Below are 56,585 nucleotides of genomic sequence, written 5' to 3' on the forward strand. Positions count from 1 at the left end.
GCTGAAGGCGAGCCCCGGCATTCAGCACAGCGGCGCAAGACTGCGTCAGCTTCTGGCTGACAGCCCGCTGCTGGCTGAAAGCGTCGGCGTACGCACCCAGGACGCGCTGAGCCTGCGCTCAATGCCGCAGGTTCACGGCGCGTGCCGCGATCAGTTTGACCACGCCAGAACCCAGGTAGAAACTGAACTCAACGCCTGCACCGATAATCCGCTGGTGCTCGGCACGCCGGAAAACTGGCGAGTGGTGTCGCAGGCGAACCCGCACGGCGAATCGGTGGCGATGGCCTGTGACCTGTTAGCGATTGCGATGGCGGAGCTCGGCAGCATGTCCGAAAGGCGCCTCGATCGGCTGGTGAATCCGCTGGTGAGCGGTCTGCCCGCGTTTCTGGTGGCGAAGCCCGGCGTTAATTCCGGGATGATGATTGCCCAGTACGTGGCGGCCTCGCTGTGCGGCGAGAACAAGCAGCTGGCGCAGCCTGCGGTGCTGGATAACTTCGTTACTTCGGCCTTGCAGGAAGATCACCTGAGCCTCGGCACCGGCAGCGCGCTCAAGCTGCAACGCCTCCTCGGCAACCTGTACCACATTCTGGGCATTGAATATCTGCTGGCGGCGCAGGCGCTGCATTTCCACGGCGAGCAAAAACTGGCTCCGGCCACGCGTAACGCTCTGGCACTGCTGCGTGAAACGGTCGCGCCATGGGAAGACGACCGCTGGCTGGCACCGGAAATCACGAAAGCTGTGAATACCTTAAAACACCATCAACCGGGATTTTAGCGAGGCATCTATGTCTTCATTTTCTTCCACCGACGAGCAGATCGGCAGCGGCAAAGGGCGCATCAGCGAGACGCGCTCGATTGATTACATCCCGGATAACGAGCGTCACGGCCATATTTTTAGCCAGTTCACGCTGTGGTTCGGCGGCAATTTACAGATAACCGCCATCGTCACCGGCGCGCTGGCGGTGGTGCTTGGCGGCGACGTGGTCTGGTCGCTGATTGGCCTGCTGGTGGGGCAAGTTCTGGGCGCAGCGGTGATGTCGCTGCACGCGCTACAGGGCCCGCGCCTTGGCCTGCCGCAGATGATCATCAGCCGTGCGCAGTTCGGCGTATTCGGCGCGGTGATTCCGCTGGCGCTGGTGTGCGTGATGTATGTCGGTTTCTCGGCCAGCGGCACGGTACTGGCGGGGCAGGCGATGGCGAAACTGCTGTCGGTGAGCAATGAGGCGGGGATGGTCATCTTCAGCGCGATAATCATCGTTATCGCTGTGCTGGGCTACAGGGTCATCCATAAGCTCGGCAAAGTGGCGAGCATCGTCGGCGTGCTGGCGTTCGCCTGGCTGTTTGTTTCCCTGCTGCTGGCAACCGATTTCAGTACGCTCGCGCAAAACAACCACTTCACGTGGGCAAATTTCCTGCTGGCGATTTCGCTGTCATCGTCATGGCAAATCGCGTTCTGCCCGTATGTGTCCGACTATTCGCGCTATCTGCCGCGCAACGTCTCCGGGAAGAAAACGTTCTTCGCGGTGTTCAGCGGCACGGTGCTCGGCACTCAGGCATCAATGACCCTCGGCGTGGTCGCCGCCGCTATCGCGGGCAGCGCGTTTCCGGGTCATGAGGTGAGCTACATCGTCGGCTTAAGCAAAAGCGAAGTGATGGCGATGGTCATCTATTTCGCCATCTGCTTTGGCAAAATCACCTTCACCACCCTGAATGCCTACGGCAGCTTTATGTCGCTCACTACCATCGTGTCGGGCTTCCGCCAGCAGGTGACGCTGAGCCAGCGTAGCCGGGTGATTTTCGTGGTGCTGATGGTGGCGATTTCGTGCGTGATTGCGCTGCTGAGCGAACCGGCATTCCTGAAAAACTTCACCCACTTCCTGCTCTTCCTGCTGGCCTTCTTCGTGCCGTGGAGCGCCATCAGCCTGTGTGATTACTACCTGATTTCACGCCAGGCGGTCGATATTCCGGCGCTGTTTGACGCCAAAGGGCGCTACGGCTACTGGAATCTGTTCGGGATCGGCGTGTACGTGGTGGGGGTCTTGATTCAGCTGCCGTTTATCGAAAACCCGCTGTTTCATGGCTCGTTGACGTGGCTGTTTGCCGGGAATGACGTGTCGTGGATTATCGGCTGGTTTGGCACCGCGCTGCTGTATACCGCGCTGCACCGGCTGGATCGGCGGGTGTTGCCTTTAAACACCGTTTATCCTTGAGGGATTGCCCGGTGGCGGCTTCGCCTTACCGGGCCTACGAGATAGTGCAGGCCCGGCATGCAATCCATTACGGCTGTGGATCCAACAACCACGTGCCCGGTTTATCAACCTTGATGTTCGCCGTGCGCGACTGGCTGCCGTTGCGCAGGGTTATTTCATACTGCCCTGGCGAAAGCTGGATGCTGGCGTAGCCGTTCACCGGCGTTGGCAATTTTTGCGTTTTGCCATTGACTTCCAGCTGCTCACCTTGCCCGACACGAAGGTAAACTTTCGCATGCCCCGCTGTGGCGAGCGGGGCGCTAATGGCTTTGGTTTTTGTTTCAGTCTTCACCGCATCCTGCACGCTTTCCACTGTTCCACTGCGACCAAAAATCAGGCCGCCGACAATCAGACCCACAACGACACCCGCCGCGATTTGCAGCGGTGCGCAGTACTGTGTCCATTTCGGTGCAACGCTGGGTTCTTCAGTTTTGGTTTCAACAGGCACCAGCATTGAGCCCGTTTGAGCCACCGGCGGCGGATTGCCCGGGTCATTGAGTGAAATACCCGCTAATGCGGCAAATTCTGCCAGCGTTTGCGGCCTGTCTTCCGGGCGCAATGCCAGCGCGCGATCAATTGCCTGTAAAAGCTCCGGCGACCATGAGCCCGCGTGGCTTTCGGCCAGTGGCACACAGTTGTCCTGAATGCTGCGCGTAACGCTGGCAGGCGGGCGAGAGCCGCTTATCAGGGTGTAAAGAATCGCGCCAAGCGAATAGATGTCAGTCCACGGGCCCGGCGGATTGTCGACATCATCAGAATACTGCTCCAGAGGTGTAAACCCAGGATGTAACAGCGTTTTATTGCTTTCGCCATTGTCGCCAGGCCCCTGGCGTAATGCGCCAAATTCAAGTAACAGCGGCAGGCCATTGTCCTGAATCTGGATGCTGTTCAGCGACAAGCGGCAGTGAATAAAGCCTTTATCGTGCAGGGCGGCCAGTGCGCCGCAAAGCATCGGCAGTAAGCGACGAACCCACGCTTCGTTGATGTTATCCGGGTGCTGCTGCGAAAACGCGCTGAGCGTCAAGCCGCTGTAAACCGGCGTGGCGGCATAAGCCGTCTCGTTGTACGTCCAGAATCGCAGGATTTGCACCACGTTCGGGTGATTCAGGCGGGCTAACTGACGCGCTTCATGAATGAAGCCCTCAAGCCCGGCGCTGAAGGCCGACTGATCCTGTTTAGTGCGGGGCAGCAGGCGTTGGGTATCGCTACGGACGGTCAGAGTGCGCGGTAAAAACTCGCGAATGGCGACCTGGCGCTCAAGGTGGTGATCGAGTGCCCGATAGACAATGTTATCGCTACTGGCATCAAGGACGTCCTGAATCTCAAACTCGTCAAAGCGATAGCCTGGCGGCAGAGCGTCGGGCGGTCGCTGTGTGTAATCGTTATCTGTCATGCTACGGCTCTTTGCTCAATAAGTGACAAATGTCAGGATCAATTCTGCGTACGCCATGCGCCAACGGCCGGATCGCGTAACTGCGTTTGCAACGAATCCACCAGTTGAAGGGTGAGTGGTGTGTTCGCCGGCAGCCATTTCGCCCAGGCCTTGCGCACCTGATTTAACTGCGTTTGCAGACTGGCTTCGTCCATGGCCATTTCACGAGGGACCTTGACGGCGATAGTCCCGCTGGCGGCCCAGGCATTGATTGCCGGTTTGTAAGGCAGGATCATCCAGCTTTGTGGCGCCTGCTCGTTACTGACCACCATTCGTTCGTTGTTGAGGGTGGTGATAAGCAAGCTGTCTGCGTCGGCATCATCACGCAAACCGCTAACCGGGAAGCCGTGAACAAACGTCATTTGCAGGCGTGTCTCGCCTTCGCTTCCGCTTTGGATAACTTCGCTGCGCCCACTCAGCCAGCCACCTTTTTCGCACTGGCCTTCAGGGATGAACAGGGCTGAAGCACCGGAACCTGATGTCCAGAATGTGCGCAGACGGCAGCCGTCCTGCAACGTAAATTCCTGCCACGGCGTTCTGTTTGCCAGAGGCGATTTTCCATCATTGGGCGTCTGAGGGATCTCTTCTTCAGCCACTGGCGTCGCTTTGACATCCCAATCGTTTTTACGATCGGCCGTGCCAAAAGCCAGGGTATTGCCTTGTGGATCTTCCATCCGCCACTGAACTCGTTGCAGCGTCGTACACTGGGTTTCCAGCAACGCCCCGAGACGTGGCATAAAGCCGTTCAATATCGAAGGATTTTGCTCGCCGTTGGCGACAATGCGCAGCGGAAGCTCTTTGGCGCACCAGCTCTGTGGCGAGGTGCTTTTGATGTTATCGATCCAGATATCCAGCTTCTGCGAAGGCGACTGTACAAAACGGTAGTTCTCTGCCCATACGGTCGAAGATGCCAGCAGCAACGCCACACCTGAAAGCCAGAGTTTCATAGATTTCCTTTATGCGTTTCTAAACCAGAGAAAACAGAAGCCAGCGTCAGTTAATGATCCAGGTGCCGCTGTTGGCGTTCTGACAGGCTTTGCTGTTGCTGTCGACATTCACACAGGTGGCTTTTTTGCTGTTAGCCCGACGCGCACGTGGGCGGTCCTTTTTCAGCGTTTGCGCATACAGCTCGCTTTTCACCAGCGCGCGAGGAGGAACGTAACCCAGCAGCTCCTGCTTATCCTCTTCGGCAACGGCCAGCCAGTCGTTTTCAACGCTACCCAGTACAGTATAGGTTTTGCCGTTTTCCAGCTCGCTCAATACCTTGCCACCAAAATCCGGCGTATTCATGACTGAACCGGCATACAGCGCGCGGTAGCTGGCATTAACAGGCGTAAATTCTTTCGGTACGGCCACAATATAACGGTGTGTCAGCGTCACGCCATTCACCTGGCTTGTGACCAGCGTATCATCCGTCAGCTTCGGCGCAGGCGCTTTACAGCCGACCAGCACAGTTACGACCAAAAGAGGCAATACATTTCGCAATTTCATTCTGACTTTCCCTGCAAAGCGGGTGATGCCCAAAAGCGGAACGTTGTTGGCGTGAAGGGATGACTCAAGGCGTAGACCACGCACGGGGAACTCGTCATCAAGCGAACAACATCATGGCCTGCAATTCCACTACAAAGTTAACAAGTGTTTAGCACGGATAGCATGATTTTACATAGGCTGGTTAACAATACAATGCTGATTACACGGATATTTTTGGCCGCATCGGTTTGATTTATAAGCAAAGGCAGGGGAAGTCAGCGGTTTCTGTCGCGATTGGGAAAGGGGAAGGCAGTGAGCGAAGCGACTCCCGGAAAGGCCGGGAGTCATTGATGCGGTGAATTATTGTTCCTGTTGGGCAATCAAAAGCGCCAAATCGACCAGCCGGTTGGAGAAGCCCCATTCATTGTCGTACCAGGCGAGAATTTTGACCATGTTGCCGCCAATCACCAACGTTGAGAGGCCGTCGATAATGGAAGAGCGCGGATCGCCCTGATAATCGCTGGACACCAGCGGTTCGTCGCTATAGCCCAGAATACCTTTCAACGGGCCGGATGCGGCGGCCTGACGGAAGGCCTCATTCACTTCTTCGGCGGTGACATCGCGCTCCAGCGTGACGGTAAGGTCAACAATCGACACCACCGGCACCGGAACTCGCAGTGAGTAGCCTGTCAGACGGCCTTCCAGCGCAGGGATAACCTTGCCGAGTGCTTTCGCCGCACCGCTGGAGTAAGGCACGATGGACAGCGCCGCTGCCCTGGCTCCGCGTAAATCTTTTTCCGGCTGGTCATGCAGCGCCTGGCTGTTGGTGTAGGCGTGGGTGGTGTTCATCAGCCCATGCTTAATCCCGAAATGCTGATGCAGGACCTGTGCCGCAGGCGCCAGACCGTTAGTGGTGCAGCTGCCGTTACTGATGACCGAATGCTTTTGCGGATCGTAAAGCTGATGATTGACGCCCATCACCACGGTTAAATCATCGTTTTTACCCGGTGCTGAAATAATGACGCGTTTGGCGCCGCCGCTGTGAATATGAACCGCCGCCTTTTCGCGATCGGTGAAGAAACCCGTTGCTTCAATAACGATGTCTGCTCCGACATCGCGCCATGGAATGTTCGCCGGATCTCGCTCACTGAAGACCTTAATAGGCTGACCATCGACCGTCAGTTGGCCTTCAGCGGCGGTGACTTCGGCGGGCAGCGTGCCAAGCAGTGAGTCGTACTTCAGAAGATGCGCGAGCGTTTTGCTGTCGGTGAGATCGTTGATAGCGACTATCTGGATAGTGGCATTGCCAAAGGCAGCCCGAAGCACGTTGCGTCCGATTCTGCCAAACCCGTTAATACCGACCTTAACCATGTTCAACTCCTTCTCTGTTGTCTATGGCGTTACTGTAGGCCTGAGCTGGCTTGGCGTAAACGACAAAAAAGGATCACATTACGCCATTTTTCGGCAGTGAAAGCGTTGACGATATTCGCCAGGGGTGAGATGGAGTTGTTTTTCAAACAGGCGTCGCAGATTAATGCTGCTGCCAAACCCGGTCTGCTCAGCAATGCGATCAAGGGTATCGCTTGTTTGTTCGAGCCGCTGCCTGGCAGCCGCAAGGCGTGCTTCAGCGACATAACGCGCCGGGGATGCACCAGTCTCACGCGTGAAGACACGGGTAAAATTACGCGGGCTCATCGCCGCTTTTTCTGCGAGATTTTCGACGCAGAGATCGGCCGTGAGGTTGTCCTGGATCCACGTCAGCAGTCCGTCAATGGCAGCAGAGCCGGTGTTCTGCTTCAGGTTGTAGCGGCTAAACTGCAGCTGGCCGCCGGGACGACGCAGGTACATCACCATGTCCTGAGCGATGTCGCGGGCGAGGCTAAAACCGTAATCCTCTTCCACCAGCGCCAGGGTTAAATCAAAGCCGAGACTCACCCCGCCGGAGGTCCAGACGGGCCCGTCCTGCACGTACAGCGGCCCGGCTTCAACCTTAACAGCCGGGTAAGTCGTTTTCAGTTCATCCAGCATTCGCCAGTGGGTCGTGGCGTGACGACCGTTCAGCAGCCCGGCCTGGGCCAGCAGCAGCGCGCCACCGCAAACTGAGGCGACACGTCGGGCGTGCGGAGCCGCCAGAAGCAGCCAGTCGACCACCGCGATGGCTTCCTGCTCGTTGTGGCCTCTGCCGGTAATAATAATCGTGTCGAGCGGCTCGCGCGGATCGAGCTCGTGCAGCCGGTGATCGGCCAGCAGGTTTAACCCTGACTGGCCGTGGATAACCTGATGCGGTTGGGTGGTGGCCAGCGCCACCTGGTAACGAGGACGCTGCGGACCTTCCGGATGCAGACGGTTGGCCTGCATCAGAATGTCGGCGATACCGGCGGACTCAAACAGCATGCCGCCGTCGGGGACGATAATCAGGATTTTTTTCATGTCCTGAAAAGTACAATTTATTCAGAATAAGTCAAGTCGACAGTGAAGGCTCTGCCTCACTGGTCGCTCCTTTTTTCATCGGGATTGCCGCGATAATCAGCGCTCCGAGCACCAGGAACCCGGCCACCATGAAGATCCCGGCGTTGAAATTGCCGGTGATGTCCTTCATCAGCCCCATCAGCAGCGGGCCGAGCGCCGCCCCGGTCATTCCGGTGGCGTTGATCACCGCAATCCCCACGGCGCGCGCCCGCAGCGAGATAAAGCGGTCGGGCGTGGTCCAGAAAATGACCATCGCCGCGAAGGCTCCTGCGGAGGCCATCACGATGCCGCTGAACTGCCAAAGTGGGTTGCTGCCCGAGGCGGTCAGCATCCAGCCCGCAGCGGCAAACAGATACGGCAGCAGGGTGTGGAATTTGCGTTCGTTGAGCCGATCGGATCGCTTGCTCCACCACACCATCGCCACGATGGTACAAACCTGCGGAATGGCGCTAAGCAGGCCAATCGTCACGTTGCTGCTGGTTTCGTTGAAGCTGCGCAGGATAAGCGGTGTCCAGACGCTCAGCGCGCTCAGGGTGTTGGTCAGGCAGAAGTAGGCGAGGGTGTAGAGAATTATAATCGGCGTGAACAGCTCGCGCGCCAGGCTGCGCGGGGGCAGCAGCGAGCTTGTCGCAGCGAGCTGCGTTTTTTGCAGCGCCAGCTTGTCGGCTTCCAGCATCTCATTCAGACAGGCTTTATCGTCTGCGGTCAGCCATTTGGCCTTCGAAGGGCTGTCATCCAGCCAGAACCAGACCACCAGCCCGAGCAGCACCGACGGGAAGCCTTCCAGCAGGAACAGCCACTGCCAGCCTTTCAGGTTCAGCAGGCCGTCCATGTTGAGTATGTATCCTGAAGCCAGCGAGCCGAGCGCCATCGTCACCGGCATCGCAATCATAAACAGAGCGTTGGCGCGGGCGCGGTAGCGGGCGGGGAACCAGTAGGTTAAATACAGCAGCAGGCCCGGCAGGAAACCGGCTTCGGCAATGCCGACCAGCATTCGCAGCACGTACAGGCTGTTCGGCCCGGTGGCGAACATAGTAGCGGTGGAGGCGATGCCCCAGACCACCATCAGTACCGCAATCCAGCGGCGCGCGCCGACGATGCTCAGCATCACGTTGCTCGGAATGCCGCAGACCACGTACATCACGTAAAACAGGGTGGTGGCGAGGCCAAACATGGTGCTGGTCAGGCCGAGATCTTTGCCCATCGTCAGCCCGGCAAAGCCAATGTTGATGCGGTCCAGATAGGAGAACACGAACAGGATGAACAAAAATACGATCAGGCGGCGGAAAAGCTTTTTGATAACGGCTTGCTGGCGCGGGTCCAGCGGCGGGTCCAGAGGGTATTGTGCAGGCGTATTGCTCATGAATAGCTCCACAGAGTGATTATTAGTATGTGTTGGTGGGACGGCTAACGTATAGAAAACAACCAGCAGAAGCGTCAATGTAATGTTTGAAAAATGATACGTAATTGTTATGTGTGTGGCATTTGTGAATCATAATGCGACGGCGATCGCCTCTTGCACTGGGGCTTGTCGGTCCGCCGCGCAATGCTGCTACAGCCGTCACAGATTCACAGGTATACTCGGCGAAACTGTCGACTTTTTTGGGTAAGGAAACGCATGAGTACTCTACAAAAATCCTCCGACGACGCCGCCTTTCATCGCGAAGAGTTTCCGTTTTACTGGATAGTCAACGTCTACGCGCGCTACACGCAAATCATGGAAGTTACGCTGAAAAAAGCGCAGCTCGACGTCTCCGGTTTTCGCGTGCTGATGGTCACTCACCAGTACGGCAAGGCCAGCATTTCCCAGATTGCTGAATACGCGATGGCGAAAATGCCGACGGTCACCAAGATTGTGGGGCGCCTGCGCGACGAAGGGCTGGTCACCACCGCCAGCAGTGAAAACGACGCCCGCGTCACCGAAGTGATGCTGACCGACCTCGGGCGGCAGAAGGTCGAAGAGGCCTGGGCGCAGGCCAGCAAGGTGTTCGACAAAGGCTTCAAGGGCATGAGCGCAAGCCAGGTGGCGAAGATGAATCTGGCCCTGGCGAAGGTGCTGGATAACCTCAACGAGCTGTAGCTAAAAACGCCGAATGGCGAATTTGTGACCTGCGTATAATTTTTACTCAATCCTCTGTAATTACTCATCTTTTTCAAACCGGTCGTCGTCGCTGCTGACGACGGCCCGTTCGCGGCATTTCTCCTGTTTTACGTTATTTTTCATCAGGCTAAACCTATACCCTTGCAGACTAAAAGGTTAATTAATTGTTATTTGTCTGTGAATTTAACGTGAAATATTACTTGAATATTCATCTAAATCTTCCATGATTGACGTAACGTTAGTCAGGACAAAAGGTCGCGTTGACGACCCGCCTGAATCTGATTCGAATTTTCTGGTTAAGGTGTCAATCATGAAGCCAGTTTCTGTGAGCAACGGTTTTGTCGGGCAGTTTGTCCTCGGTGAGGGCGACCTGCAGTTTGCGGTAAAAGACACGCTGGACGTCGCCGGGTATCGCACTCAGGCCGGGTGTCCGGCGCTGGAAGATGCCCCCGTCGCGGCTCGCCACGCCAGCGTGGTGTCGGCGCTGCTGGAAAAGCACTGCGTGCTGCGTGGTAAAACCGTCCTGCACGAGCTGGCGTTTGGCGTGACGGGCATCAACCCCTGGGGCGGCACGCCGCGCAATGTCAACTTTCCACGGCTGATCCCGGGCGGCTCATCAAGCGGCTCGGCAGCAGTAGTGGCTTCCGGCGAGGTTGATTTTGCGATCGGCACCGATACCGGCGGCTCGGTGCGAATGCCTGCGGCCTGCTGCGGCGTGCTGGGCCTGAAACCGGGTTTTGGCGTGCTGGGCCGTGACGGCGTGATGCCTGCCGAAAGCTCTCTGGACTGCGTAGGCGTTTTCACCCGTAATGCCGCCACGCTGCGCCAGGTTCTTGAGCGCCTGAATGTGCCAGTGGGCGACGCGCTGGCTGACCTTCCGCCGATGAGCCACCTTGCCGTCGCCACGCCTGAAATCGACTCACTCATTCTGACCTTCCTGCAACAGTGTGGCGTCACGCCTGCCGATGCTGAACTGCCGAATCTTGCCGACGCACATCGGGCAGGGCTTGCCATCATCAGCCATGAAAACTGGCTTGCCCTCGGCCCGCTGCTGGCAAGCGGTAAAATCTCTGCGGACGTGGCAACGCGCATCCGCGCCGGAGCTGACGTCAGCCAGCAGACGCTTAACGCCGCCGAACAAACCCGCGCACAGTTTAGCGACGAGGTGGACGCGTTATTGGCGCAAACCCCGCTGCTGGCGCTGGCGACGCTGCCTGAGCTGCCGCCAACGCTGGAAGAGGCTAAAGATCCGCTCAGCGTGGTCAATCTGACGCGGCTGGTGCGCCCGTTCAATCTTAGCGGTCATCCGGCGCTGGCGATCCCGGTTGGCGAAATCGATAGCCGCCCGGTGTCACTCCAGCTGGTGGCGGCGAAGGGCCAGGACGGGCTGCTGGTGCAGGCCGCCGAATGGCTGCTGTCGCGACGACGCCACTAAGCTAATTTTTCCGTTTTTTCCCTAAAGATTTCAGTGAGTGTGACTCATTGCGGCCTCGCTCGCCCTGAAGCTGCCGCAGATAACAATCATCCGGAGGAAGCTATGTCCGCCTTACAGGTTCGCGAAGAGTTGGTTCCGCTGCTGCATGACGTTGCCACCCGCAGCGCTGATTTTGAACATCAGCGTCATATCTCTGACGACGTGATTGCCCGCTTTAAGCAGGTCGGCGTGTACCGGGCGCTGGTGCCGAAGCTGTACGGTGGCGACGAATGCTCCCCGGCGCAGTTCTGCGAGCTTATCGAGCAGATTTCCAGCGCCGACGGCTCTGCCGGATGGGTGGCAAGCTTCGGCATGAGCCCGTTTTATCTTGGGGCGCTGCCGCAGGACACCCTGAAAGAGCTTTACCGTAACGGCCCGGACGTCGTGTTCGCCGGTGGGATTTTCCCGACCCAGAAAGCACAGCAGGTCGACGGCGGCTACCGCGTCAGCGGACGCTGGAGTTTTGCCAGCGGCAGCATGGGCGCCTCGGTGCTCGGCGTGGGAATTTTGCCGGATGCGGATCAGGCGTTACCGCGCATGGCGGTGCTGCCGCGCGAAAGTGTGTCGATTGACCCGGTATGGGACACCGTCGGCCTTGCCGGAACCGGCAGCCACGATCTGCTGGTCAACGACGCTTTTGTGCCGCACGAGTGGACTTTTGTTCGCGGCGGCGCGTTGAATCTGGAAGGGCCGCTGTACCGCTATCCGGTGCTGTCTCTGGCGACCCAGGTCTTGTCCGTCGTCGCTCTGGGCGTGGCGCGTGCCGCGCTCAATGAAATTTACACTCTCGCACATCGTCAGCAGTCGGTGACCGGCGCGCCGCGTCTGGCCGACCGTCCACAGGCTCAGATGCAGATTGCCCGCTGCGAAGCGGATTTACGATCCGCCCGCGCCTGGTTTTACGAGGCGATTGACGAGGTGTGGCAGCGCCTGCTGGCGGGCGATGAGGCGAGCTGTGAACAGATTAACGCCTTACGACTTTCCTCTACCCACGTGACGCGCGTGGCCGCTGAGGTGGCGCGTCAGGCGCTGGCCCTCAACGGCATGAGCGGCGTGACGATGACCAGCCCGCTGCAACGCTACGTGCGCGACACCCTGGTGATTACCCAACATGCCTTTATGGGCGACCTCTCGTACCTCAACGCCGGTACGGTCTTTTTCGGCGGCAAACCGCTGCCGGGTTATTTGTGATTGTGAAGAAGGAGCAACAGATGAGCCAGCCAACAACCTTACGCGTGCTGTTTTGCATCGGCGTGAACCAGAACTTTTTTGACGCAACCCAGGCAGAGGCCAAACAGGTCTGGGCGGCATTCGGCGTGATGATGAAAGGCATCGACGAGACGCCGGGGATCCGCGTCATCGGCAATATGGACGACGACCAGTTGATGGTTGGCCCGTCTACTACCGCGCCGTGGACTACTTACGTGCTGGCCGACGCCGAGCACCTGGAAAACGTCGCCGCGGTCTGCAACCTGTTCCGCACCACGCCGGTCGGCGACGGCGGCAGCAAGCTGTGGAAGTACTGCAAAATCGAAGCCCGCGTGGGCCGCGAACTGATTATTCAGAGCTGACGATGAACGCCCAGGATGCGCTGCGCTTGCAGCAGCTCGAAGCGTGCCAGGCCGCACGGGTCTGCATCAGCGACTACATGCGCCTGTGTGACGACCTCGACAGCCCGGAAACGGTGCAGGCCATTGGCGAGCTTTTCAGCGAGGACGCCTGCTGGGAAGGGCTTGGCGAACCGTACGCTACACGGCTGGGGCGACACACCGGGCGCGCGGCCATCGTGAAAATGATGGCGAGCTACGTTCGCCACCCGGCGCATTTTGCGATGAACGCGCACTTTCTGTGCTCGGAAGCGCTGCGTCACGAGCCGGACGGCGTGCTCACCGGACGCTGGCTGATGCTGCAAACCTCGGCGTTTACCGCAGGCGGCGCGCATCTTAACGCCGCAGAAATTCGGGTGACGTTCGGTGAGGAGGCGGGCAGAACAGTGATGCGTCATTTCACCACCCGCAATCTGTTCAGCCGCCCGGTTGACCACTGGCAGGCGGCGGACACCTTACCGGTGCCGGATACAAAATAAGACGTGCAGGAGAATGGACATGCAGTGTGACCACATCATCAACGTAAAAAATATCGACCCGACGGTGGAGCCGCAGCTCAGCCACGAGGAGATTGCGGCGCTGGTCAGACATGACCGCGTGCATACCTCGCTGTACACCTCGGAAGAACTGTTCCGCCTGGAGCTGGACCGCATCTTCAGCAAAACCTGGGTGTGGGTGGCGCACGCCAGCGAAATTCCCGACACCGGCAGCTTCAAGACCACCGAAATCGGCACCCAGCCGGTTATCGTGGTGCGCGACCGCAAAGGCACCGTCCATACGCTGCTCAACCGCTGCCGCCACCGCGCGGCGACGGTGTGCGAGCATCGCAGCGGCAAAACCAACAGCTTCGTCTGCCCGTACCACGGCTGGGGCTATGCGCTGGACGGCAGCCTGCGTGGTGTGCCGCATCCGGAAAGCTACGCCGATCAGCTCGAAAAAGGCGAGCTTGGCCTGGTCTCCCTGCGCACCGAACAGTATGCGGGGATGATTTTCGCCACCTTTAACGACGACATTGAACCGCTGGAAGATTTCCTCGGTGTCGCCAAAAAGTGGATGGACTTGTTTATGAAGCAGGGCGCGGGGTACCCGATCAAAACCGGGCCAGCGCACCGCTTCCGCTTCCCCGGCAACTGGAAAATCCAGCTCGAAAACACCACCGACGGCTACCACTTCCCGGTGGTTCACCGCTCGTTCCTGAGCTCGGTCGATAAGCAAACCGAAGAGATGCTCAACTTCGTTGACGGCAGCGGCTACGTGGAAGATTTAGGCAACGGCCACAGCGTGATGGTGATGATCCCGGAGCTGGTGGATCTGGAAGCCAATCTCGATGCGCCGATCCCGGAACGCTTTGAAGAGCTGGCCGAAGCGCTGCGGGCCGATCATGACGAAGCCCAGGTACGCCGCATCGTGCGTGCCGTCGGCGGTTCCGGCTTTAACCTCAATATCTTCCCGAACATCGCCTGTTCGATGGCGTTCTTCCGCGTGCTGCAACCTGTTTCGGTGAACGAAACCGAAATTCACCACGCGGTGATCACCATGGACGGCGGGCCGGACATCGCCAACCAGGCACGCCTGCGTCTGCACGAACATTTCCAGGGGCCGATGGGCTTCGGTACGCCGGATGACTCGGAGGCCTGGGAGCGCGTACAGCGCGGGGCCACCGCAGGCGACGACCTGTGGATCATGCTTAACCGCGGGCTGGCGGGCGAATACCGCTCCGATGACGGGCTGCGCAGCGACGTCAGCGCCGAAACCGGGATGCGCGCGGCGTATCAGCAGTGGAAAAAGTTGATGACGGAGAATGACCAATGATGACCCCAGACTCGGCCCTGTTTACCGCGATGGCGGTGGTGAACCTTGAAGGGGACCTGCTCGATCAGGGCGAATTTAACGCCTGGCTGGAACTGTGGCAGCACGACGGCCTGTACGTGGTGCCGATCGACCCGAATGAAACCGATTTTAAAAACACCCTCAACTATGCCTGTGACGATCACCACATGCGTGAAAAAAGGGTGAAGCGCCTCTACAGCGGCGAATCGATTTCCACCACCCCGCGCGCCCGGACTCTGCGCACGCTTTCGCGTTTTCGCGTACTGGAAGCGAGCGACCAGCAGATTGTGGTGCGCGGCGCGCAGTCGCTGTGGGAGCACCGCAAAGGCCACAGCCGTCACTACGCGGCGGACATCACCTGGCAGCTCGCGCGTCACGGCGACGGCTGGCTCATTTCCCAAAAGGTGATCCGCCTGGTCAACAGCGACGATGTGCTGCACAGCATCGGCTACATCCTGTAAGGAGCGTGACATGACGCAAACCGTATTAGTCACCGGCGCGGCGGCGGGCCTCGGCAACGTTATCGCCGCTCACCTGCTGGCGCAGGGTTTTCAGGTGGTATTGACCGATATCGATGCCGCGCGCGCGCAGCAGGCGGCAAAGGTGCTGGACAGCGACAACGTGCTGGCGCTGGGACTGGATATCCGTCAGCCGAATGATTTTGCACGCGCGCTGGAGACCACCGTTGAACGCTTCGGCAGCCTTGAGGTGCTGGTTAATAACGCCGCGCTGACGCTGGCGACTCCGGTGATGGACATTAACGTAGAAGAGTTCGACAAGGTTATCTCCACCAACCTTCGCGGCACCTTCGTTGGCTGCCAGACGATGGGGCGCTATTTCGCCAGCCGTGGCTACGGGCGAATCATCAATCTGGCTTCGCTCGCCGGGCAGAACGGCGGCACCACTTCGGGGGCGCACTATGCCGCATCGAAGGGCGGCATTCTGACGCTGACCAAAATCTTTGCCCGCGAACTCAGCAAATCCGGGGTGACGGTCAACGCCATCGCGCCTGGCCCGATGGATTCGCCGATGGTTCACGCCCTGGTACCGGAAGAGAAAATGGCCGGGCTGTTGCAGATGATCCCGGTCGGTAAGCTCGGAGAGGCGGAGTTTGTCGCCCGGACCGTGGCGTTACTGGCTTCAGAGCAGGCGTCGTTTGTCACCGGGGCGACCTGGGACATCAACGGCGGGCTGTTCATGCGCTGAGGAGCGACATCATGCTGACACTTCAGGTTATCCGTCGGGAATTGCAGGGTGAGGTGGTGCTGCTGACTCTGGCACACGCAGAGGGGCGCGAGCTACCGGCCTTTCGCGCCGGGGCGCACATCGACCTGTATCTTTCCGACGAGCTGGTGCGCCCGTATTCGCTGTGCGGCGATCCGCAGGACCGCCACCATTATCAGCTCGGCATTCTGAAAGATCGCCAGTCGCAGGGCGGCTCGCTGGCGGTACATGCGCTGCGCGAAGGCGATGCGATAGCCGTCAGCGAGCCGCGCAATCTGTTCGCGCTGGATGACTCCGCCGCGCACAGCCTGCTGATTGGCGGCGGGATTGGCATCACGCCGATGCTGGCGATGGCGGCCGAGCTGCACGCCGCCGGGCGTTCGTTCTCATTGCACTACTGCGCCAGAACGCGAGGGCAGGCGGCTTTTCTGCCGCAGCTTGAAGCGGGCTCCTATGGCGGACTGGTGCGGCTGTGGTTCAGTGATGAACAGCGCCTGGATCTGGACGCAGTGCTGAGCGATGTGCCGCCGGGAACCCACGTTTATGTCTGCGGCCCGACGCGGTTGATGGAAGCGGTCAATGAGCGAGCCCAGCATCACGGCTATTCGGCGCAGCAGATCCACCAGGAGTGTTTCAGCGCCGAAGTGCAGACCACGGGGGAGGCCTTTGAGGTGGTGGCGGCTGCCAGCGGCATTACCGTCAGGGTGCTGGAAGACCAGACCATCGTCGAGGCGCTGGCCCAGGCGGGGTTGAAGGTTACCGTGTCCTGCAAGCAGGGGATCTGCGGCAGCTGCCTGACCGACGTGCTGGAAGGCGAGCCCGATCACCGCGACAGCTATCTCACCGATGAAGAAAAGGCCGATGGCGACCAGATTTTGCTCTGCTGCTCACGGGCAAAATGCGGCCGCCTGGTTATCGATTTGTAAGGAGAACCCCATGACTCTGCAAACTGAATTTCGTAATGCGATGGCCCAGCTTGGCAGCGCGGTGTCGGTTATCACCACCGACGGCCCGGCGGGCAAATTTGGCTTCACGGCCTCGGCGGTGTGTAGCGTCACCGACCAGCCGCCGACGCTACTGGTGTGCATGAACCGCAACTCGTTCGCCCATGAGCACTTCAAACGCAACGGCACCCTGTGCGTCAACGTGCTGTCGAGCGATCACCAGGAGCTCTCCGGCATTTTCGCCAACGCCAGCCTGCGTTCGGAGCAGCGTTTTGTTCACGATCGCTGGCAGGTGCTGACCAGCGGCGCGCCGGTGCTGAGCTCGTCGGTGGCGAGCTTCGACTGCCTGATTGCCGACTGTCACGAAGTGGGCAGTCATTCGGTCTTTTACTGTCAGGTGCAGGCGATCCGCATCAGCGAGCAGCCGCGTGGCCTGGTCTATTTCAACCGTCGCTACCATGCCGTCGGGCATGACGTTGAGGCGTAGGCCCATCCCAAAAGAGGCAACGCGAAATGAGCAATGTGGCAACTGAACACCGCGTGACCGCAGGCGCAAGAACCCACGACGCGCAGCAGATGCGCAAGCTGGTGATGGCGTCAGTGCTCGGCAACGCGCTCGAGTGGTACGACTTTTTCCTCTATGGCACCGCTGCGGCGCTGGTTTTTGGCCCGCTATTTTTCCCGGTGGGCGGTGACCCGTTACAGGGCACGCTGCTGGCGTTCTCTGGTTTCGCAGTTGGCTTCCTTGCGAGGCCGCTGGGCGGGATCATCTTCGGGCACCTCGGCGACCGCTACAGCCGCAAAATGACGCTGATCATGACCCTGACGTTAATGGGGGCGACCACCTTCGTGATTGGCCTGCTGCCGGTGTATGCCCAGGTTGGCCTGTGGGCACCGCTGACGCTGATCATCCTGCGCTTTTTACAGGGCGTGGCCTCGGGCGGCGAGTGGGGCGGCGGGGTGCTGATGCTCAGCGAAAACGCTCCGGCGGCAAAGCGCGGGTTTTATACCGCCTGGAGCCAGATGGGCGTTTCCGGCGGGTTTGTGCTCTCGGCGTTTGCTTTTTATCTGGTGCAGCAACTGCCGGAAGCCGACTTCATGAGCTGGGGCTGGCGCGTGCCGTTCCTGCTCAGCATCGTGATTTTCCTGGTCGGGGTCTACATCCGCAAAAACATTCGCGAGAGCAAAGCCTTTGTCCAGGCGCAGCCGCAGGAGAAGCACGAAAAAATCCCGCTGCTGATCCTCGTGCGCGAGCACCCGAAGGCACTGTTGCAGGCTATCGCCCTGCGTCTGCCGGAGAATGGCGCATCGTACATCTTTTTCACCTTTTCGGTGGTGTACGCCAAACACATCGGCATCAGCACCGGGGAAATCGTCAGTGCGGTGACGCTGGCGATGTTGGTGGAGTTCTTTTCGATTCTGTTCTGGGGCGCGCTGTCTGACCGCATCGGCCTGAAACCGGTCTATTACATCGGGGTGATTGGCCTGCTGGTGATGGCGTTTCCGTTCTTCTGGCTGCTTTCCACCGGCAGCTACGGCTGGGTGATGCTGGCGATGATGCTCGGATTGCCGGTGTGTCACGGGGCGATGATCGGCACCCAGCCCTGCATCATGAGTGACCTGTTCCCGGTACGGGTGCGCTATTCCGGGCTGGCGCTGGGGCATGAAGTCGGCTCGATTTTCTCCGGCGGCCTCGGGCCGATGCTGGCGGTGGCGCTGCTGATGGAGTTTGACGCCTCGTGGCCAGTTTCCCTGCTGCTGATGGGCTATGCATTACTGGCGTGGGTGGCGCTCTGGAGCCTGCCGTCCGCCGGACAATTAACCAGGAGTGAAGCATGAGTATCACCGTTGAATCCATCGCCTGCTGGCTGGTGGATATTCCGACCATTCGTCCGCACAAGCTGTCGATGGCGACGATGGGCTGCCAGACGCTGACGATAGTGCGGATGACCTGCGCGCAGGGCGTGGTGGGCTGGGGCGAGGCCACCACTATCGGTGGCCTGAGCTACGGTCCGGAAAGCCCGGAGGCCATTAAATCGGCGATTGAAACCTACCTCTCGCCACTGCTGTGCGGGCAGACGTTCAGCGGCGTGGCGGCGCTGGCGGCCAAAATGAACGCCAGCGTGAAGGGCAATACCTTCGCCAAATCGGCGCTTGAGACCGCGTTTCTGGACGCGCAGGGCAAAGCGCTCGGCGTTCCGGTCAGTGCATTACTCGGCGGGGCGCTGTGCGAGCGGCTGCCGGTGCTGTGGACGCTTGCCAGCGGCGATACCGACAAAGACATCGACGAGGGCAAACGCCTGTTGGCAGAGGGGCGGCATAACACTTTCAAGCTGAAAATCGGCGCGCGGGATCTGATGACCGACGTTCGTCACGCGCTGGCGATTAAAGACGCGCTGGGAGATGGCGTCAGCATTCGCGTGGATGTGAACCAGGCCTGGGATCTGACTACCGCCATGAAAGGGATGAGCCTTCTTCAGGAGGGGGGAATTGACCTCGTGGAGCAGCCCGTTGCGCAGTGGGATCGGCAGGGGTTAATCACCCTCAGTCAGCGTTTCGCCGTGCCGGTTCTGGCCGATGAGGCGGTGGCGACCAGCCACGACGGCTACGCGCTGGCCAATGGCGGCTTTACCGGGGCATATGCGCTGAAGATCGCCAAAGCGGGCGGCCCGGCGCAGGCGCTGAAGCTGGCCCATGTGGCTCAGGCGGCGGGCGTAGCGCTGTACGGCGGCACGATGCTCGAAGGCACGCTCGGGACCGTCGCTTCCTTACATGCGTGGTCGACGCTCAACCTGCAATGGGGCACCGAGATGTTCGGCCCGTTGCTGCTGAAAGACGACATCGTGGTGCGCCCGCTCGACTTCAGCGCCGGGCAGGTGACGCTGCCGCAGGGGCCGGGGCTCGGCATTGAGATAGACACCGACAAACTTCGCCATTACGCCAGATCGTAGAGGACAAACACATGCTGTTTAAAGTTGAAATGCAGGTCAACATTCCGCCGTCGCTGCCGCAGGCGCAGGCCGATGACATCAAAGCCAAAGAGAAAGCTTATTCGCAGCAGCTCCAGCGCGAAGGCAAATGGCTGCATATCTGGCGCGTGGTCGGGCAGTACGCCAACGTCAGCATTTTTGACGTCGCCGATAACCAGGAGCTGCATTCGCTGCTGACCGCACTGCCGCTTTATCCGTACATGACGATCACCGTGCAGCCGCTGTGCCAGCACCCGTCGTCGATTGATGCTTAACCGCCGTTTTCTTCCGATAAAAAAACACCCTACAAGAGGACTACGCAATGTCAGTGAATCCAGCAAAACAGACCGAACTGGAAACCTTACTCGCCATCAGCAGCGGCCTGAATGCCGCGCAGGGCAGCGATCGCTTTAAGGCCATCATGCATCAGCTGCTCGGTGACCTGTGCCAGACCATCAAAAAGTTCGACATCACCGACGAAGAGTTCTGGCTGGCGGTGAACTACCTCAACGAGCTTGGCGAGCGCAAAGAGGCAGCGTTGTTGGCGGCGGGCCTGGGCCTGGAGCATTACCTGGATATGCGCGCTGATGAGAAAGAAGCCGCCGCCGGGAACGAGGTCGGCACGCCACGAACCATCGAAGGCCCGCTGTATGTGGCGAATGCGCCGCTGAGCAAAGGCTTTGCACGCATGGACGACGGCAGCGAGAAGGCCGAAGCGATGTGGCTGCACGGTCAGGTGACCGATCTGCACGGTAAACCGGTTGCCGGGGCGGTGGTGGATATCTGGCACGCCAACACGCTCGGCGGCTATTCGTTCTTCGACGCCTCGCAGAGTGAATACAACCTGCGCCGTCGCGTCGAAACCGATGCTGAAGGGCGCTATGCGGTACGCAGCATCGTGCCGTGCGGCTACGGCTGCCCGCCGGATGGCCCGACGCAGAAGCTGCTGACCGGCCTCGGCCGTCACGGTAACCGTCCTGCTCACGTGCATTTCTTCGTTTCCGCGCCGGGGTTTAAGCACCTGACCACCCAGATCAACCTCAACGGTGACGAATACCTGTGGGACGATTTCGCCTTTGCGACCCGTGAAGAGCTGATCGCCGACCCGGTGAAAATCACCGACAGCAAACTGGCGCAGCAGCGCGATATCAACGAGCCACACACCGAGGTCAGTTTTAGCTTTACGCTGGTGAAGGCGAACGACGGCGAGGAAGAATCACGCGGCAAACGTGCCCGCGTGAAGGAGTAATGGGGAAAAATTGCCCGGCTAAGTGCCCGGTGGCGGCGCTGCCTTACCGGGCCTACGAACCGAATGTTTGAAAGGGTAGGCCCGGCAAGCTTGCGCTGCCGGGCAATTAAATCGCGCGGATCTCTTTCGAGCGTAACGTTATCCGCACCGGCACCGACTTATACGACGGCGTACCGCTGTCTTCATCGCGATAGCTGAGCGGTACCAGCACGTTGGCTTCGGGATAATACGCCCCGACCGAACCGGCCGAGATGTTATAGGCCACCACGGTAAGGTCATTCAGGCTTTGGGTGCAGCCTGGCAATGCGGTGCTGATGTCCACCCGGTCGCCGTGCTCCAGCCCCAGCTGCGCCATATCCCCCTCATTCATAAACAGCACATCCCGTCGGCCAAACACGCCGCGATAGCGGTCATCGAGCGCGTAAATCGTGGTGTTGTACTGGTCGTGGCTGCGCAGGGTTATCATTCGCAGCGTGTTGTCCCCGACGCCCGGCGCATTCTCCTTCACCCCGTCGAACAGCGAGAACATCGCTTTCCCGCTGGCGGTCGGCCAGACGCGTTCGGTTGGCGGCAGCGGCATCCGGAAGCCACCGGGGATGCGGATCCGTTGGTTGTAATCGCTGAAGCCCGGAAGGGTTTGTTCAATCAGGTCACGGATGCGGTCGTAATCGGCAACCAGTTCGGCCCAGTGAATCCGGGTCTGCGGCAGCGTCGCCAGCGCCATACCCGCCACAATCGCGGGTTCGGAGAGCAGCTGTGGCGAGGCGGGTTTCAGCTTGCCGGAGGAGGCGTGAACCATCGACATGGAGTCTTCCACGGTGATCGACTGTCTGCCGGTCTGCTGCATGTCCAGCTCGGTACGCCCGAGGCAGGGGAACAGGTACGTCTCTTTGGCGACCAGCAGATGCGTGCGGTTGAGCTTGGTGCCGACGTGGACGCTGAGATCGAGCTTTCGCATTGCCGCGAACGCCTGCTCATGATCGGGCATCGCGACGGCAAAATTGCCGCCAAGGCACAGCAGCGCTCTGGCTTCGCCGTCGATCATCGCCTGGGTTGCCGCCACGGCGTCGTGCCCGTGTTTCTCAGGTGGCGTGAAGCCAAACACCTTTTCGAGGCTCGATAAAAAGGCCGCTGAGGGTTTTTCAGTAATGCCAACGGTGCGGTTACCCTGAACATTGGAGTGACCGCGCAGCGGGCAAATGCCTGCGCCGGATTTGCCGATATTGCCGCGCAGAAGCAGCAGGTCGGCAATCAGGCGCACGTTCGCCGTGCCTTTGTTGTGCTGGGTGATGCCCATGCCATAGGTGATAATTGTGGCGTTCGATTTGGCGTAGGCCGTGGCGACGCTCGCCAGGTCGACGCGGCTCAGGCCCGATTCCCGCTCAATCGACTCCCATGACGTCGCCGCAATATCGGCGGAAAATGCCTCAAATCCTTCGGTGTGCCCGGCGATAAATTCATGGTCCAGCACGCTGCCACGTTCGGTTTCTTGCTCCAGCAGATGTTTGGCGATGCCTTTGATGGCCGCAGCATCGCCGCCCGCCCGCACCTGAAAATAGGTGGAGGCGATGTCGGTCGAGCCGTAGGTCGCCATTTCAATTACGCTTTGCGGATCGGCAAACCGTTCCAGCGCGCGCTCCCGCAGCGGGTTGAAGACGATAATCGGCACTCCGCGACGCGAAAGCTCGTGCAGCGTGTCCATCATTCTCGGGTGGTTGGTGCCCGGATTGTGGCCGATGGAAATAACCAGTTCCGTTTTGTCGAAATCATCGAGCGAGACGGTGCCTTTGCCGATGCCAATCGAGCGCGGCAGCCCGGTGCTGGTGGCTTCGTGGCACATGTTGGAGCAGTCGGGGAAATTGTTAGTGCCAAGCTCACGGGCGTAGAGCTGGAACAGATACGCCGCTTCGTTCGAGGCGCGACCGGAGGTGTAGAACTCAACGGCATCCGGCGGCAGCCCGCGCAGAATTTCGCCGATACGGTCAAACGCCTGCTGCCATGGCACCGCGCGGAAGGTGTCGCTGGCGCGGTCATAGACCATGGGCTGCGTCAGACGGCCATAGCCTTCGAGCTCAAAATCGCTTTTCGCCAGCAGCGAGGTGACGGTGTTTTCGGCGAAAAATTCCGGCGTCACGCGTTTGCTGGTGGCTTCCCAGGTCACCGCCTTCGCGCCGTTTTCGCAAAACTGGAAGGTGGATTTGTGCTCTTTGTCGGGCCACGCGCAGCCCGGGCAGTCGAAGCCGTCCGGCTGGTTGGTGCGCAGTAACGTGGCGGGCGCGTCGAAGGTATCCATTTGGGTGCGCACGGCAATCGCTGTTGCTTTCAGCGCGCCCCAGCCGCCCGCCGGGCCGTCGTAATGTCGGATGCCGGGCACGGCGCGTCGTTTGTTGTTCATCTGGACTCCTGCAAAAAAGGTCAGAGAAAGTCTACACCTCAGCAGTTAACAGATTAACAACAAAAAAGGATCAGCGTGCAAGGGAAGGGGGATGGCTGACGTTGAGGCCATGCGGTGATGGCCCCGGAAGGTATTACTCGTTACCCCAACGGTTGAGGAATTCGGCGATGTCGTCGATACGCTGTGCGTCAATGCCTGCTTCAACGGCCATCTCCTGCTGCGCTTCTTCGCTGATTTCTTCATTGTTCATCAGGCGGGTCACTAATAACTGGAAATACAGTGCCAGTGCATCACGCTCGCTGTCCTGGACCGGTTTCGCCGCTTCCGTCGAGTACTCGTCGGCAATGTCATAATACTTCAGTGGAATATCAGTGTTCATAAAAGGCCTCTGGCGTTATCTCTACGGGAGACAAAGAAAAACCCACGCAGATGCGTGGGCCTGAGTTGGGTGTGGCTTCCCACTTTGTGCAGGTCGGGATTAGACGTTGAACAGGAAGTTCATCACGTCGCCATCTTTCACGACGTAGTCTTTCCCTTCGGCGCGCATCTTGCCGGCTTCTTTCGCACCCTGTTCACCTTTGTAGGTGATGAAGTCTTCGAAGGCGATAGTCTGAGCGCGGATAAAGCCTTTTTCGAAGTCGGTGTGGATTTTACCTGCGGCCTGTGGGGCCGTTGCGCCGACAGGGATAGTCCATGCGCGAACTTCTTTCACGCCAGCGGTGAAGTAAGTTTGCAGATTCAGCAGCTCGTAACCTGCGCGGATCACGCGGTTCAGACCTGGTTCTTCCAGACCCAGTTCTGCCATGAACTCATCACGATCTGCGTCATCCAGTTCGGCGATATCGGATTCAACGGCCGCACAAACGGCAACCACGACGGAACCTTCTGCTGCGGCAATCTCACGCACTTTATCGAGGTACGGGTTGTTTTCGAAACCGTCTTCGTTAACGTTGGCGATGTACATGGTTGGCTTCAGGGTCAGGAAGCTCAGGTATTTGATTGCCGCTTTGTCTTCCTCGGTGAGGTTCTTCAGCGCGCGCAGCATACCGGCGTTTTCCAGCTGTGGCAGGCATTTTTCCAGCGCAGCTTGTTCTGCTTTTGCGTCTTTGTCACCGCCTTTGGCTTTCTTCTGCACACGATGCAATGCACGTTCGCAGGTATCGAGATCTGACAGCGCCAGTTCGGTGTTGATAACATCGATATCATCAGCCGGGTCGACTTTGTTATTCACGTGAATGATGTTGTCATTTTCAAAGCAGCGAACCACGTGGCCAATCGCTTCGGTTTCACGGATGTTGGTCAGGAACTGGTTACCCAGGCCTTCACCTTTGGACGCGCCTTTCACCAGACCGGCGATGTCGACAAATTCCATGGTGGTGGGCAGGATGCGCTGTGGCTTCACGATTTCAGCGAGCTGATCCAGACGCGGATCGGGCATGGGTACCACACCGGTGTTCGGCTCGATAGTACAGAACGGGAAGTTGGCTGCTTCGATGCCCGCTTTGGTGAGCGCGTTGAACAGGGTGGATTTGCCTACGTTAGGCAGACCGACGATACCGCATTTAAATCCCATGATGTAAATCACCTTAATCTTTGATAATCAACCTGTTGCAAGTAACAGATTGCAGAAAAGTAAACAACTTCGCCTATTATACACGGCGGAGGGCAAAATTGCCGCCCGCCGGGCGTTATTGTGCTTTAAAAGCGTGTAAGCGGTTGGTCGCTTTGGTCAGGCCATCTTTCAGCCACACTTCCGTGCAGCGTGCCGCTTCGTCTACCGCTTCGTCTATCAGCTTCTGTTCAGAAGCAGGGGGCTTGCCCAGAACAAAGCCGACAACTTTGTTTTTATCGCCCGGATGGCCAATTCCCACGCGTAAACGGTGAAAATTCGGGTTATTGCCAAGCTTGCTGATAATGTCTTTTAATCCGTTGTGGCCGCCATGGCCGCCACCCAGTTTAAATTTCGCCACACCCGGTGGCAGATCCAGTTCATCATGCGCCACCAGAATTTCGTCAGGCGCAATGCGGAAGAAGGTGGCCATTGCGGCCACGGATTTCCCGCTGAGGTTCATGAACGTGGTGGGTACCAACAGACGGACGTCTTCACCATCAACGTTGATACGCGAGGTGTAGCCGAAGAATTTGCTCTCTTCGCGCAGCGGCGCGCGAAAGCGTTCAGCCAGTAAATCCACATACCATGCGCCTGCGTTATGGCGAGTCGCGGCATATTCGGCCCCCGGATTGGCGAGGCCGACAATCAGTTTAATCGTCACGTGTTTAGTCCTGAGTGCGTCGATATCTGGCGCGTAGTGTACTGTAATCGCTGCGGTTGACAAAATGCCGTAAGCCAGACGATTTGTCTGGTGAATAGTTACGTTGCTGGATAATTAAAATACATAAAGTTCAGTTTGTTATTTGTAAAGTTTTGTTGCTCAGATGTTCGTAATTGTGATCGCATGCGCACTTAAAGACAAAGGTGTTGTCTATACTTTACACACAAGGACCAGGGGTATTCCCTGTCAACCCAAAGTTCCGGAGGTGACATATGAAACGCAGAAACGCTTCGCGACTCGGTAACGTGCTCATGGGTTTAGGATTGGTGGTGATGGTTGTCGGCGTCGGTTACTCTATTTTAAACCAGCTTCCGCAACTTAACCTGCCGCAGTTTTTCGCCCATGGCGCCGTGTTGAGTATCTTCCTCGGGGCTGTCTTGTGGCTTGCAGGTGCTCGTGTCAGTGGTCATGAGCAGGTCAGCGACCGATACTGGTGGGTGCGTCACTATGACAAGCGCTGTCGTCGGGACAGCCACCGCCACAGCTAAGTTTTAGCAGAACGGCTCCTTCGGGAGCCGTTTCTCATATTAGAAATGGGTGAGCCTGCTTGCCCGGTGGCGGCGATACCTTACCGGGCCTACAAGCCGAACCTGCAAAATCGTAGGCCCGAGCAAACGAAGTGCCGCCGGGCAAGAACGGGCAGTTTTACTGAGCAGGGCGCGTATACATGCCTATTGCTTTGCCGTGATAAATGACCTGGTGCTGGAACTGAAAACCAAAACGCTCCGCCAGATGGATTGACCGGTGGTTGTCTTCATCAATGATGCAGCAGGTTGGCGCATTCAGCGCTTTATCCGCCCAGGCAAACATCGCTGTTAATGCTTCTTTCGCATAGCCCTTGCCGTGCACTTCTGGCGTCAGCGCCCAGCCCGCTTCCGGGGAACTTAGCGCAGGCGTTAAATCGCGTTTCGCCTCTTGCAAGCCAAACGAACCGATATAACGGTTGGAACTCTTTTCAAACACCGCCCAATAGCCGTAACCGAGAACCTGCCAATGCCCGATATAGCGCAACAGACGGTTCCAGCTGACTTCCGCACTTTGCGGTTCCCCGCCGATAAATTTCACCACTCCCGGGTTTGCCCAGAAGGCTGCTAAATCGTCAAAATCCTCCACGGCAAAATGACGCAGTATCAGTCGTTCCGTTTCCAGTCGCGGGGCTTGCGTGAGCATAGTCATCCTTTTAGTAGGCTAAAGTCGTTGTTCAGTCAGGCATTATCGCTAATATCAGCCAGCGCTGCATCGCGATCGGGGAAAAATGCGAGCCTGCCAGCAATCGGTTTAACTCCGGCGCGGGCCAGCGTGCGTAACGGCTGAAACTCCAGGTTGGACACACGCAATTCGCAGCCTTCAGGCAATTTGCTGACGAACCGCTGGAACGCTTCGAGACCCCCCGCATCCAGCACCGGAACCGCGTCCCACTTCAGTACCACAATGCGTTTGCCTGCGATTTTACTTTCCAGATCGATAAACACATTCTCTGCCGCAGCGAAAAAGAGCGGACCTATGACCCTGACGACCAGAACATCATCGGGAACGGAAACATTCACTGGGGCAAGATGCGTCATTCTCGCGATGCGGCGCATGAATAACAGTGAGGCCAGCACGATACCCACGCTGATGGCGATAACCATGTCGAACAGCACGGTGAGCGACAGACAAATCAGCATCACAATGATGTCATCGACCGGAGCCCGGCGCAGCAGATGCACAACTTTGTGCGCCTCGCTCATGTTCCAGGCCACCATCAGTAGTAACGCGGCCATGGCGGAAAGCGGCAGCCATGACAGCAGCGGCGCGAGCACCAGCAACGCCATAATGACCAGTATCGCGTGGATAACCGCAGCGACAGGTGACGTTGCGCCAGCACGTACGTTAGCGGCCGACCGGGCGATGGCCGCAGTAGCGGTGATCCCGCCAAAGAACGGCGCAATCATGTTGCCGAGGCCCTGGCCGATCAGCTCATTGTTCGCTTTATGGCGCGTGCCCGTCATGCCATCCAGTACCACAGCGCACAGTAATGATTCGATGGCACCGAGCATCGCCATAGAAAATGCCGCAGGCAGCAGCGCCTGAAGCGACGTCCAGCTCAGTTCGAAACTCGATTCCGGCATATTCCACGGCAGCACCACTTGTGGAAGCAACTGTGGAATGCCGTTGCCCTGGGTGCCATCGCTTAACACGTAGTGAAACTGTGAGCCGATGGTCGCGACGTGCCCGCCCAATAAATTCACGATGCCCATTACCGCACAACCGGCCAGCAACGCCGGTAAATGGCCGGGCAGGCGAATCCCCAGCCGTGGCCAGAAGATAAGTATGCCGAGAGTCACGATGCCGATTGCCGCATCACCCGGATTGACTGTCGGCAGCGCCATGACCAAAGCGCCCACTTTCTGCCAGTAGTGTTCCGGCATAGGAGACAATTGCAGGCCAAAGAAATCTTTAATCTGCATGGTGGCAATGGTTATCCCAATCCCGGAGGTGAAACCGAGCGTGACCGAGACGGGAATGTATTCGATAAGACGGCCAAAACGCGCAAGACCGAAGAGCACCAGGAACAATCCAGAAAGCAGTGTCGCCATCAGTAACCCGGCAAGCCCGAACTGCTGAGAAACGGGATAGAGGATCACCACAAACGCAGCAGTAGGGCCGGAGACGCTGAAACGCGAACCGCCAGCGAGGGCGATAACTATCCCGGCGACCGCGGAAGTGTAGAGGCCGTATTGGGGAGCAACGCCGCTGCCAATCGCCAGCGCCATCGCCAGGGGAATGGCAATGATCCCGACGGTTATGCCGGCGATAAGATCGCGAGTAAAGCGGCTAGCGGTGTACTTTTCTTTCCAGCAGGCGTCGATGAGGGCGCGAAACGGCAAGATATCTGCGAGTGTGGCTTTGTTCACAGGGTCTTCATCCATGAGCGCATCATTTGTGTATCAGATAACAAATGAAGGAGGCATTAGTCATACAAATGGTTGATAAGAAATAAAAAAACCCGCCGCAGCGGGTTTTTATACCGTGCCCGATTAATGCTCGAACATAGCAGAGATGGATTCTTCGTTGCTGATACGACGAATCGCTTCCGCCAGCATGCCTGACAGAGTCAGGGTACGGACGTTTGGCAGCGCTTTAATTTCATCAGACAGTGGGATGGTATCGCAGACGATAACTTCGTCGATGACGGAGTTACGCAGGTTACTTGCCGCATTGCCAGAGAAGATTGGGTGAGTCGCGTAGGCGAACACGCGTTTCGCACCACGCTCTTTCAGCGCCTCGGCGGCTTTGCACAGAGTGCCGCCGGTGTCGATCATGTCATCAACCAGGACGCAGTCACGACCCGCTACGTCACCGATGATGTGCATCACCTGAGAAACGTTAGCGCGCGGACGACGCTTATCGATGATAGCCATGTCGGTGTCATTCAAAAGCTTAGCGATAGCACGTGCACGTACTACGCCACCGATGTCCGGAGAAACCACAATAGGGTTTTCCAGTTTCAGTTGCAGCATATCTTCCAGCAGGATTGGGCTGCCGAAGACGTTGTCTACGGGTACATCGAAGAAGCCCTGAATCTGTTCAGCATGCAGGTCAACGGTCAGTACGCGGTCAACGCCGACGCTGGACAGGAAGTCCGCGACAACTTTGGCAGTGATTGGCACACGAGCAGAACGCACACGGCGGTCCTGACGGGCATAGCCAAAGTAAGGGATTACGGCGGTGATACGGCCTGCGGAAGCACGGCGCAGAGCATCGACCATGACAACCAATTCCATCAGGTTGTCGTTAGTTGGGGCACAAGTGGACTGGATGATGAAAATATCACCACCGCGTACGTTTTCGTTGATTTGTACGCTGACTTCGCCGTCGCTAAAACGACCTACAGCGGCGTCGCCAAGAGAAGTGTACAGGCGGTTGGCAATACGTTGTGCTAGTTCCGGGGTAGCGTTACCAGCAAAAAGCTTCATATCAGGCACGAGAAGAACCTCAGGCATGCGTCCAGTGGTGGATGAATGGGCCAAAAACTGTGCGGGCCAGGCGCATTTCATCCAGGCGGTGTATTAAAGAGCACGATGCAACGTCTGGAACGGGGTGACGTTGTCACCGAAACTCAGTCTGCCCCTTCTAAAGCCTGCATTAACGGTGAAGTGTTTACACCGCGGGCGATAAAGCCCTGCAGCCATTCCGGGGCTTGCTCAAGCACCTGGCGGGCAGCGGATTCGGTGTCAAATTCAGCAAACACACAGGCCCCTGTGCCAGTCAGGCGCGACGGGGCGTATTCTAACAGCCAGGAAAGCGCCGCATCAACCTTACGAAATCGTTTTCTTGCGATAACCTCGCAATCGTTGCTGAATTCACAGTTTAGTAACGTTTCAATTGACCTGTGCGGTGAATTTCTGGGCAGTTCAGGATCTTTGAAAATCACAGGCGTTGGGATGCTCACGCCAGGATGGGCCACCAGGTACCATTTTTCAGGCACGGTGACCGGCGTCAGGACTTCGCCCACGCCTTCAGCAAAGGCGGCGTGTCCGCGAACAAAAACGGGCACATCAGCGCCGAGCGTCAGGCCAATGGCAGCCAGTTCATCGACGGACAGGCCGCAGCGCCACAGATGATTGAGTGCCACCAGTACGGTTGCTGCATTGGATGACCCCCCACCAAGACCGCCGCCCATCGGTAAGCGCTTGTCGATACTGATATCAGCGCCAGCATTTTCCGTCAGACGGCCAGTGTCACTCGCCGCTTTCATCAGCAATCGGGCGGCACGCACGATCAAGTTTTCTTCATCCGGCACGCCCTCAACAGGCGTCAGAAGATGCAGCTCACCGTCGTTTCGGACATCGATGGTTATCGTGTCGCCGTAATCAAGAAACTGAAACAGCGTCTGCAACGTGTGATAACCATCGGCACGCTGACCGGTGATGTAGAGAAAAAGATTCAGCTTTGCCGGGGAGGGCCAACGGGTACTCATTTGACTATCCAGCTATCCATTTTGAGTTTGATGCGCTCGCTGCCCTGGGTCAGTTCCATATTGGAAGGCAGGGAAGGTTTGCTGTCACTGTCATAGCCGCTGTACACCACTTTCCAGGTTTTGCCGTCCTGGGTGTAGTTCAGTTCGCTCAGACGAGCCTGGTCATCAAGTTTGTAATCGGTGGCATCGCCCGGCAGCCCCAGGATCCACTGACGCAGGCTGTTCAACGGAATCGGCATGCCGGTCAGTTTGCCGATCATCTCTTCGGCATCCGTAGAGGTGTAGGATTTTCCTTTGTTGTCGATGAGCGTCACGCTGCCTGGCTGTGCCGTCAGCGACAACTCGGTGCTGCCCAGCGGGTTGGTCAGCAGCAGGCGATAGTTATCTTTGCCGGTCTGCTGCCAGAAGAAACGGGCATACACTTTCTGGTCATCGGACAGGAAAGCAAAGGCGCCGCGAGTTTGATACTGGTTGAGCTGACGCACTTCCTGCTGATGCTGTTGCCACTGAGGGGAATCCGGGCTTTTGCCAGGGCCTTTCGGCGCGTTGAGGGTACAGGCGGTCAGGACCAGCGCAGCCAGCGGCATCAGGCGCATTACACGGGTTAAGCTCATCGAAAAATCCTTGATATACGTTGCAGTTATAACCCTCAATGCTAGCGCCGTGTGCGGGCAGCGTCTACGTTCAAGTTGTCCCAAATCATGATATTACCGATTACTCCGAAAGGGGGCCGTCTCTTTTATTGACCTTGCGCATCCTGTATGATGCGCTCAGACTAACCTTATCAACGCTGGTACTACTCCTGCATTCATGACGCTCCTGGCACTAGGCATTAACCATAAAACCGCTCCGGTCGCGCTGCGAGAACGTGTTTCGTTTTCGCCGGATACGCTCGATCAGGCGCTGGAAAGCCTGCTTTCCCAGCCGATGGTGCAGGGCGGTGTGGTGCTGTCGACGTGTAACCGTACCGAGCTCTATCTCAGCGTTGAAGAGCAAGAGAATTTGCAGGAATCCCTGATTCGCTGGCTGTGTGATTATCATCAGCTCAACGAAGAAGACCTGCGCAAAAGCCTTTACTGGCACCAGGATGACGATGCAGTTAGCCATCTGATGCGCGTCGCCAGTGGTCTTGATTCGCTGATCCTGGGTGAGCCGCAAATTCTTGGGCAGGTCAAAAAAGCCTTCGCGGATTCCAGCCGTGGCCATCTCAACGTCAGTGAGCTGGAACGCATGTTCCAGAAATCTTTCTCTGTGGCAAAACGCGTCCGCACGGAAACCGATATCGGTGCCAGTGCGGTGTCTGTCGCGTTTGCGGCCTGCACGCTGGCCCGGCAAATCTTTGAGTCGCTCTCGTCCGTCACCGTCTTGCTGGTGGGCGCGGGAGAGACCATTGAGCTCGTTGCCCGTCATCTGCGTGAACATCGCGTCAAAAAAATGCTGATTGCCAACCGTACCCGTGAACGTGCGCAAGTGCTTGCGGATGAAGTGGGTGCCGAGGTAATTGCGCTTAGCGATGTCGACGAGCGCCTGAAAGAGGCTGATATCATCATCAGTTCCACCGCCAGCCCGCTGCCGATTATCGGTAAAGGCATGGTTGAGCGCGCCCTGAAAGCACGCCGAAATCAGCCGATGCTATTGGTGGATATCGCCGTTCCGCGTGATGTTGAACCGGAAGTGGGCAAATTAGCCAACGCTTATCTCTACAGCGTGGACGACCTGCAAAACATCATTCAGCACAATCTGGCGCAGCGCAAAGCGGCCGCTCAGCAGGCTGAAACGATTGTCGAACAGGAAGCCAGCGAGTTTATGGCCTGGCTGCGAGCGCAAAGCGTCAGCGAGACCATTCGAGAATACCGCTCGCAGGCGGACGTTGTGCGTGAAGAACTCACTGCTCGCGCGCTGGCTGCGTTACAACAAGGCGGCGACGCCGAAGCCATTATGCAGGATCTGGCGCGTAAGCTGACCAATCGCCTGATCCACGCTCCAACCAAATCACTTCAACAGGCTGCCCGTGACGGGGATGACGAACGCCTGAATATTCTGCGCGACAGCCTCGGGCTGGAGTAGCGCTGCTCTCTCAAATTCTAATTACAGGGTGAATTTACGCCTATGAAGCCGTCTATTGTTGCCAAACTGGAAGCGCTGCACGAGCGCCATGAAGAAGTTCAGGCTCTGCTGGGTGATGCCAGCACGATTGCCGACCAGGAGCGTTTTCGTGCACTTTCAAAGGAATACGCACAGCTTAGCGACGTCGCCAAATGTTTTTCCGACTGGCAGCAGGTGCAGGAAGACATTGAAACGGCACAGATGATGCTCGACGATCCGGAAATGCGCGAAATGGCGCAGGAAGAGCTGCAGGAAGCCAAAACCCGAGGTGAGCAGCTCGAGCAGGACTTACAGGTGCTGCTGCTGCCAAAAGATCCGGATGATGAGCGTAATGCGTTTGTGGAAGTGCGTGCCGGAACCGGTGGCGATGAAGCTGCGCTGTTTGCGGGCGACTTGTTCCGCATGTACAGCCGTTATGCTGAATCACGCCGCTGGCGCGTGGAAATCATGAGCGCCAACGAAGGTGAGCATGGTGGATTCAAAGAAGTCATCGCTAAAATCAGCGGCGACGGCGTTTATGGTCGACTGAAGTTCGAGTCCGGCGGTCATCGCGTACAGCGCGTGCCAGCCACTGAATCTCAGGGGCGTATTCATACTTCCGCCTGTACCGTCGCGGTGATGCCTGAACTGCCTGAAGCGGAAATGCCGGATATCAATCCTGCGGATCTGCGTATTGATACTTTCCGCTCCTCGGGTGCGGGTGGTCAGCACGTTAACACCACCGATTCCGCGATTCGTATTACTCACTTGCCGACCGGTATTGTCGTGGAGTGTCAGGATGAGCGCTCCCAGCACAAAAACAAAGCCAAAGCGCTGTCGGTGCTTGGCGCAAGAATTCGCGCGGCAGAAGTGGCAAAACGCCAGCAGGCGGAAGCCTCAGAACGCCGTAATCTGCTGGGCAGCGGCGATCGCAGCGACCGTAACCGCACCTATAACTTCCCGCAAGGGCGTGTGACCGACCACCGCATCAACCTGACGCTTTATCGTCTGGATGAAGTGATGGAAGGCAAACTCGATATGCTTATTGAGCCGATTGTCCAGGAATACCAGGCCGATCAGCTGGCGGCGCTGTCCGATCAGGAATGATGACATTTAAACAGTGGTTAACGCAGGCGATCGGCCGACTGGCAGAAAGTGAAAGTCCGCGCCGTGACGCGGAGATATTGCTTGGGCACGTCACCGGGAAATCTCGCACTTTTATTCTCGCGTTTGATGAAACAGCATTAACGCTGGAACAAAGCGACGCGCTGGAAACCTTGCTGGCCCGCCGGATGAAGGGTGAGCCGGTGGCGCATTTAGTCGGCATGCGAGAGTTCTGGTCGTTACCGCTGTTTGTCTCGCCTGCCACGCTCATTCCACGGCCGGACACTGAGTGTCTGGTGGAACAGGCGTTAGCCCGAATGCCTGCCGAGGCTTGCTCGGTGCTTGATTTAGGCACAGGAACAGGGGCCATCGCGTTAGCGCTGGCGAGTGAGCGGCCAGATTGTGCCGTCACAGCAGTGGATTTTGTTCCCGCTGCGGTGGAACTCGCCACGCGAAATGCCACAAACCTGGCGCTTCGCAACGTGACTCTCCTTCAAAGCAACTGGTTCAGTGCACTTGAAGGGCAGACATTCAGCATGATTGTCAGCAATCCGCCTTACATTGATGAACAGGACCCGCATCTTGCGCAAGGCGATGTGCGCTTCGAGCCAAAAACCGCACTGGTGGCGGCAGAAGAAGGGCTGGCGGACCTTGCGTTGATTATCCGTGAAGGTCGTCAGCATCTCGTTGCTGGCGGCTGGATGCTGCTTGAACATGGCTGGAAGCAGGGTGAAGACGTGCGGGCGCTGTTTTTACACGCAGGTTATGAGCAAGTGGAAACTTACCGTGACTATGGCGGCAACGAACGGCTGACGCTGGGAAGACGTAGTGCTGACTGAGAGCGCGTTTAGCGTTATTATTAGCATCATTTTGAAGTTATCTGGCTGCCTGTTGGCAGCCTGCAGTTGGGGTAGGTAATGAGGTCATTAGCGGATTTTGAATTTAACAACGCGCCTTTGTGCGACGGAATGATCCTCATTTCTGAACTGATCCGTGATGATTTCCAGGCCCAGTATGTTATCGACGAACTGGAGCAACTGGTCAGCCTGGCGCAGGAAGAAATCAGCCCATCCTGGACAGACACTCGTCAGGTGGAACGCTTAATCGAGTTGTTCTACGGCGAATGGGGTTTTAGCGCCTCAAACGGAATTTACCGTTTGTCAGATGCTCTGTGGCTCGACAAGGTGCTGAAAAATCGTGAAGGCAGTGCGGTGTCACTCGGCGCTATCATGCTGTGGATAGCCCGTCGCCTGTCGATACCGATGATGCCCGTTATTTTTCCGACCCAGTTACTGCTGCGAGCCGATGTGGAAACCGGGGAAATGTGGTTTATCAACCCGTTTACCGGCGACACGCTGGACGAACACACGCTTGAGGTGTGGCTGAAGGGCAACATCAGCCCGGTGGCAGAACTGTTTAATGAAGATTTGGATGAGGCGGATAACTCAGAGGTTATTCGCAAGCTGCTGGACACGCTGAAGTCTGCGTTGATGGAAGAGCGCCAGATGGAGCTCGCTCTGCGCGTCAGCGAAGCGCTGCTGCAGTTTAATCCGGAAGATCCCTATGAAATTCGCGATCGCGGCCTGATTTATGCCCAGCTTGAGTGCGAGCACGTGGCGCTGACTGACCTGAGCTACTTTGTCGAGCAGTGCCCGGAAGATCCGATCAGCGAAATTATTCGCGCGCAAATCAACAACATCGCGCACAAACAGATTACTTTGCATTAATCGATTACCTCCTGATAAGGCGATTTTATGAAACAAAAAGTGGTTAGCATTGGCGATATCAAAGTAGCAAACGACCTGCCGTTCGTGCTGTTTGGCGGAATGAACGTGCTGGAGTCCCGCGATCTTGCGATGCGCATTTGTGAACACTACGTCACCGTGACGCAGAAACTGGGCATCCCGTACGTGTTCAAAGCCTCTTTTGATAAAGCCAACCGTTCTTCCATCAAGTCCTACCGTGGGCCGGGTCTGGAAGAAGGGATGAAGATTTTCCAGGAGCTGAAACAAGCCTTCGGCGTGAAAATCATCACCGACGTTCACGAAGCCTCTCAGGCGCAGCCCGTTGCGGAAGTGGTTGATGTTATCCAGCTGCCGGCGTTCCTGGCACGTCAGACGGACCTGGTGGAAGCGATGGCGAAAACCGGCGCAGTCATTAACGTGAAAAAACCGCAGTTCGTCAGCCCTGGCCAGATGGGGAACATCGTTGATAAGTTCGCTGAAGGCGGCAACGATAAAGTGATCCTGTGCGACCGTGGCACCCAGTTCGGCTATGACAACCTCGTGGTCGACATGTTGGGCTTCAGCGTCATGAAAGCGGTTTCCGGTAACTCCCCGGTCATTTTCGACGTGACCCACGCCCTGCAGTGCCGCGACCCGTTTGGTGCGGCTTCCAGCGGTCGTCGTGCTCAGGTCACCGAGCTGGCACGTGCGGGTATGGCAACGGGTATCGCGGGTCTGTTTATCGAAGCTCACCCGGATCCAGAGCACGCGAAATGCGACGGCCCATCCGCGCTGCCGCTGGCTAAACTGGAGCCGTTCCTGAAACAGATCAAAGCCATTGACGATCTGGTGAAAAACTTCGATGAGCTGGATACCAGCAAGTAATCCTCTTTGGATAACGAAAAACCCGCCGCGGCGGGTTTTTTTATGGGTAATGCCCGGCGGCACTTCGTTTGCCGGGCCTACGCGCAGGCAGGGTAAGCATCGCTGTCAGGCAAATATCGTCATCAGATAAGCCACAAACAGCGCCAGATGCGCGGCACCGTTCAGCACATTGGTGCGTCCTGTGGAGAACGAGATGTGGCACAGCACCAGGGAAGCCACCATCACGATCATTTCCGGCGCGCCAAGGGCGAAGTGCAGGTCATTGCCCGTTGCGAAGGCAATCAGCGTCACGACGGGGACCGTCAATGAAATGGTGGCGAGCACAGAGCCAAAGAACAGGTTCATGGCGCGCTGGACCTGATTGCTCAACACCGCTTTCAGTGCTCCTAAACCTTCCGGTGACAGTATCAACAGCGCGACCAGGAAGCCGGTAAACGCGACGGGCGCATTCATGCTGGTGAGCAGCGTCTCTAGCGGGTTGGCATTCATTTTGGTGACCGCGATAACGGCAATCAGATGAACGATCAGCCAGACAGCGTGCCACAGGCTGCTGTGCGCGGAAGGCTTGCCGTGATGCGGGTCGTCGTCGTCGGCTTCATCTTCATGCTCATACACGAAGAGACTCTGGTGCGTTTTGGTCTGAATCAGCAGGAACACGCCGTACATCGCTGCGGATATCAGCGCGACCAGCAATGCCTGTCCGGTTGAGAAATTCGCGCCCGGTAAGGCCATTGGGAAGACAAGAACAATAATTGCCAACGGGAAGAGGGCAATCATGTACTGCTTCAGACCGAACAAATTCATGTACTGCGTAGCAAACTTTTGACCGCCCAACAGCAGCGAGAAGCCTACCAGGCCACCCGTTACGATCATAATGATCGAATAAAGCGTGTCTCGCATCAGGGTTGGAGCGGCATCGCCCGTCGCCATTAATGCGGAAATCAGGCTTACTTCAAGAATGACCACTGAAAGGCTTAAAATCAACGAGCCATAGGGTTCGCCGAGGCGGTGGGCCAGTACGTCTGCGTGACGAACAACGCTAAATGCGCTGCTCAAAATACCGATTAACGCCAGAATATTGATTCCAATAACCACTGGCAGGGACTGGTTGTGACCAAAAAAGGCCAGTACCGCCAGTGCTACCAGCGGGAAAATAAGGGTTGTCTCCTTGTGGCGGGTCTTCACCGCCTCATGTGCATGTGTCATGAATCATCTCCATTTCTGCAGGTTTTATAATTATAGATAACATAAGGCAATAAAATAGCAGACTCGAGAATCATCTCAGCATTGTTTTACTGAAATTTACCTCTTGATAAGAAAAAGCTTTAAACAGAGTTAAATCTATCGTTATGTTTAATTTTTGTTTAAATAACATGAAATTGTCATGAATGATTATTCAAAATAATGCCTTTTTTTGCCTCTTTGAAAATAATCAACCAAACTCACTAACTGGGAAATATCAGGAGGTAACGATGCCTTATAAAGACAAAAGTGACTTGCCCGACAGCGTGCAGCACGTGCTGCCAGCCCATGCTCAGGAAATCTATAAAGAAGCTTTTAACAGCGCCTGGGAACAGTATAAGCATAAGGAAGACCGGCGTGATGACGCCAGTCGGGAAGAGACTGCGCATAAAGTGGCGTGGGCGGCCGTCAAACATGATTACCAGAAAGGTGACGATGACAAATGGCATAAAAAGAAATAACACGGCTGTGGGGTAGCCCCGTTCTGGAATTATTTGTGCCTTATTGACGCTCTGTTGTCTTGCAAGCGGCCCGTACATTGCATATTGTTTGTGGAAGCTGGATACTATTTCAGCAATTTTAAAGGGAAATAAGTCGTCGCAGGGAAGTGTGCAGTGGCGGAGGTTAAAAGTGTTAACGCGTGATTTCTTGCTGAAAGCCGATTGTAAAACGGCCTTTGGTGCAATCGAGGAATCGCTACTCTGGTCGCCAGAACAACGTGCAGCATCGCTTGCCGCCAGGTTAGCCTGCCGTCCGGATGATGGCCCGGTATGGATTTTTGGTTACGGTTCGCTGATGTGGAACCCGGCGCTGGATTACAGTGAATCCTCCACTGGCACTCTTGTCGGCTGGCACCGTGCCTTCTGTTTACGCCTGACGGCAGGGCGCGGTAGCGCCTGTCAGCCAGGTCGAATGCTTGCCCTGAAAGAGGGCGGTCGCACTACGGGCGTGGCCTATCGCCTGCGTGATGGTGCGCTGGAAGAGGAGCTGACGCTGCTCTGGAAGCGGGAAATGATCACCGGCTGCTATCTGCCGACCTGGTGTAAGCTCGAACTTGATGATGGACGTACAGTGAATGCGCTGGTGTTCATTATGGACCCAAGGCATCCGCTGTATGAGTCCGATACCAGCGTGCAGGTTATCGCTCCGCTAATAGCCGCTGCCAGCGGCCCGCTTGGCACCAATGCCCAGTATTTATTCTCGCTCGAACAAGAGCTGGTGAAGCTGGGGATGCAGGATGAGTGTCTGAATGAGCTGGTGAGCAACGTGCGTCATTTGCTGGGTGGGGAAAACCTGCCGAGGATTGCGTAACAGAAAAGAGAAAGCCCGGAGTTTCCGGGCTTTTGGCGTTTCACGCTGGCACGTAGCTTATCGAGTGCTCCAAAGACTGACTGTGACTATCGATGAGCACATTCCACGTCCCGCTGTACGGCACGGTCAGATAAGCATCTTCCCGGTTTTGCACGCTGAGGATATCGGTCTGAACATCCGACACCTGCTTTTTCGCGCTCATCAGATGAATGTGACAGCGCTCCGAACACCGTACCACCACGGTATCTCCGCCAAATAATGTCAAACTTGCTTTTACCATCGCCATTTTTTTACCCCGTCGCCATCAGTCAACGCTCTCCCTGCCGAGAACTCCTGCGTGTGATGTTGTTCACAAATCACTCATGGCATAACACCAAAGCAGGGGAGTGCTGATGCTGATTTTGATCAAAAAATGCCGTAACGATTCAACAAAAATGACATTATCCCTGAAAGCATTCAGCCAGCGTGGCGTTTGTCATCCAAACTTGCGCCAGAGACAGATTAAATGCGGAAATGACCCGCAGTAGCAGCAAGGTCGCCCGCCTGGCTTTGCAATGCGCCCGCCGCTGCGGCGGACTCCACCACCAGTTCAGCGTTCTGTTGCACCATTCGGTCGAGGTGGATCACCGCATGATTAATCTCCTGAATCCCTTGCATTTGCTCGCTGCTGGCAATGCTGATTTCACGCATGATCCCGGAAACGCTGCCGATATTGGTCACAATATCCTGCATCGTTTCACCGGCAAGTCTCACATAGTGTGAGCCTGTGGCAACGCTCTGAGTTGTCGAATCAATTAAGGTTTTAATCTCTTTTGCCGCCTGCGCGCTGCGGCTGGCAAGGTTACGCACCTCACCGGCAACCACAGCGAAGCCGCGACCTTGTTCACCTGCACGGGCCGCTTCGACAGAGGCATTGAGCGCCAGAATATTGGTCTGGAACGCGATCCCATCGATGACGCTGGTGATGTCGCCAATTTTAGCCGACGCGCTTTCAATAGCCTGCATGGTATCGATGGCGTTAGAGACCACATCGCCGCCTTTCGAGGCGACTTTGGTGGCTTTCTCTGCCTGCGCGCTTGCCGCTGTTGCCGATTCCGTCGACTGCGCCACGGACGCGGTGATCTGCTCTACGGCGCTCGCCGTTTCACGCAGGCTGGAGGCGGCTTGTTCCGTTCGGGCAGAAAGATCACGGTTGCCCGCTGCAATTTCCTGTGCTGCGGTTTGCACTGAAGAAGTGGCATCGCGCAGTTGCAGCATCACCTGCGCCAGCTTGTTGCTGAAGAGGTTGAAGGCATGAGCGATTTGCGCCACTTCATCTTTGCCCTCTTCCGGCAGACGCTGAGACAAATCGTTGGTTCCGTTCCCAATCGCCAGCATGGCGTCGCGAATGGTCAGTAAACGCCTGAGCATGGTCGCCACCAAAAGGTGCACCACACCGCCGCCAATCAGCACCAGTAAGATAAGCGTAATGGCGGAGGCCTTCAGCAGCGCATTCATGCCAGAGGTGGCATCACCCTTATCCAGCGCGACAACCAACAGCCAGTGCGTGCCCTGAACAGGAACGGCAGAGAAAATTTTGTCACTCGCGCCAAGATTGCCTGAGACGGTATTACCCGCAGCCAGGGATTTCAGGCTCACTCCCGTAATGGCTTCGTTGAACGGTTTCAGGGTTAATGCAGGGTTGCTGGCGGCAATCACGCTGCCATCGCTGTTCAGCAACAAACCGCTGCTGTTGGGCGTCGGGCGAATTTCACGCACGTTCGCCACCACGCTGTCCATGGTGACATCCCCGGCTACCACGGCTTTAAGCGTACCGTTATCTTTTACCGGGACGGCAAACGTGACGACCAGTTTTCCTGTGCCAGCGTCAACATAAGGCGCGGTGACCACCGGTGCGTCATCATGCAGAACTTGCTGATACCACGGACGGCTGGTGGGGTCGTAGTCCGCTGGCACCCCGGTCGGATCGGAGAACTTCGCTGTTTTCGTCGCATAGCCGACATATACGTTACTGAAGCCACCGGCTTTTGCCATTTGTAAGAATTGTGGGACAGGGTCGTCGCTGAGCGCGGCTTGATCCAGCGAGGCGATCATGGCCATTTTACTGCTGACCCAATCGGCAATGGCGATACCGTGGCTGGTTCGGGTGCTGGCTAACATTTCGCGCTGCGAGTCAAGATTATCGCGGCGAGTGATTTGATAGTTGATGATGGTGTTAAGAAGCAGCGCTACCACCAGACATCCGGCGGTAGCAGTGATAATGCGCGTGCGAATGGAACGAAACATAATATATTCCTGCTGTGTTGTTTGGCTTGCATATCGGCAACACAACCCGGAACTTGATGCTGGAAGCGGGGCTATAAGAAAAAAGACTTTATTAGCGCGTTTTGACTCAAAACGTTAATACTTTGTCCGCCGCGAGCGTCCACTGAGCGAGCTCAATCAGCGTGCCAATCTCCACGCCATCTGCCAGCGGGAGGTCACTTATCCCTCTGCCATCGGCGCAGGTTTTGCACAGTTTTACTGGAACGTTTTGAGCGGTAAGAATTTCCAGCATTTGCTGAATGTTGTAGCCCTCCGCAGGCCGTTGGCCTTTCAGCCCCGCAGTAACCGCATCGGACATCAGAAACAGCCTGAGGTCCAACGGACCCTGTTCTCGCAGAGCAATCGCAAGGCGCAGGCTGTTAAATAAGGACTCGCTGCCGTAGGCCGCGCCGTTAGCGATAATCACGATCTTCTGCATACTCACTCCATAGAATTAGCTTTGACAACAGGATGTTACTGCGTTCCCTCGCTACTGTCCAAAGCGGCCAATTAGTCCTGCGGCAGCAAGCTGATGCCCTTTGAGCTTCTCGAACAACGCTTCGCGTGTCAGCCCGGCTGGCAGAGTCGGTGGCAAATCGGTGGCAATTAACGTGAAGGTATAGTGGTGGGCTCCGCTACCGGGCGGCGGGCAGGGGCCATACCAGCTGTTTGTGCCGGGCGTGTTTTTGCCCCCGGTAAAGCCATTGGGTGATTTCAGCGCGTCGGGTGCAAAACCAGTGGCAGAAGGGGGGATGTTGTAGGCCACCAGATGCGTGACGCCAAGGCCCCTCTGACCCTCGGGGTCGTGAACAATGAGCGCAAGGCTTTGAGTTTGAGGCGGAAGGTTGCTCCATACCAGCGGTGGCGAATTATTCTTGCCAGTGCAATTGGCATTTTTCGGGTCATTACCAGCAAATTTCTGGTCAAGAAGCGCGTTGTCGGCAAAAGCGGGGGATTGCAGAATAAAGAGATCGCTGGCGTGAAGCACGCCGGAACTGAACAGCAGTGCACTGCAAAGAGCGAAACGAAGCGGCGGGCTCATAAGCGCAACTCACACAGGAAAGGTGGTTTAAATGTAGTCAATTTTTAAGGATCTTCCTGAAATTCGCCCTGAAGCTGAAACGAAGAGCCAAAGCCGTTAAAATACTAAGGATGTATTTGTCTTACCGCCCTCAACTTCTGCTGTTATTACTCTTGCCGCTGGCAGGAGGTGCCGCAGGTGCCCGTCAAACCTTTATCGAACAAGCTGAACATCCTTTTGATAATGCCTCCACAGAACTCCCAAGCCTGGGTATTGCAGCAGACAACCACGAAAGTGAAAAGCATCTCGCGGAAGTGATCAAAGCCTTTGGTGAAGCGAGCATGGAAGATAATGGTCTGGATACGGGCGATCAGGCCCGGCTCTTTGCCATTGAAAAACTCAGCCATGAGCTGAATGCCGAAGTGAATCAGCAGCTCGATTATTGGCTTTCACCGTGGGGAAATGCGTCGGCAGAATTGCTGGTGGACGGCGAAGGGAAGTTCACCGGCAGTCATGGTAGTTGGTTTGTGCCGCTTGATGATAACGATCGCTATCTGACGTGGAGCCAGGCGGGTTTCACGCAGCGGGACGAAGGGCTGGTGAGCAACATTGGTGTGGGTCAGCGCTGGATAACGGGAGACTGGCTGCTGGGGTACAACGCTTTTTACGACGCCGTTTTAGGTAAGCATCTTCAACGTGCGGGGTTTGGCGCAGAGGCCTGGGGCGAATATTTACGCTTATCGGCCAACTATTATCAGCCGTTCAATACCTGGCATGATGACAGCGATCTTCAACAAATTCGCCTGGCGCGAGGTTATGATCTGACGGCAAAAGCCCGTCTGCCGTTCTATCGTTTTATCAATACCAGCGTCAGCTTTGAGCAATATTACGGTGACAGCGTCGACCTGTTCCATTCCGGCACCGGTTACCACAACCCGATGGCTGTTTCGCTCGGGCTTGATTACACCCCGGTTCCGCTGGTTACGTTTACCGCCGCCCATAAACAAGGCGAAAGCGGCGTGAGCCAGAATAACCTGGGCCTGAAGCTCAATTACCGCTTTGGTGTTCCTTTAAAGAAACAGCTCGAATCTGGCGAGGTGGCGGCATTTACCTCATTACGCGGCAGCCGTTATGACAGCCCGGAACGAACCAATCTTCCGGTCGTTGAATATCGCCAACGTAAAACGCTCTCAGTGTTCCTCGCCACACCGCCGTGGGATTTACAGCCTGGCGAAACTGTTGCGCTGAAATTACAGGTCCGGAGTCGGTTTAAAGTGAAATCATTGACGTGGCAGGGCGACTCACAAGCATTAAGCCTGACGCCACCGGTCAATCGTAACAGCCCGGACGGCTGGACGGTGATTATGCCTGCGTGGGATTACAGCGAAGGGGCCAGTAACCGCTGGCATCTTTCGGTGGTGGCAGAGGATGAAAAAGGGCAGCGCGTTTCTTCCAATGAAATCACGCTGGTGTTGACGGAACCGCTGGTGAGTTTCCCTGCGGCGACGTCAGAGGCGCTCTGGAACCCTTAAAAAATGCGTTCCTGGTGAACCCACACCGCCGCTTCCACACGAGACTTCAGCTTCATTTTCTTCAGCATGTGCTTCACATGGACTTTTACGGTGCTTTCCGTGATATCGAGACGGCGGGCAATCATTTTGTTCGGCAGGCCCTGAGCAATCAGCTTCAGGATATCGCGCTCGCGTGGCGTGAGCTGATTGATATCTCTGTCTGATGTCGCGCGGTTGGCGCGCAAGCTGGCAGCCAGCACGGGCGTTAGCGCTTCACTCAGCACCATTTCACCTGCGGCGGCCTGTTGCAGCGCTTTCAGGAGATCTTCCGGCTCCATATCTTTCAGCAGATAACCGTCTGCGCCACGTTTCAACGCCGTCACCACGTCTTCTTCATGGTTCGACACGCTGAATACGACCACCCGCCCAGACAACGCTTTTTCGCGCAGCTTATCGAGAGTTTCCAGGCCGTTCATGCCCGGCATGTTGAGGTCGAGCAGGATCAAATCGGGATCAAGTGATTCTGCAAGCTCAATCCCTTGCTCGCCATTGCTGGCTTCGCCCACGACCTGGATATCAGGGGCCATGCTGATTAACTGTTTTACGCCAGTGCGCAGCATCGGGTGATCGTCAATTAACAGGATGGTGGCCCGTTCCTGATTACTCATGGATTTCTCCTTGGGGTTGTGGAAGCGGTTTTTCTGGAATAAAGGAAACGACAACTTCTGTTCCGCCGATATCGCGACGTCTGACCTGGCAATCGCCGCGCAGGCTTTGTGCCCGATCTCGCATAATGATTAAACCATAGTGGTTAGTTCGCTCGGCATGATCTGACACGCCGCGACCATTGTCGGCGACGGTGAGTCGAACCTGATTGTCGTTCTGCGTCACCGAAACGGTGACTTCCGTAGCTTCAGAGTGTTTAAGCGCATTGCTCAAGGCTTCACGGGCGATTTGCAGCGCATGGATCGCCTGATGAGAAGGGACAAAGCGCGGAGGAAGCTGGTAATCCAGCTTCACGTCAAAACCAAAACGGGCGCTGTACTCATGACAGCTGGCTTCCAGCGCCGGACGCAGACCCGGCTCAGTTAATTGCAACCGGAAGGTGGTTAACAGCTCGCGAAGCTGCGCCCATGAGGTATTCAGTTCGTTGCGTATCTGGCTGAGCAACTGGCGGCTTTCCGCCGAGAGATCGCTGCCCTGCATTTGCAGACAGCTGACCTGCATCTTCATGCAGGAAAGGGACTGGGCGATGGAATCATGCAGTTCACGCGCAATGGTGGCGCGTTCTTCCATCACGATTAACTGGTGCTGGCGCTCCTGGTGTCTGTCCAGGGCGAGCGTAGCGGTCAATTGCTCAACCAGGGTATCGACCAGTTGCTGCTGGTCATGGCTCAGATGGCGACCTGCAGGCAGTGTCGCCAGCAGGATGCCAAATTGATTCTGCGCATCCCCCAGTCGCCATTTCAGAGTGGTTCCGCCGCCGGGCAAGGCAGGGAGATCTCGTGGACACAGGAAGCAGCCTTTATCATCACAATTCAGCTCAGAATGGCAGCTGAACTCCTGATGGTTCTCTTCGTCTTCAACATCGTAAACCCGAACTTCGATGTCGCGAAGCAGCGTTAACTCCTGTAACCCATTGAGCACAGGAGAGATTCGTTCACAAAGCGGCGCCTGTGAATGCAGGCGGCGGTTCGCCTGCCAAAGGAAGCCCAGAATCTCGTTTTTGTGTTCGAGATTGGCCGTTTTTTCCTGCACGCGCTGTTCCAGCACGGAGTAGCTTTCCGCCAGCTCTTTGGACATGTTATTCAGCGCCATGCCAAGGGTCGCCATTTCATTACGCCCGCTGATTGTTGCGCGCTGGGTGAAATCCCGACGGCTGACGGCACGCGCCATGCTCAACAGCTGTTCCCACGGATGGAGCAAACGAGCACGCAGCCAGACAATCGTGAATAGCAGCAGCAACGCCATACATACCGCCATCAGACGATGTACCCACACCACATGCTGAATGCGTTTTTCGGTGGTATGGTCGAAGGCGGTCACCAGCTGGTCAATACGGTTCACAAAGCTTGCCACTTCCCCGGCGACCACGTTTTGGCTACGGGCATTTTTCATGCTCGGGGCGAGCTCAGATTGCCAGTATTGCTGTAAGTCGCGCAATTGCTGTTGCTGCCCGTCGCGGCGTGCGGCCTCAATCAGCTCGGGGCTCGACACGGTCTGGTTCATATCATCGAGCAGTTTTTGATCGCCGCTATGCAGTGGAATGGCCGCCAACAGGCGATAGCTCTGCATACGCAACGAGCCTGCTTTGTTGATGGCATGCGCGCTACCTTGCACGCCATGAACCAGACGCGCAGAAATCGCCATGCCGGTCACACCGATAGCGGTGGACAGCAAAACGATAAGCGCCAGTTGATTGACCAGCGTAAGCGGGGTAAAAAGACGTTTAAACATCGACTACATGGCTCCTGACCAGGGATGCAATCCGGGAGTGCTGCTTATTCTCGGATATCACCCGGAGTATACCCATGCCCCCAAAGGATTACCTCTTAATTGCCAGGTGGATCGGGAAAAGGGAGTGGGTGGTGAATAACCCTGCAACGCTCGTGATAAACCACACTTTTTTAAGTGATGAGATCTACTCATTTAGAGTGATGGCGATTTTTTACGCCCGATTATGTTCCATTTTCCTTTGATTTATATCAACTTACTTCAGCGCGTAAACCCTAATGTGGCGGCATCAAAACTCCATTATTAGAGGTTTCTATGAGTCAATCTTCCGCTTCGGAAAAGGATAAAGGCGCCGTCATCACCGACTGGCGCCCTGAAGACGCTGCCTTCTGGCAAACACGCGGGCATCGAGTTGCCAGCCGAAATTTGTGGATTTCCGTTCCCTGTCTTCTGCTTGCGTTCTGCGTCTGGATGTTGTTCAGCGCCGTTGCGGTAAACCTCAATAAGGTGGGTTTTAACTTCACCACCGATCAACTCTTCATGCTGACTGCGCTGCCGGGTCTGTCTGGTGCGCTGCTGCGTGTGCCTTACGCGTTTATGGTGCCTATCTTCGGCGGTCGCCGCTGGACAGCTTTCAGCACCGGCATCATGATCATCCCCTGCGTCTGGCTCGGCTTTGCGGTCCAGGACCCAACCACACCGTTTAGCGTCTTTATGATTATCGCGCTGATGTGTGGTTTTGCGGGCGCGAACTTCGCTTCAAGCATGGCGAACATCAGCTTCTTCTTCCCGAAAGCGAAGCAGGGCGGCGCACTGGGCTTGAACGGCGGCCTGGGCAATATGGGCGTGAGCGTGATGCAATTGCTCGCACCGATTGCTATCTCCGTGTCCATCTTCGCCATCTTTGGCGGCAAAGGTGTTGAACAAGCGGACGGTTCTTCCCTGTTCCTCGAAAACGCCGCATGGATTTGGGTTCCGTTCCTGATTGTCTTCACCCTGGCGGCCTGGTTTGGCATGAACGATATTGCCGCTTCTAAAGCCTCCCTGAAAGAGCAGCTTCCGGTTCTGAAACGTGGCCACCTGTGGATCATGGCAGTGCTGTATCTGGCAACCTTTGGCTCATTCATCGGTTTCTCTGCCGGGTTCGCGATGCTGTCCAAAACCCAGTTCCCGGACGTCAACATTCTGCACTTCGCCTTCTTCGGTCCGTTTATTGGTGCGCTGGCTCGTTCCCTGGGCGGCGGCATTTCTGACCGTTTGGGTGGCACTCGCGTGACGCTGATTAACTTCATTGCGATGGCTATCTTCTCTGCGCTGCTGTTCCTGACGCTGCCAACCAACGGTCAGGGCGGAAACTTCGTCGCGTTCTTTACCGTCTTCATGGGGCTGTTTGTGACGGCCGGGCTGGGTAGTGCTTCTACCTTCCAGATGATTTCCATCATCTTCCGCAAACTGACTATGGATCGCGTGAAAGCGCAGGGTGGCAGCGAAGAACATGCGCTGCGTGAAGCGGCAACCGATACTGCAGCCGCGCTGGGCTTTATCTCCGCAATTGGTGCTGTAGGTGGCTTCTTTATCCCGAAATCCTTTGGTATCTCGCTGGAAATGACCGGTTCTCCGGCGGGTGCGATGAAAGTCTTCCTCGTGTTCTATATCGCCTGCGTGTTGATCACCTGGGTGGTTTACGGACGTAAAACTAAAAAATAAGTGTGACTTCTTGATTATCAGGCGCGAGTGAATCGCGCCTTTTTTTTACCCTGACATTAGTTACAACATACTATATCTCTTGCTGAGAAGAAGGCACCTGACCTCTGTGCCAGGCCTCGGTCAAACAGCGTACCTACCCCTTAATACCTCTCAGTGAAAAGTGAAAGAGCGAACAGGAGGGGTTTGGTATTTTATTTATTTAAAAACATATAGTTATAAGATATATGGTGATAATACTTTGGTGGTATTCGTCTTTTCCTCCCCGTTTGTTAACAAAACCCGCCTTGATCGCCATCAATTCCCATCTTCTTTCAGACAGTTACTTTCGCCGCAATTGTTGCAATGTCGATTTATCAGAGAGCCGACAGGCTCCATACAGGAGAAACCCGATGAGCAAATTTCTGGACCGGTTTCGCTACTTCAAACAGAAGGGCGAAACCTTTGCCGATGGGCACGGTCAGCTTATGGAAACCAACCGGGACTGGGAAGACGGATACCGCCAACGCTGGCAGCATGACAAAGTGGTGCGTTCCACCCACGGTGTAAACTGCACCGGGTCATGCAGCTGGAAAATCTACGTGAAAAACGGCCTGGTGACCTGGGAAACCCAGCAAACGGACTATCCGCGTACTCGCCCGGACTTGCCGAACCATGAGCCGCGTGGCTGCCCGCGTGGCGCAAGCTACTCCTGGTATCTCTACAGCGCTAACCGTCTGAAATACCCGCTGATGCGCAAACGTCTGATGAAGATGTGGCGCGAAGCCAAAGTGCAGCATCCGGACCCGGTTGATGCCTGGGCGTCCATCATTGAAGATGCAGACAAAGCCAAAAGCTTCAAACAGGCGCGTGGTCGCGGTGGCTTCGTACGTTCCTCATGGCAGGAAGTGAACGAGCTGATTGCGGCGTCTAACGTCTATACCGTCAAAACTTACGGCCCTGACCGTGTGGCGGGCTTCTCGCCAATTCCGGCGATGTCCATGGTTTCCTACGCCGCAGGTGCGCGTTATATCTCCCTGCTGGGCGGAACCTGCCTGAGCTTCTACGACTGGTATTGCGACCTGCCTCCTGCGTCTCCGCAGACCTGGGGTGAGCAAACCGACGTGCCGGAATCCGCCGACTGGTATAACTCTTCCTACATCCTGGCCTGGGGCTCTAACGTTCCGCAGACCCGTACTCCGGATGCCCACTTCTTTACCGAGGTTCGTTATAAGGGCACCAAAACCGTTGCTATCACTCCGGATTACGCGGAAATCGCCAAGCTCTGTGATCTGTGGCTGGCACCGAAACAAGGTACTGATGCCGCGATGGCGATGGCGATGGGCCACGTTATGCTGCGCGAGTTCCATCTCGACAAGCCAAGCCAGTACTTCACCGACTACGTGCGTCGTTACACCGACATGCCGATGCTGGTGACGCTGGAAGAGCGTGATGGCTACTATGCCGCAGGCCGTATGCTGCGTGCCTCCGATCTGGTCGATGCGCTGGGTCAGGAAAAGAACCCGGAATGGAAAACCGTTGCCTTCGATGAGAACGGCGAAATGACCGTCCCGAACGGTTCTATCGGTTTCCGTTGGGGTGACAAAGGTAAGTGGAACCTCGAACAGCGCGACGGTAAGAGCGGAGACGAAGTTCAGCTGCGCCTCTCGATGCTCGGCGGCCATGACGATATCGCAGAAGTGGGCTTCCCGTACTTCGGCGGCGACGGTACCGAACATTTCAACAAAGTGGAGCTGGAAAACATCCTGCTGCATAAGCTGCCGGTGAAACGTCTGCAAATGGCTGACGGCTCAACCTGCCTCGTGACGACCGTTTATGACCTGACCATGGCGAACTACGGCCTGGATCGCGGTCTGGGCGATGCCAACTGCGCCAACAGCTACGACGACGTGAAAGCGTACACCCCGGCGTGGGCTGAGCAGATCACTGGCGTACCACGTTCGCAGATTATCCGTACCGCGCGTGAGTTTGCGGACAACGCCGATAAGACGCATGGCCGCTCAATGATCATCGTCGGCGCCGGTCTGAACCACTGGTATCACCTCGATATGAACTATCGTGGTCTGATTAACATGCTGATCTTCTGCGGCTGTGTCGGCCAGAGCGGCGGCGGTTGGGCGCACTATGTGGGCCAGGAAAAACTGCGTCCGCAAACCGGCTGGACGCCACTGGCGTTCGCGCTGGACTGGAACCGTCCACCGCGTCACATGAACAGTACTTCTTACTTCTATAACCACTCCAGCCAGTGGCGCTACGAGACGTTGACCGCGCAAGAGCTGCTGTCACCGATGGCGGATAAATCCCGCTACACCGGGCATCTGCTGGACTTTAACGTGCGTGCAGAACGTATGGGCTGGCTCCCGTCAGCACCTCAGTTGGGCACTAACCCACTGACGATTGCAGCCGAAGCGGAAAAAGCCGGGATGTCTGCGGTCGATTACACCGTGAAATCCCTGAAAGACGGCTCTATGCACTTCGCGGCAGAGCGTCCTGAAAACGGTAAAAACCACCCGCGTAACCTGTTTATCTGGCGTTCCAACCTGCTGGGTTCTTCCGGTAAAGGCCATGAATACATGCTGAAGTACCTGCTGGGTACCGAGCACGGCATTCAGGGGAAAGACCTGGGCGAGCAGGGCGGCCTGAAGCCGGAAGAAGTGGAATGGCGTGATAACGGCCTCGACGGCAAACTGGATCTGGTGGTAACGCTGGACTTCCGCCTGTCGAGCACCTGTCTGTTCTCCGATATCGTGCTGCCAACCGCGACCTGGTATGAGAAAGACGACATGAATACTTCGGATATGCATCCGTTTATTCACCCGCTTTCTGCTGCGGTCGATCCTGCCTGGGAATCGAAGAGCGACTGGGATATCTACAAAGACATCGCGAAGAAGTTCTCCGAAGTGTGCGTGGGGCATCTGGGTGTGGAAACCGACGTAGTCACACTGCCGATTCAGCATGACTCCCCGGCCGAAATGGCTCAGCCGCTGGACGTGAAAGACTGGAAGAAAGGTGAATGTGACCTGATCCCAGGCAAAACCGCGCCGCACATTATGACTGTAGAGCGCGATTATCCGGCAACCTACGAGCGCTTCACCTCTGTCGGCCCGCTGATGGAAAAAATCGGCAACGGCGGGAAAGGCATCGCGTGGAACACCCAGAGCGAAGTCGATCTGCTGCGTAAGCTGAACTACACCAAAGCCGACGGCCCGGCAAAAGGCCAGCCAATGATCAACACCGCGATTGATGCGGCAGAGATGATCCTGACGCTGGCACCAGAAACTAACGGTCAGGTTGCCGTGAAAGCCTGGGCTGCGCTGAGTGAAATTACCGGACGTGACCACACGCATCTGGCTCTGAATAAAGAAGACGAGAAAATTCGCTTCCGTGATATTCAGGCACAGCCGCGCAAAATTATCTCCAGCCCGACTTGGTCAGGACTTGAAGATGAACACGTTTCCTATAACGCGGGTTACACCAACGTTCATGAGCTGATCCCATGGCGTACGTTGTCTGGCCGCCAGCAGCTGTATCAGGATCACCAGTGGATGCGTGACTTTGGCGAAAGCCTGCTGGTTTACCGTCCGCCAATCGATACCCGTTCGGTGAAAGCGGTGATGGGCCAGAAGTCCAACGGTAACCCTGAGAAGGCGCTGAACTTCCTGACACCGCACCAGAAGTGGGGCATTCACTCCACTTACAGCGACAACCTGCTGATGCTGACGCTGTCACGCGGTGGCCCGATTGTGTGGATGAGTGAAGCTGACGCCAAAGAGCTGGGCATTGAAGACAACGACTGGATTGAAGCCTTCAACAGCAACGGTTCCCTGACTGCCCGTGCCGTCGTGAGCCAGCGTGTGCCAGCGGGTATGACCATGATGTATCACGCACAGGAACGTATCGTGAACCTGCCGGGTTCAGAGATAACCGGCCAGCGTGGCGGTATTCACAACTCGGTCACCCGTATCAGCCCGAAACCGACCCACATGATTGGCGGTTATGCGCAGCTGTCGTACAGCTTTAACTACTACGGCACCGTGGGCTCAAACCGCGATGAGTTCGTAGTGGTACGTAAGATGAAGAACATTGACTGGTTAGACGGCGAAGGCAATGACCAGGTACAGGAGAGCGTAAAATGAAAATTCGTTCACAAGTCGGCATGGTGCTGAATCTCGATAAATGCATCGGCTGTCATACCTGCTCAGTAACCTGTAAAAACGTCTGGACCAGCCGCGAAGGGATGGAGTACGCGTGGTTCAACAACGTGGAAACGAAGCCGGGCGTCGGCTTCCCTAACGACTGGGAAAATCAGGAAAAATGGAAGGGCGGCTGGATCCGTAAAATCAACGGTAAGCTGGTGCCGCGCATGGGTAACAAAGCCATGCTGCTCGGTAAAATCTTCGCTAACCCGCATCTGCCGGGTATCGAGGATTACTACGAGCCGTTTGATTTCGACTATCAGACGCTGCACAAAGCCGGCGAAAGCAAGCATCAGCCGATTGCTCGTCCTCGCTCGCTGATCACCGGTCAGCGCATGGACAAAATCACTTCTGGCCCGAACTGGGAAGACGATCTGGGTGGCGAGTTCTCGAAACTCTCCCGCGATCAGAACTTCGAGAACGTGCAGAAGGCGATGTACGGCCAGTTCGAAAACACCTTCATGATGTACATGCCGCGTCTGTGTGAGCACTGCCTGAATCCGGCGTGTGTGGCGACCTGCCCAAGCGGTGCCATCTACAAGCGTGAAGAAGACGGTATTGTGCTGATCGACCAGGACAAATGTCGTGGCTGGCGTATGTGCATCACCGGTTGTCCGTACAAGAAAATCTACTTCAACTGGAAGAGCGGCAAGTCCGAGAAGTGCATCTTCTGCTATCCGCGTATCGAAGCCGGTCAGCCGACCGTGTGCTCCGAAACCTGCGTAGGGCGTATTCGTTACCTCGGCGTTCTGCTGTATGACGCGGATATGATTGAGCAGGCGGCGAGCACTGAGAGCGAGAAAGATCTGTATCAGCGTCAGCTGGACGTGTTCCTCGATCCGAACGATCCGAAAGTGATTGAGCAGGCGCTGAAAGACGGCATTCCGCAGAGCGTGATTGACGCCGCTCAGCAGTCACCGGTTTACAAAATGGCGATGGACTGGAAGCTGGCTCTGCCACTGCACCCGGAATACCGCACGCTGCCGATGGTCTGGTACGTGCCGCCGCTGTCTCCGATTCAGTCTGCGGCTGACGCGGGCGAGATTGGCAGCAACGGCATTCTGCCGGATGTCGATAGCCTGCGTATTCCTGTGCAGTATCTGGCGAACATGCTGACCGCTGGCGATACCGCACCGGTGCTTCGTGCGCTGAAACGTATGCTGGCGATGCGCCACTACAAGCGCGCTGAAAGCGTTGACGGTGTGAACGACACCAGCGCGCTGGAAGAAGTCGGTCTGACTGAAGCGCAGGCGCAGGAAATGTATCGCTACCTGGCGATTGCGAACTACGAAGACCGTTTCGTGGTACCAAGCAGCCACCGCGAACTGGCTCGTGACGCTTTCCCGGAGAAGAACGGCTGTGGTTTCAGCTTCGGCGACGGTTGCCACGGTTCCGACAGCTCATTCAACCTGTTCAACAGCCGTCGTATCGATGCTGTCGACGTCACCAGCAAAACGGAGCGTCAGTCATGAAAGAACTGATGATCATCTCCCGCCTGCTGGAGTACCCCGATGCTGCCCTGTGGCAGCATCAGCAGGAAGTGCACGACGCGCTGGCAGACTCAGACGTGCTGGCAAGGGAAGAAGCGCAGAAACTTTGCGTGTTCCTGCGTGACCTGACTCAGCAAGATTTGCTGGACGTTCAGGCGGCGTATAGCGAGCTGTTTGACCGCGGTCGTGCGACTTCTCTGCTGCTGTTTGAACATGTTCACGGCGAATCCCGTGACCGCGGCCAGGCGATGGTTGACCTGATGGCGCAGTACGCGCAGCACGGCCTGGAGCTGGACAGCCGCGAGCTGCCAGACCATCTGCCGCTGTATCTGGAGTATCTGGCGCAGTTGCCTCGTGAAGAAGCGCTGGGTGGCTTGCAGGATGTCGCACCGATTCTGGCACTGCTCAGCGCCCGTTTACAGCAGCGTGAAAGCCGCTATGCCGTACTGTTTGACGTGCTGCTTAAGCTTGCCAGCACTGAAATCGACGGGGTGAAAGTGGCTGAGAAAATTGCTGATGAAGCTCGCGACGACACGCCGCAGGCACTGGACGCCGTCTGGGAAGAAGAGCAGGTTAAATTCTTCGCCGATCAGGGATGTGCGGATTCAGACATCACCGCCCATCAGCGTCGTTTTTCCGGTGCCGTCGCGCCGCAGTATCTGAATATCTCGACTGGAGGAGAGCGCTAATGCATTTCCTGAATATGTTCTTCTTTGATATCTATCCGTATATCGCGGGAACCATCTTCCTGGTAGGGAGCTGGCTGCGTTACGACTACGGTCAGTACTCCTGGCGTGCTGGCTCCAGCCAGATGCTGGATCGCAAAGGCATGAACCTGGCGTCAAACCTGTTCCACCTTGGCATTCTTGGTGTCATCGCGGGCCATGCCTTCGGCATGCTCACGCCGCACTGGATGTACGAATCCTGGCTGCCGCTGGAAGTGAAACAGAAAATGGCAATGTTTGGCGGCGGCGCTGCCGGGGTGATGTGTCTGGTGGGCGGTATTCTGCTGCTGAAACGCCGTCTCACCAGCCCACGCATTCGCGCGACCACCACCAAAGCCGATATTCTGGTGATGTCAGTGCTGGTGCTGCAATGTCTGCTGGGCCTGCTGACCATTCCGTTCTCTGCCCAGCATATGGACGGCAGCGAGATGATGAAACTGGTCGGTTGGGCACAGTCTGTGGTGACCTTCCACGGCGGCGCCTCTGCGCATCTGGAGGGCGTGGCGTTTATCTTCCGTCTGCACCTGGTGCTCGGGATGACGCTGTTTGTACTGTTCCCGTTCTCGCGTCTGGTGCACATCTGGAGCGTGCCGGTCGAGTACCTGACACGCAAATACCAGATTGTTCGCGCTCGTCGCTGATTAACGCGCTTTCTGTTCAAGGCCCTGCTGACGCAGGGCTTTTTTCTTTGTACCCCAGCCTAAATTATTCCCTGCCGCCGCCAGCAGAATCAGCGCTCCACCAACGATTTGCCACGCATTAAGGGTATGCCCGAAAACCACGTTATCGACAATAATCGCCACCAGCGGGTAGATGAACGACAGTGAACCGATGATCGGCGTGGGCAGTTTCTGGATCGCGCTATAGAGCAACTGATACATGATGCCGGTATGCACAATGCCTAACGTCAAAAGAATGCCCCATGGGAAAGAATCAGAAAGGGCGGAGAAATGAGCGAGGGGTAATAACATAAGCGCACCTGTGACCACCTGAATGAACGCGATGTGCTGCGGCGCAATGGTCTGGAGTTTTCGCGTGATGATAGCGGTCAGTGCGTAGAAGAAAGCAGCGCCCAGTGCCAGAGCGACGCCAGTGAACAGACTGCCATCGTGACCGTTGAGCTCACTGGACAGGAGCGTAACCACGCCGAGAAATGCCAGAATCAGCCAGCCCCATTTCACCAGTGAAACTCGTTCACCCATCGCCATGCCCATCAGCACTAACATAAATGGTTGCGTGTTGTAGACCACCGTCGACATGCCGATGGAGATGCGTTCATAGGCGGCAAACAGCAATAGCCAGTTAATGACCAGCGCCACGCCGCCTGCTATGGCCAGTAATAAGGTCACGCGTGTCAGCGGGCTAAAAGGCTTCCTGCTGAGACGAATGAAAATAAACAAGGCCACCGCCCCAATGACGCAGCGCCAGAACACCACATCAATCACCGGTAAGCCGGAGAGCAGAACAAATGCACCGATGGAGCCAGAAATAAGCATCGCCAGGCTCATTTGCCCAATGCCAGATGTCAAGTTACGCACAGGAACCTCCTCAGTCAGAGAGGATATTCTGTGAAATTTATCGGGCATGTTACAGATGTGTTATAAGGAGAAACGACGATTTATCCTTTTTAAATAAGGCCAAAAGCATGGAACTTCTTATTGATGCAATCGACAGGGCCATCATCGCCTGCCTGACCAAAGATGCCCGCGTGTCGTTAAAAGTATTGAGTGCAGAAGTCGGTCTGACATCACCGAGCACCGCAGAGCGCCTGAAACGGCTGGAAGAGCGGGGCGTGATTCAGGGATATAGTGCAAAAGTGAATCTGGCGGCTCTGGGCTATACGTTACAGGCTCTGGTGAGAATCAAACCGCTACCGGGGCTGTTGCAGAAAGTTGAAAAATATCTGCAGGCGATGGCGCAATGCATTGAGTGTGACAAAGTCACGGGCGAGGACTGCTTTATCGCCCGTCTGGTGGTGACGGACATAGGACAACTGGATACGTTGCTCGACGGGCTGGCTGAACTGGCTCAGTGCAATACGTCAATCGTGAAGAGTTCACCTGTCGGGCGGCGGTTGCCTGGGGTTTGAATGTGCAGTGACGGCTTCGCCTAATCGTGCC

The 56,585-nt window shown here is 56.6% G+C and carries 54 protein-coding genes (1 of these 54 only partly in view); 31 read left to right on the forward strand and 23 right to left on the reverse strand.

What is annotated here, in order from left to right:
- On the forward strand, positions 1–775 hold the 3' portion of the coding sequence (locus tag ACRCWW_RS16525) for an HAL/PAL/TAL family ammonia-lyase (protein WP_438683366.1). Its footprint begins 722 nt before the window's first position; only the last 775 of its 1,497 coding nucleotides appear in the window; its start codon lies off the left edge, out of view; the stop codon is at positions 773–775.
- A gap of 61 nt (positions 776–836) precedes the next feature.
- Positions 837–2,210, forward strand: coding sequence for a purine-cytosine permease family protein (locus ACRCWW_RS16530; protein ID WP_438683420.1), 1,374 nt, complete (start codon positions 837–839; stop codon positions 2,208–2,210).
- 67 nt (positions 2,211–2,277) lie between these two features.
- Here the strand turns inward: ACRCWW_RS16530 and ACRCWW_RS16535 are convergent, their stop codons facing one another.
- The 6 genes from ACRCWW_RS16535 to hpaX all read right to left on the reverse strand — a co-directional run bounded on the left by ACRCWW_RS16535 (position 2,278) and on the right by hpaX (position 8,983).
- Positions 2,278–3,642 carry a serine/threonine protein kinase gene (locus ACRCWW_RS16535; RefSeq protein ID WP_438683367.1) on the reverse strand — a complete coding sequence of 455 codons (1,365 nt, stop codon included), beginning with the start codon at positions 3,640–3,642 and terminating at the stop codon, positions 2,278–2,280.
- Between the two features lie 38 nt (positions 3,643–3,680).
- The gene (locus ACRCWW_RS16540) at positions 3,681–4,628 is read right to left on the reverse strand and encodes a hypothetical protein (RefSeq protein WP_438683368.1); all 948 of its coding nucleotides are present in this window, start codon (positions 4,626–4,628) and stop codon (positions 3,681–3,683) included.
- Positions 4,629–4,674: 46 nt separating this feature from the next.
- Entirely contained in the window at positions 4,675–5,172 is a 498-nt protein-coding gene (locus ACRCWW_RS16545; RefSeq protein WP_438683369.1) for an SH3 domain-containing protein, read from the reverse strand.
- A gap of 339 nt (positions 5,173–5,511) precedes the next feature.
- Positions 5,512–6,522 (reverse strand): type I glyceraldehyde-3-phosphate dehydrogenase, encoded by a 1,011-nt coding sequence (gap, locus tag ACRCWW_RS16550; RefSeq protein ID WP_438683370.1) that lies wholly within the window; start codon positions 6,520–6,522, stop codon positions 5,512–5,514.
- A 78-nt stretch (positions 6,523–6,600) separates the two neighbouring features.
- Complete coding sequence (locus ACRCWW_RS16555; protein ID WP_438683371.1) at positions 6,601–7,581, reverse strand: GlxA family transcriptional regulator; 981 nt, start codon at positions 7,579–7,581, stop codon at positions 6,601–6,603.
- A 31-nt stretch (positions 7,582–7,612) separates the two neighbouring features.
- Positions 7,613–8,983 (reverse strand): 4-hydroxyphenylacetate permease, encoded by a 1,371-nt coding sequence (hpaX, locus tag ACRCWW_RS16560; RefSeq protein ID WP_438683372.1) that lies wholly within the window; start codon positions 8,981–8,983, stop codon positions 7,613–7,615.
- A gap of 255 nt (positions 8,984–9,238) precedes the next feature.
- On the opposite strand from hpaX, the gene ACRCWW_RS16565 reads away from it, so the two are divergent.
- The 14 genes from ACRCWW_RS16565 to catA all read left to right on the forward strand — a co-directional run bounded on the left by ACRCWW_RS16565 (position 9,239) and on the right by catA (position 21,018).
- The gene (locus ACRCWW_RS16565; protein WP_438683373.1) at positions 9,239–9,700 is read left to right on the forward strand and encodes a MarR family winged helix-turn-helix transcriptional regulator; all 462 of its coding nucleotides are present in this window, start codon (positions 9,239–9,241) and stop codon (positions 9,698–9,700) included.
- Between the two features lie 331 nt (positions 9,701–10,031).
- The gene (locus ACRCWW_RS16570) at positions 10,032–11,156 is read left to right on the forward strand and encodes an amidase (RefSeq protein WP_438683374.1); all 1,125 of its coding nucleotides are present in this window, start codon (positions 10,032–10,034) and stop codon (positions 11,154–11,156) included.
- A 102-nt stretch (positions 11,157–11,258) separates the two neighbouring features.
- Positions 11,259–12,386 carry an acyl-CoA dehydrogenase family protein gene (locus ACRCWW_RS16575; RefSeq protein ID WP_438683375.1) on the forward strand — a complete coding sequence of 376 codons (1,128 nt, stop codon included), beginning with the start codon at positions 11,259–11,261 and terminating at the stop codon, positions 12,384–12,386.
- Between the two features lie 20 nt (positions 12,387–12,406).
- Positions 12,407–12,766, forward strand: coding sequence for an IacB protein (locus tag ACRCWW_RS16580; protein WP_438683376.1), 360 nt, complete (start codon positions 12,407–12,409; stop codon positions 12,764–12,766).
- A gap of 2 nt (positions 12,767–12,768) precedes the next feature.
- On the forward strand, positions 12,769–13,281 hold the full coding sequence (locus tag ACRCWW_RS16585; protein ID WP_438683377.1) for a nuclear transport factor 2 family protein: 513 nt from the start codon (positions 12,769–12,771) through the stop codon (positions 13,279–13,281).
- Positions 13,282–13,300: 19 nt separating this feature from the next.
- On the forward strand, positions 13,301–14,614 hold the full coding sequence (locus ACRCWW_RS16590) for an aromatic ring-hydroxylating oxygenase subunit alpha (RefSeq protein ID WP_438683378.1): 1,314 nt from the start codon (positions 13,301–13,303) through the stop codon (positions 14,612–14,614).
- On the forward strand, positions 14,614–15,093 hold the full coding sequence (locus ACRCWW_RS16595; protein ID WP_438683421.1) for an aromatic-ring-hydroxylating dioxygenase subunit beta: 480 nt from the start codon (positions 14,614–14,616) through the stop codon (positions 15,091–15,093). Before ACRCWW_RS16590 ends, ACRCWW_RS16595 begins: the two co-directional genes overlap by 1 nt.
- Before the next feature lie 10 nt (positions 15,094–15,103).
- Complete coding sequence (locus ACRCWW_RS16600) at positions 15,104–15,838, forward strand: SDR family NAD(P)-dependent oxidoreductase (protein ID WP_438683379.1); 735 nt, start codon at positions 15,104–15,106, stop codon at positions 15,836–15,838.
- Positions 15,839–15,849: 11 nt separating this feature from the next.
- Complete coding sequence (locus ACRCWW_RS16605) at positions 15,850–16,782, forward strand: PDR/VanB family oxidoreductase (protein ID WP_438683380.1); 933 nt, start codon at positions 15,850–15,852, stop codon at positions 16,780–16,782.
- A gap of 10 nt (positions 16,783–16,792) precedes the next feature.
- A complete protein-coding gene (locus ACRCWW_RS16610; protein WP_438683381.1) occupies positions 16,793–17,287 on the forward strand; it encodes a flavin reductase in 495 nt (164 codons plus the stop codon).
- Between the two features lie 89 nt (positions 17,288–17,376).
- Positions 17,377–18,639 carry an MFS transporter gene (locus tag ACRCWW_RS16615; protein WP_438683422.1) on the forward strand — a complete coding sequence of 421 codons (1,263 nt, stop codon included), beginning with the start codon at positions 17,377–17,379 and terminating at the stop codon, positions 18,637–18,639.
- On the forward strand, positions 18,636–19,751 hold the full coding sequence (locus tag ACRCWW_RS16620; RefSeq protein ID WP_438683382.1) for a muconate cycloisomerase family protein: 1,116 nt from the start codon (positions 18,636–18,638) through the stop codon (positions 19,749–19,751). Before ACRCWW_RS16615 ends, ACRCWW_RS16620 begins: the two co-directional genes overlap by 4 nt.
- Before the next feature lie 11 nt (positions 19,752–19,762).
- On the forward strand, positions 19,763–20,044 hold the full coding sequence (gene catC, locus ACRCWW_RS16625) for a muconolactone Delta-isomerase (RefSeq protein WP_438683383.1): 282 nt from the start codon (positions 19,763–19,765) through the stop codon (positions 20,042–20,044).
- Between the two features lie 47 nt (positions 20,045–20,091).
- Entirely contained in the window at positions 20,092–21,018 is a 927-nt protein-coding gene (gene catA, locus ACRCWW_RS16630) for a catechol 1,2-dioxygenase (protein WP_438683384.1), read from the forward strand.
- Between the two features lie 106 nt (positions 21,019–21,124).
- Here catA and ACRCWW_RS16635 read toward each other — a convergent pair whose 3' ends face one another.
- The 4 genes from ACRCWW_RS16635 to pth all read right to left on the reverse strand — a co-directional run bounded on the left by ACRCWW_RS16635 (position 21,125) and on the right by pth (position 25,686).
- The gene (locus ACRCWW_RS16635; protein WP_438683385.1) at positions 21,125–23,413 is read right to left on the reverse strand and encodes an FdhF/YdeP family oxidoreductase; all 2,289 of its coding nucleotides are present in this window, start codon (positions 23,411–23,413) and stop codon (positions 21,125–21,127) included.
- Between the two features lie 133 nt (positions 23,414–23,546).
- Positions 23,547–23,792 (reverse strand): YmjA family protein, encoded by a 246-nt coding sequence (locus ACRCWW_RS16640; RefSeq protein ID WP_438683386.1) that lies wholly within the window; start codon positions 23,790–23,792, stop codon positions 23,547–23,549.
- A 99-nt stretch (positions 23,793–23,891) separates the two neighbouring features.
- Positions 23,892–24,986, reverse strand: coding sequence for a redox-regulated ATPase YchF (gene ychF, locus ACRCWW_RS16645; protein ID WP_438683387.1), 1,095 nt, complete (start codon positions 24,984–24,986; stop codon positions 23,892–23,894).
- A gap of 115 nt (positions 24,987–25,101) precedes the next feature.
- Entirely contained in the window at positions 25,102–25,686 is a 585-nt protein-coding gene (gene pth, locus ACRCWW_RS16650; protein WP_404656826.1) for an aminoacyl-tRNA hydrolase, read from the reverse strand.
- A 272-nt stretch (positions 25,687–25,958) separates the two neighbouring features.
- On the opposite strand from pth, the gene ychH reads away from it, so the two are divergent.
- A complete protein-coding gene (gene ychH / locus ACRCWW_RS16655; RefSeq protein WP_154161476.1) occupies positions 25,959–26,234 on the forward strand; it encodes a stress-induced protein YchH in 276 nt (91 codons plus the stop codon).
- A gap of 157 nt (positions 26,235–26,391) precedes the next feature.
- Here the strand turns inward: ychH and ACRCWW_RS16660 are convergent, their stop codons facing one another.
- The 5 genes from ACRCWW_RS16660 to lolB all read right to left on the reverse strand — a co-directional run bounded on the left by ACRCWW_RS16660 (position 26,392) and on the right by lolB (position 31,323).
- On the reverse strand, positions 26,392–26,916 hold the full coding sequence (locus tag ACRCWW_RS16660) for a GNAT family N-acetyltransferase (RefSeq protein WP_438683388.1): 525 nt from the start codon (positions 26,914–26,916) through the stop codon (positions 26,392–26,394).
- A 35-nt stretch (positions 26,917–26,951) separates the two neighbouring features.
- A complete protein-coding gene (gene dauA, locus ACRCWW_RS16665; RefSeq protein ID WP_438683389.1) occupies positions 26,952–28,658 on the reverse strand; it encodes a C4-dicarboxylic acid transporter DauA in 1,707 nt (568 codons plus the stop codon).
- A gap of 108 nt (positions 28,659–28,766) precedes the next feature.
- Positions 28,767–29,714 (reverse strand): ribose-phosphate diphosphokinase, encoded by a 948-nt coding sequence (gene prs, locus ACRCWW_RS16670; RefSeq protein ID WP_097164424.1) that lies wholly within the window; start codon positions 29,712–29,714, stop codon positions 28,767–28,769.
- A gap of 134 nt (positions 29,715–29,848) precedes the next feature.
- Complete coding sequence (ispE, locus tag ACRCWW_RS16675) at positions 29,849–30,709, reverse strand: 4-(cytidine 5'-diphospho)-2-C-methyl-D-erythritol kinase (RefSeq protein ID WP_438683390.1); 861 nt, start codon at positions 30,707–30,709, stop codon at positions 29,849–29,851.
- Positions 30,706–31,323: a lipoprotein insertase outer membrane protein LolB gene (lolB, locus tag ACRCWW_RS16680; protein ID WP_438683391.1), complete on the reverse strand. Its 618-nt coding sequence runs from the start codon at positions 31,321–31,323 to the stop codon at positions 30,706–30,708. The genes ispE and lolB overlap by 4 nt, the downstream gene beginning before the upstream one ends.
- A gap of 196 nt (positions 31,324–31,519) precedes the next feature.
- Between lolB and hemA the strand changes: the two genes are divergently transcribed.
- The 5 genes from hemA to kdsA all read left to right on the forward strand — a co-directional run bounded on the left by hemA (position 31,520) and on the right by kdsA (position 36,507).
- Positions 31,520–32,776 carry a glutamyl-tRNA reductase gene (gene hemA / locus ACRCWW_RS16685; protein ID WP_330982717.1) on the forward strand — a complete coding sequence of 419 codons (1,257 nt, stop codon included), beginning with the start codon at positions 31,520–31,522 and terminating at the stop codon, positions 32,774–32,776.
- 42 nt (positions 32,777–32,818) lie between these two features.
- Positions 32,819–33,901, forward strand: coding sequence for a peptide chain release factor 1 (gene prfA / locus ACRCWW_RS16690; RefSeq protein WP_438683392.1), 1,083 nt, complete (start codon positions 32,819–32,821; stop codon positions 33,899–33,901).
- Complete coding sequence (prmC, locus tag ACRCWW_RS16695) at positions 33,901–34,737, forward strand: peptide chain release factor N(5)-glutamine methyltransferase (RefSeq protein WP_438683423.1); 837 nt, start codon at positions 33,901–33,903, stop codon at positions 34,735–34,737. Before prfA ends, prmC begins: the two co-directional genes overlap by 1 nt.
- Positions 34,738–34,815: 78 nt before the next feature.
- Positions 34,816–35,625, forward strand: a complete 810-nt coding sequence (sirB1, locus tag ACRCWW_RS16700; RefSeq protein ID WP_438683393.1) for an invasion regulator SirB1 — start codon at positions 34,816–34,818, stop codon at positions 35,623–35,625.
- A gap of 27 nt (positions 35,626–35,652) precedes the next feature.
- Positions 35,653–36,507 carry a 3-deoxy-8-phosphooctulonate synthase gene (gene kdsA / locus ACRCWW_RS16705; protein WP_438683394.1) on the forward strand — a complete coding sequence of 285 codons (855 nt, stop codon included), beginning with the start codon at positions 35,653–35,655 and terminating at the stop codon, positions 36,505–36,507.
- Between the two features lie 105 nt (positions 36,508–36,612).
- On the opposite strand, the gene chaA is transcribed toward kdsA, so the two are convergent.
- The gene (chaA, locus tag ACRCWW_RS16710; protein ID WP_438683395.1) at positions 36,613–37,713 is read right to left on the reverse strand and encodes a sodium-potassium/proton antiporter ChaA; all 1,101 of its coding nucleotides are present in this window, start codon (positions 37,711–37,713) and stop codon (positions 36,613–36,615) included.
- A 266-nt stretch (positions 37,714–37,979) separates the two neighbouring features.
- On the opposite strand from chaA, the gene chaB reads away from it, so the two are divergent.
- A complete protein-coding gene (chaB, locus tag ACRCWW_RS16715) occupies positions 37,980–38,210 on the forward strand; it encodes a putative cation transport regulator ChaB (RefSeq protein ID WP_438683396.1) in 231 nt (76 codons plus the stop codon).
- A 169-nt stretch (positions 38,211–38,379) separates the two neighbouring features.
- Positions 38,380–39,060 (forward strand): gamma-glutamylcyclotransferase, encoded by a 681-nt coding sequence (locus ACRCWW_RS16720; protein ID WP_438683397.1) that lies wholly within the window; start codon positions 38,380–38,382, stop codon positions 39,058–39,060.
- Between the two features lie 40 nt (positions 39,061–39,100).
- Here the strand turns inward: ACRCWW_RS16720 and ACRCWW_RS16725 are convergent, their stop codons facing one another.
- The 4 genes from ACRCWW_RS16725 to ACRCWW_RS16740 all read right to left on the reverse strand — a co-directional run bounded on the left by ACRCWW_RS16725 (position 39,101) and on the right by ACRCWW_RS16740 (position 42,406).
- Positions 39,101–39,346, reverse strand: a complete 246-nt coding sequence (locus tag ACRCWW_RS16725; protein WP_438683398.1) for a DUF1883 domain-containing protein — start codon at positions 39,344–39,346, stop codon at positions 39,101–39,103.
- A gap of 215 nt (positions 39,347–39,561) precedes the next feature.
- Positions 39,562–41,346: a methyl-accepting chemotaxis protein gene (locus tag ACRCWW_RS16730; RefSeq protein ID WP_438683399.1), complete on the reverse strand. Its 1,785-nt coding sequence runs from the start codon at positions 41,344–41,346 to the stop codon at positions 39,562–39,564.
- Between the two features lie 106 nt (positions 41,347–41,452).
- Positions 41,453–41,803, reverse strand: a complete 351-nt coding sequence (locus ACRCWW_RS16735; protein WP_438683400.1) for a DsrE/DsrF/TusD sulfur relay family protein — start codon at positions 41,801–41,803, stop codon at positions 41,453–41,455.
- A gap of 51 nt (positions 41,804–41,854) precedes the next feature.
- Complete coding sequence (locus ACRCWW_RS16740; RefSeq protein WP_438683401.1) at positions 41,855–42,406, reverse strand: YbhB/YbcL family Raf kinase inhibitor-like protein; 552 nt, start codon at positions 42,404–42,406, stop codon at positions 41,855–41,857.
- Between the two features lie 110 nt (positions 42,407–42,516).
- On the opposite strand from ACRCWW_RS16740, the gene ACRCWW_RS16745 reads away from it, so the two are divergent.
- Positions 42,517–43,917 (forward strand): YchO/YchP family invasin, encoded by a 1,401-nt coding sequence (locus tag ACRCWW_RS16745; RefSeq protein WP_438683402.1) that lies wholly within the window; start codon positions 42,517–42,519, stop codon positions 43,915–43,917.
- Here the strand turns inward: ACRCWW_RS16745 and narL are convergent.
- Both narL and narX read right to left on the reverse strand, forming a co-directional pair.
- A complete protein-coding gene (narL, locus tag ACRCWW_RS16750; RefSeq protein WP_438683403.1) occupies positions 43,914–44,564 on the reverse strand; it encodes a two-component system response regulator NarL in 651 nt (216 codons plus the stop codon). The two genes, ACRCWW_RS16745 and narL, sit on opposite strands and share 4 nt — an antisense overlap.
- A complete protein-coding gene (gene narX, locus ACRCWW_RS16755) occupies positions 44,557–46,353 on the reverse strand; it encodes a nitrate/nitrite two-component system sensor histidine kinase NarX (protein WP_438683404.1) in 1,797 nt (598 codons plus the stop codon). Before narX ends, narL begins: the two co-directional genes overlap by 8 nt.
- Before the next feature lie 312 nt (positions 46,354–46,665).
- On the opposite strand from narX, the gene ACRCWW_RS16760 reads away from it, so the two are divergent.
- The 5 genes from ACRCWW_RS16760 to narI all read left to right on the forward strand — a co-directional run bounded on the left by ACRCWW_RS16760 (position 46,666) and on the right by narI (position 55,106).
- Positions 46,666–48,057 (forward strand): NarK family nitrate/nitrite MFS transporter, encoded by a 1,392-nt coding sequence (locus ACRCWW_RS16760; RefSeq protein ID WP_438683405.1) that lies wholly within the window; start codon positions 46,666–46,668, stop codon positions 48,055–48,057.
- Positions 48,058–48,446: 389 nt separating this feature from the next.
- Positions 48,447–52,190 (forward strand): nitrate reductase subunit alpha, encoded by a 3,744-nt coding sequence (locus ACRCWW_RS16765; protein ID WP_438683406.1) that lies wholly within the window; start codon positions 48,447–48,449, stop codon positions 52,188–52,190.
- Entirely contained in the window at positions 52,187–53,722 is a 1,536-nt protein-coding gene (gene narH / locus ACRCWW_RS16770) for a nitrate reductase subunit beta (protein ID WP_438683407.1), read from the forward strand. The genes ACRCWW_RS16765 and narH overlap by 4 nt, the downstream gene beginning before the upstream one ends.
- Positions 53,719–54,429: a nitrate reductase molybdenum cofactor assembly chaperone gene (narJ, locus tag ACRCWW_RS16775; RefSeq protein WP_438683408.1), complete on the forward strand. Its 711-nt coding sequence runs from the start codon at positions 53,719–53,721 to the stop codon at positions 54,427–54,429. Before narH ends, narJ begins: the two co-directional genes overlap by 4 nt.
- On the forward strand, positions 54,429–55,106 hold the full coding sequence (gene narI, locus ACRCWW_RS16780; RefSeq protein WP_438683409.1) for a respiratory nitrate reductase subunit gamma: 678 nt from the start codon (positions 54,429–54,431) through the stop codon (positions 55,104–55,106). Before narJ ends, narI begins: the two co-directional genes overlap by 1 nt.
- Here narI and ACRCWW_RS16785 read toward each other — a convergent pair whose 3' ends face one another.
- Positions 55,107–55,973 (reverse strand): DMT family transporter, encoded by an 867-nt coding sequence (locus ACRCWW_RS16785; protein ID WP_438683424.1) that lies wholly within the window; start codon positions 55,971–55,973, stop codon positions 55,107–55,109.
- Between the two features lie 137 nt (positions 55,974–56,110).
- Here ACRCWW_RS16785 and ACRCWW_RS16790 point away from each other — a divergent pair, with 137 nt between their 5' ends.
- Positions 56,111–56,554, forward strand: coding sequence for an Lrp/AsnC family transcriptional regulator (locus ACRCWW_RS16790; protein ID WP_438683410.1), 444 nt, complete (start codon positions 56,111–56,113; stop codon positions 56,552–56,554).
- Positions 56,555–56,585: the final 31 nt, after the last annotated feature.

It is taken from the genome of Scandinavium sp., from assembly GCF_051650185.1.
In the GTDB taxonomy this organism is placed as follows: domain Bacteria; phylum Pseudomonadota; class Gammaproteobacteria; order Enterobacterales; family Enterobacteriaceae; genus Scandinavium.

What these genes read in the sequence shown, in the direction of transcription:
- ychH (WP_154161476.1), top strand. Translation starts at nt 25,959, where the DNA reads ATGAAACGCAGAAACGCTTCGCGACTCGGTAACGTGCTCATGGGTTTA.
- ACRCWW_RS16585 (WP_438683377.1), top strand. Translation starts at nt 12,769, where the DNA reads ATGAACGCCCAGGATGCGCTGCGCTTGCAGCAGCTCGAAGCGTGCCAG.
- dauA (WP_438683389.1), bottom strand. Translation starts at nt 28,658, where the DNA reads ATGGATGAAGACCCTGTGAACAAAGCCACACTCGCAGATATCTTGCCG.
- ACRCWW_RS16620 (WP_438683382.1), top strand. Translation starts at nt 18,636, where the DNA reads ATGAGTATCACCGTTGAATCCATCGCCTGCTGGCTGGTGGATATTCCG.
- ACRCWW_RS16745 (WP_438683402.1), top strand. Translation starts at nt 42,517, where the DNA reads ATGTATTTGTCTTACCGCCCTCAACTTCTGCTGTTATTACTCTTGCCG.
- ACRCWW_RS16740 (WP_438683401.1), bottom strand. Translation starts at nt 42,406, where the DNA reads ATGAGCCCGCCGCTTCGTTTCGCTCTTTGCAGTGCACTGCTGTTCAGT.
- lolB (WP_438683391.1), bottom strand. Translation starts at nt 31,323, where the DNA reads ATGAGCTTAACCCGTGTAATGCGCCTGATGCCGCTGGCTGCGCTGGTC.
- ACRCWW_RS16535 (WP_438683367.1), bottom strand. Translation starts at nt 3,642, where the DNA reads ATGACAGATAACGATTACACACAGCGACCGCCCGACGCTCTGCCGCCA.
- ACRCWW_RS16725 (WP_438683398.1), bottom strand. Translation starts at nt 39,346, where the DNA reads ATGGCGATGGTAAAAGCAAGTTTGACATTATTTGGCGGAGATACCGTG.
- hpaX (WP_438683372.1), bottom strand. Translation starts at nt 8,983, where the DNA reads ATGAGCAATACGCCTGCACAATACCCTCTGGACCCGCCGCTGGACCCG.
- ACRCWW_RS16580 (WP_438683376.1), top strand. Translation starts at nt 12,407, where the DNA reads ATGAGCCAGCCAACAACCTTACGCGTGCTGTTTTGCATCGGCGTGAAC.
- ACRCWW_RS16790 (WP_438683410.1), top strand. Translation starts at nt 56,111, where the DNA reads ATGGAACTTCTTATTGATGCAATCGACAGGGCCATCATCGCCTGCCTG.
- ACRCWW_RS16635 (WP_438683385.1), bottom strand. Translation starts at nt 23,413, where the DNA reads ATGAACAACAAACGACGCGCCGTGCCCGGCATCCGACATTACGACGGC.
- ACRCWW_RS16730 (WP_438683399.1), bottom strand. Translation starts at nt 41,346, where the DNA reads ATGTTTCGTTCCATTCGCACGCGCATTATCACTGCTACCGCCGGATGT.
- ACRCWW_RS16545 (WP_438683369.1), bottom strand. Translation starts at nt 5,172, where the DNA reads ATGAAATTGCGAAATGTATTGCCTCTTTTGGTCGTAACTGTGCTGGTC.
- narJ (WP_438683408.1), top strand. Translation starts at nt 53,719, where the DNA reads ATGAAAGAACTGATGATCATCTCCCGCCTGCTGGAGTACCCCGATGCT.
- gap (WP_438683370.1), bottom strand. Translation starts at nt 6,522, where the DNA reads ATGGTTAAGGTCGGTATTAACGGGTTTGGCAGAATCGGACGCAACGTG.
- ACRCWW_RS16760 (WP_438683405.1), top strand. Translation starts at nt 46,666, where the DNA reads ATGAGTCAATCTTCCGCTTCGGAAAAGGATAAAGGCGCCGTCATCACC.
- ACRCWW_RS16555 (WP_438683371.1), bottom strand. Translation starts at nt 7,581, where the DNA reads ATGAAAAAAATCCTGATTATCGTCCCCGACGGCGGCATGCTGTTTGAG.
- catA (WP_438683384.1), top strand. Translation starts at nt 20,092, where the DNA reads ATGTCAGTGAATCCAGCAAAACAGACCGAACTGGAAACCTTACTCGCC.
- ispE (WP_438683390.1), bottom strand. Translation starts at nt 30,709, where the DNA reads ATGAGTACCCGTTGGCCCTCCCCGGCAAAGCTGAATCTTTTTCTCTAC.
- ACRCWW_RS16640 (WP_438683386.1), bottom strand. Translation starts at nt 23,792, where the DNA reads ATGAACACTGATATTCCACTGAAGTATTATGACATTGCCGACGAGTAC.
- catC (WP_438683383.1), top strand. Translation starts at nt 19,763, where the DNA reads ATGCTGTTTAAAGTTGAAATGCAGGTCAACATTCCGCCGTCGCTGCCG.
- ACRCWW_RS16610 (WP_438683381.1), top strand. Translation starts at nt 16,793, where the DNA reads ATGACTCTGCAAACTGAATTTCGTAATGCGATGGCCCAGCTTGGCAGC.
- ACRCWW_RS16615 (WP_438683422.1), top strand. Translation starts at nt 17,377, where the DNA reads ATGCGCAAGCTGGTGATGGCGTCAGTGCTCGGCAACGCGCTCGAGTGG.
- prmC (WP_438683423.1), top strand. Translation starts at nt 33,901, where the DNA reads ATGACATTTAAACAGTGGTTAACGCAGGCGATCGGCCGACTGGCAGAA.
- ACRCWW_RS16570 (WP_438683374.1), top strand. Translation starts at nt 10,032, where the DNA reads ATGAAGCCAGTTTCTGTGAGCAACGGTTTTGTCGGGCAGTTTGTCCTC.
- ACRCWW_RS16765 (WP_438683406.1), top strand. Translation starts at nt 48,447, where the DNA reads ATGAGCAAATTTCTGGACCGGTTTCGCTACTTCAAACAGAAGGGCGAA.
- ACRCWW_RS16595 (WP_438683421.1), top strand. Translation starts at nt 14,614, where the DNA reads ATGACCCCAGACTCGGCCCTGTTTACCGCGATGGCGGTGGTGAACCTT.
- narH (WP_438683407.1), top strand. Translation starts at nt 52,187, where the DNA reads ATGAAAATTCGTTCACAAGTCGGCATGGTGCTGAATCTCGATAAATGC.
- kdsA (WP_438683394.1), top strand. Translation starts at nt 35,653, where the DNA reads ATGAAACAAAAAGTGGTTAGCATTGGCGATATCAAAGTAGCAAACGAC.
- ACRCWW_RS16605 (WP_438683380.1), top strand. Translation starts at nt 15,850, where the DNA reads ATGCTGACACTTCAGGTTATCCGTCGGGAATTGCAGGGTGAGGTGGTG.
- ACRCWW_RS16565 (WP_438683373.1), top strand. Translation starts at nt 9,239, where the DNA reads ATGAGTACTCTACAAAAATCCTCCGACGACGCCGCCTTTCATCGCGAA.
- chaA (WP_438683395.1), bottom strand. Translation starts at nt 37,713, where the DNA reads ATGACACATGCACATGAGGCGGTGAAGACCCGCCACAAGGAGACAACC.
- ACRCWW_RS16540 (WP_438683368.1), bottom strand. Translation starts at nt 4,628, where the DNA reads ATGAAACTCTGGCTTTCAGGTGTGGCGTTGCTGCTGGCATCTTCGACC.
- narL (WP_438683403.1), bottom strand. Translation starts at nt 44,564, where the DNA reads ATGAGTAATCAGGAACGGGCCACCATCCTGTTAATTGACGATCACCCG.
- ACRCWW_RS16575 (WP_438683375.1), top strand. Translation starts at nt 11,259, where the DNA reads ATGTCCGCCTTACAGGTTCGCGAAGAGTTGGTTCCGCTGCTGCATGAC.
- ACRCWW_RS16735 (WP_438683400.1), bottom strand. Translation starts at nt 41,803, where the DNA reads ATGCAGAAGATCGTGATTATCGCTAACGGCGCGGCCTACGGCAGCGAG.
- hemA (WP_330982717.1), top strand. Translation starts at nt 31,520, where the DNA reads ATGACGCTCCTGGCACTAGGCATTAACCATAAAACCGCTCCGGTCGCG.
- prfA (WP_438683392.1), top strand. Translation starts at nt 32,819, where the DNA reads ATGAAGCCGTCTATTGTTGCCAAACTGGAAGCGCTGCACGAGCGCCAT.
- narX (WP_438683404.1), bottom strand. Translation starts at nt 46,353, where the DNA reads ATGTTTAAACGTCTTTTTACCCCGCTTACGCTGGTCAATCAACTGGCG.
- ACRCWW_RS16660 (WP_438683388.1), bottom strand. Translation starts at nt 26,916, where the DNA reads ATGCTCACGCAAGCCCCGCGACTGGAAACGGAACGACTGATACTGCGT.
- ACRCWW_RS16785 (WP_438683424.1), bottom strand. Translation starts at nt 55,973, where the DNA reads ATGAGCCTGGCGATGCTTATTTCTGGCTCCATCGGTGCATTTGTTCTG.
- sirB1 (WP_438683393.1), top strand. Translation starts at nt 34,816, where the DNA reads ATGAGGTCATTAGCGGATTTTGAATTTAACAACGCGCCTTTGTGCGAC.
- ACRCWW_RS16600 (WP_438683379.1), top strand. Translation starts at nt 15,104, where the DNA reads ATGACGCAAACCGTATTAGTCACCGGCGCGGCGGCGGGCCTCGGCAAC.
- ychF (WP_438683387.1), bottom strand. Translation starts at nt 24,986, where the DNA reads ATGGGATTTAAATGCGGTATCGTCGGTCTGCCTAACGTAGGCAAATCC.
- narI (WP_438683409.1), top strand. Translation starts at nt 54,429, where the DNA reads ATGCATTTCCTGAATATGTTCTTCTTTGATATCTATCCGTATATCGCG.
- ACRCWW_RS16590 (WP_438683378.1), top strand. Translation starts at nt 13,301, where the DNA reads ATGCAGTGTGACCACATCATCAACGTAAAAAATATCGACCCGACGGTG.
- chaB (WP_438683396.1), top strand. Translation starts at nt 37,980, where the DNA reads ATGCCTTATAAAGACAAAAGTGACTTGCCCGACAGCGTGCAGCACGTG.